The sequence below is a fragment of the Holdemanella sp. DFI.5.55 genome (assembly GCF_020593575.1).
In the GTDB taxonomy this organism is placed as follows: Bacteria; Bacillota_I; Bacilli_A; order Erysipelotrichales; family Erysipelotrichaceae; genus Holdemanella; species Holdemanella hominis.
Genome location: NZ_JAJDMK010000003.1, coordinates 1 through 57,671 on the forward strand (window position 1 = coordinate 1; position 57,671 = coordinate 57,671).

At 38.5% G+C, this 57,671-nt stretch carries 61 protein-coding genes and 1 pseudogene (1 of these 62 running past the window's edge); 4 read left to right on the forward strand and 58 right to left on the reverse strand.

The features are described from left to right. The first annotated feature begins 101 nt into the window (after positions 1–101). Complete coding sequence (locus tag LJE08_RS01265) at positions 102–278, forward strand: hypothetical protein (protein WP_227402215.1); 177 nt, start codon at positions 102–104, stop codon at positions 276–278. Between the two features lie 10 nt (positions 279–288). Here the strand turns inward: LJE08_RS01265 and LJE08_RS01270 are convergent, their stop codons facing one another. The 8 genes from LJE08_RS01270 to kdpF form a co-directional block, all read right to left on the reverse strand. Continuing rightward, the gene (locus LJE08_RS01270; RefSeq protein ID WP_227402216.1) at positions 289–2,190 is read right to left on the reverse strand and encodes a DUF4118 domain-containing protein; all 1,902 of its coding nucleotides are present in this window, start codon (positions 2,188–2,190) and stop codon (positions 289–291) included. Between the two features lie 22 nt (positions 2,191–2,212). Then, entirely contained in the window at positions 2,213–4,174 is a 1,962-nt protein-coding gene (locus tag LJE08_RS01275; RefSeq protein ID WP_227402217.1) for an ATP-binding protein, read from the reverse strand. Beyond that, on the reverse strand, positions 4,167–4,904 hold the full coding sequence (locus LJE08_RS01280; protein ID WP_186998290.1) for a response regulator transcription factor: 738 nt from the start codon (positions 4,902–4,904) through the stop codon (positions 4,167–4,169). Before LJE08_RS01280 ends, LJE08_RS01275 begins: the two co-directional genes overlap by 8 nt. A 127-nt stretch (positions 4,905–5,031) precedes the next feature. After that, entirely contained in the window at positions 5,032–5,655 is a 624-nt protein-coding gene (gene kdpC / locus LJE08_RS01285) for a potassium-transporting ATPase subunit KdpC (protein ID WP_117923988.1), read from the reverse strand. 10 nt (positions 5,656–5,665) lie between these two features. After that, the gene (gene kdpB / locus LJE08_RS01290) at positions 5,666–7,723 is read right to left on the reverse strand and encodes a potassium-transporting ATPase subunit KdpB (RefSeq protein ID WP_186998291.1); all 2,058 of its coding nucleotides are present in this window, start codon (positions 7,721–7,723) and stop codon (positions 5,666–5,668) included. Between the two features lie 11 nt (positions 7,724–7,734). Continuing rightward, complete coding sequence (locus LJE08_RS01295; RefSeq protein ID WP_227402218.1) at positions 7,735–9,477, reverse strand: potassium-transporting ATPase subunit KdpA; 1,743 nt, start codon at positions 9,475–9,477, stop codon at positions 7,735–7,737. 14 nt (positions 9,478–9,491) lie between these two features. Then, positions 9,492–9,887 carry a hypothetical protein gene (locus LJE08_RS01300; protein WP_117923982.1) on the reverse strand — a complete coding sequence of 132 codons (396 nt, stop codon included), beginning with the start codon at positions 9,885–9,887 and terminating at the stop codon, positions 9,492–9,494. A 27-nt stretch (positions 9,888–9,914) separates the two neighbouring features. Beyond that, positions 9,915–9,992: a K(+)-transporting ATPase subunit F gene (kdpF, locus tag LJE08_RS15205; protein WP_117923998.1), complete on the reverse strand. Its 78-nt coding sequence runs from the start codon at positions 9,990–9,992 to the stop codon at positions 9,915–9,917. 406 nt (positions 9,993–10,398) lie between these two features. On the opposite strand from kdpF, the pseudogene LJE08_RS15195 reads away from it, so the two are divergent. Beyond that, positions 10,399–10,512 (forward strand): annotated as a pseudogene (locus LJE08_RS15195) (plasmid mobilization relaxosome protein MobC); the annotation flags it as partial. Positions 10,513–11,065: 553 nt separating this feature from the next. On the opposite strand, the gene metG reads toward LJE08_RS15195, so the two are convergent. The 21 genes from metG to LJE08_RS15220 all read right to left on the reverse strand — a co-directional run bounded on the left by metG (position 11,066) and on the right by LJE08_RS15220 (position 27,509). Continuing rightward, positions 11,066–11,512 carry a methionine--tRNA ligase subunit beta gene (metG, locus tag LJE08_RS01315; RefSeq protein ID WP_227402219.1) on the reverse strand — a complete coding sequence of 149 codons (447 nt, stop codon included), beginning with the start codon at positions 11,510–11,512 and terminating at the stop codon, positions 11,066–11,068. Between the two features lie 279 nt (positions 11,513–11,791). After that, positions 11,792–13,033 carry a tyrosine-type recombinase/integrase gene (locus LJE08_RS15210; RefSeq protein WP_227402220.1) on the reverse strand — a complete coding sequence of 414 codons (1,242 nt, stop codon included), beginning with the start codon at positions 13,031–13,033 and terminating at the stop codon, positions 11,792–11,794. Positions 13,034–13,044: 11 nt separating this feature from the next. Further along, the gene (locus LJE08_RS01325; RefSeq protein ID WP_227402221.1) at positions 13,045–13,299 is read right to left on the reverse strand and encodes an excisionase; all 255 of its coding nucleotides are present in this window, start codon (positions 13,297–13,299) and stop codon (positions 13,045–13,047) included. Positions 13,300–13,310: 11 nt separating this feature from the next. After that, positions 13,311–13,529 carry an excisionase gene (locus LJE08_RS01330; RefSeq protein ID WP_227402222.1) on the reverse strand — a complete coding sequence of 73 codons (219 nt, stop codon included), beginning with the start codon at positions 13,527–13,529 and terminating at the stop codon, positions 13,311–13,313. A 12-nt stretch (positions 13,530–13,541) separates the two neighbouring features. After that, positions 13,542–13,760 carry an excisionase gene (locus LJE08_RS01335; RefSeq protein WP_022146405.1) on the reverse strand — a complete coding sequence of 73 codons (219 nt, stop codon included), beginning with the start codon at positions 13,758–13,760 and terminating at the stop codon, positions 13,542–13,544. A 93-nt stretch (positions 13,761–13,853) separates the two neighbouring features. Continuing rightward, on the reverse strand, positions 13,854–14,075 hold the full coding sequence (locus tag LJE08_RS01340) for an excisionase (protein ID WP_022146404.1): 222 nt from the start codon (positions 14,073–14,075) through the stop codon (positions 13,854–13,856). Further along, positions 14,068–14,628 (reverse strand): type II toxin-antitoxin system PemK/MazF family toxin, encoded by a 561-nt coding sequence (locus LJE08_RS01345; RefSeq protein ID WP_066559579.1) that lies wholly within the window; start codon positions 14,626–14,628, stop codon positions 14,068–14,070. The genes LJE08_RS01340 and LJE08_RS01345 overlap by 8 nt, the downstream gene beginning before the upstream one ends. Before the next feature lie 105 nt (positions 14,629–14,733). Further along, entirely contained in the window at positions 14,734–15,321 is a 588-nt protein-coding gene (locus LJE08_RS01350) for a hypothetical protein (protein WP_024853351.1), read from the reverse strand. A 560-nt stretch (positions 15,322–15,881) separates the two neighbouring features. Then, a complete protein-coding gene (locus tag LJE08_RS01355; protein WP_008789352.1) occupies positions 15,882–16,607 on the reverse strand; it encodes an ImmA/IrrE family metallo-endopeptidase in 726 nt (241 codons plus the stop codon). 130 nt (positions 16,608–16,737) lie between these two features. Continuing rightward, on the reverse strand, positions 16,738–17,337 hold the full coding sequence (lexA, locus tag LJE08_RS01360; RefSeq protein ID WP_002594698.1) for a transcriptional repressor LexA: 600 nt from the start codon (positions 17,335–17,337) through the stop codon (positions 16,738–16,740). Between the two features lie 188 nt (positions 17,338–17,525). After that, positions 17,526–18,293 (reverse strand): zinc ribbon domain-containing protein, encoded by a 768-nt coding sequence (locus tag LJE08_RS01365; protein WP_002594697.1) that lies wholly within the window; start codon positions 18,291–18,293, stop codon positions 17,526–17,528. A gap of 77 nt (positions 18,294–18,370) precedes the next feature. Then, positions 18,371–18,517 carry a hypothetical protein gene (locus tag LJE08_RS01370; RefSeq protein ID WP_162938962.1) on the reverse strand — a complete coding sequence of 49 codons (147 nt, stop codon included), beginning with the start codon at positions 18,515–18,517 and terminating at the stop codon, positions 18,371–18,373. A 16-nt stretch (positions 18,518–18,533) separates the two neighbouring features. Beyond that, complete coding sequence (locus LJE08_RS01375; protein WP_044681693.1) at positions 18,534–19,535, reverse strand: YafY family protein; 1,002 nt, start codon at positions 19,533–19,535, stop codon at positions 18,534–18,536. A gap of 20 nt (positions 19,536–19,555) precedes the next feature. Next, positions 19,556–19,984: a hypothetical protein gene (locus tag LJE08_RS01380; protein WP_008118560.1), complete on the reverse strand. Its 429-nt coding sequence runs from the start codon at positions 19,982–19,984 to the stop codon at positions 19,556–19,558. A 47-nt stretch (positions 19,985–20,031) separates the two neighbouring features. Next, positions 20,032–20,451, reverse strand: coding sequence for a nuclear transport factor 2 family protein (locus LJE08_RS01385; RefSeq protein WP_003864537.1), 420 nt, complete (start codon positions 20,449–20,451; stop codon positions 20,032–20,034). Positions 20,452–20,520: 69 nt separating this feature from the next. Next, complete coding sequence (locus tag LJE08_RS01390; protein ID WP_015530037.1) at positions 20,521–20,991, reverse strand: hypothetical protein; 471 nt, start codon at positions 20,989–20,991, stop codon at positions 20,521–20,523. Positions 20,992–21,017: 26 nt separating this feature from the next. After that, positions 21,018–22,547, reverse strand: coding sequence for a DNA methylase (locus LJE08_RS01395; RefSeq protein ID WP_202980065.1), 1,530 nt, complete (start codon positions 22,545–22,547; stop codon positions 21,018–21,020). Positions 22,548–22,597: 50 nt separating this feature from the next. After that, complete coding sequence (locus LJE08_RS01400; protein WP_227064771.1) at positions 22,598–23,512, reverse strand: Mrr restriction system protein; 915 nt, start codon at positions 23,510–23,512, stop codon at positions 22,598–22,600. A gap of 21 nt (positions 23,513–23,533) precedes the next feature. Next, positions 23,534–26,674 (reverse strand): type I restriction endonuclease subunit R, encoded by a 3,141-nt coding sequence (locus LJE08_RS01405; protein WP_227402224.1) that lies wholly within the window; start codon positions 26,672–26,674, stop codon positions 23,534–23,536. After that, positions 26,661–27,056 (reverse strand): hypothetical protein, encoded by a 396-nt coding sequence (locus LJE08_RS15215; protein ID WP_368735799.1) that lies wholly within the window; start codon positions 27,054–27,056, stop codon positions 26,661–26,663. Before LJE08_RS15215 ends, LJE08_RS01405 begins: the two co-directional genes overlap by 14 nt. A gap of 6 nt (positions 27,057–27,062) precedes the next feature. Continuing rightward, on the reverse strand, positions 27,063–27,509 hold the full coding sequence (locus tag LJE08_RS15220; protein ID WP_368735798.1) for a hypothetical protein: 447 nt from the start codon (positions 27,507–27,509) through the stop codon (positions 27,063–27,065). A gap of 50 nt (positions 27,510–27,559) precedes the next feature. On the opposite strand from LJE08_RS15220, the gene LJE08_RS01415 reads away from it, so the two are divergent. Then, on the forward strand, positions 27,560–28,195 hold the full coding sequence (locus LJE08_RS01415; RefSeq protein WP_066559564.1) for a restriction endonuclease subunit S: 636 nt from the start codon (positions 27,560–27,562) through the stop codon (positions 28,193–28,195). On the opposite strand, the gene LJE08_RS01420 is transcribed toward LJE08_RS01415, so the two are convergent. The 7 genes from LJE08_RS01420 to LJE08_RS01450 all read right to left on the reverse strand — a co-directional run bounded on the left by LJE08_RS01420 (position 28,192) and on the right by LJE08_RS01450 (position 33,642). Then, positions 28,192–28,713: a restriction endonuclease subunit S gene (locus LJE08_RS01420; protein WP_227402225.1), complete on the reverse strand. Its 522-nt coding sequence runs from the start codon at positions 28,711–28,713 to the stop codon at positions 28,192–28,194. The genes LJE08_RS01415 and LJE08_RS01420 overlap by 4 nt on opposite strands. Before the next feature lie 10 nt (positions 28,714–28,723). Next, positions 28,724–29,707, reverse strand: coding sequence for a site-specific tyrosine recombinase/integron integrase (xerA, locus tag LJE08_RS01425; RefSeq protein WP_227402226.1), 984 nt, complete (start codon positions 29,705–29,707; stop codon positions 28,724–28,726). 97 nt (positions 29,708–29,804) lie between these two features. Further along, positions 29,805–30,965 carry a restriction endonuclease subunit S gene (locus LJE08_RS01430; protein WP_227402227.1) on the reverse strand — a complete coding sequence of 387 codons (1,161 nt, stop codon included), beginning with the start codon at positions 30,963–30,965 and terminating at the stop codon, positions 29,805–29,807. Beyond that, a complete protein-coding gene (locus tag LJE08_RS01435; RefSeq protein ID WP_066517880.1) occupies positions 30,949–32,520 on the reverse strand; it encodes a class I SAM-dependent DNA methyltransferase in 1,572 nt (523 codons plus the stop codon). The genes LJE08_RS01430 and LJE08_RS01435 overlap by 17 nt, the downstream gene beginning before the upstream one ends. A 19-nt stretch (positions 32,521–32,539) precedes the next feature. Continuing rightward, a complete protein-coding gene (locus tag LJE08_RS01440; RefSeq protein ID WP_002587820.1) occupies positions 32,540–32,749 on the reverse strand; it encodes a helix-turn-helix transcriptional regulator in 210 nt (69 codons plus the stop codon). A gap of 186 nt (positions 32,750–32,935) precedes the next feature. Beyond that, complete coding sequence (locus LJE08_RS01445) at positions 32,936–33,151, reverse strand: hypothetical protein (RefSeq protein WP_002594687.1); 216 nt, start codon at positions 33,149–33,151, stop codon at positions 32,936–32,938. A 155-nt stretch (positions 33,152–33,306) separates the two neighbouring features. Further along, on the reverse strand, positions 33,307–33,642 hold the full coding sequence (locus LJE08_RS01450) for a helix-turn-helix domain-containing protein (RefSeq protein WP_002594686.1): 336 nt from the start codon (positions 33,640–33,642) through the stop codon (positions 33,307–33,309). Between the two features lie 226 nt (positions 33,643–33,868). Here LJE08_RS01450 and LJE08_RS01455 point away from each other — a divergent pair, with 226 nt between their 5' ends. Further along, positions 33,869–34,321 (forward strand): hypothetical protein, encoded by a 453-nt coding sequence (locus LJE08_RS01455; protein WP_161209638.1) that lies wholly within the window; start codon positions 33,869–33,871, stop codon positions 34,319–34,321. A gap of 64 nt (positions 34,322–34,385) precedes the next feature. Here LJE08_RS01455 and LJE08_RS01460 read toward each other — a convergent pair whose 3' ends face one another. The 22 genes from LJE08_RS01460 to LJE08_RS01565 form a co-directional block, all read right to left on the reverse strand. Beyond that, entirely contained in the window at positions 34,386–36,089 is a 1,704-nt protein-coding gene (locus tag LJE08_RS01460; RefSeq protein ID WP_227402228.1) for a lysozyme family protein, read from the reverse strand. A gap of 39 nt (positions 36,090–36,128) precedes the next feature. Further along, positions 36,129–36,896, reverse strand: coding sequence for a class B sortase (gene srtB, locus LJE08_RS01465; RefSeq protein WP_227402229.1), 768 nt, complete (start codon positions 36,894–36,896; stop codon positions 36,129–36,131). Positions 36,897–36,902: 6 nt separating this feature from the next. Then, entirely contained in the window at positions 36,903–37,304 is a 402-nt protein-coding gene (locus LJE08_RS01470; RefSeq protein ID WP_002594682.1) for a DUF6075 family protein, read from the reverse strand. A gap of 13 nt (positions 37,305–37,317) precedes the next feature. Then, a complete protein-coding gene (locus LJE08_RS01475) occupies positions 37,318–39,648 on the reverse strand; it encodes a VirB4-like conjugal transfer ATPase, CD1110 family (RefSeq protein ID WP_055062744.1) in 2,331 nt (776 codons plus the stop codon). Next, the gene (locus LJE08_RS01480; RefSeq protein WP_178632950.1) at positions 39,641–40,006 is read right to left on the reverse strand and encodes a PrgI family protein; all 366 of its coding nucleotides are present in this window, start codon (positions 40,004–40,006) and stop codon (positions 39,641–39,643) included. Before LJE08_RS01480 ends, LJE08_RS01475 begins: the two co-directional genes overlap by 8 nt. A gap of 135 nt (positions 40,007–40,141) precedes the next feature. Further along, positions 40,142–40,978 carry a hypothetical protein gene (locus LJE08_RS01485; protein ID WP_066556926.1) on the reverse strand — a complete coding sequence of 279 codons (837 nt, stop codon included), beginning with the start codon at positions 40,976–40,978 and terminating at the stop codon, positions 40,142–40,144. A gap of 73 nt (positions 40,979–41,051) precedes the next feature. Next, complete coding sequence (locus LJE08_RS01490) at positions 41,052–41,414, reverse strand: glutamyl-tRNA amidotransferase (RefSeq protein WP_227402230.1); 363 nt, start codon at positions 41,412–41,414, stop codon at positions 41,052–41,054. A 19-nt stretch (positions 41,415–41,433) separates the two neighbouring features. Continuing rightward, complete coding sequence (locus tag LJE08_RS01495) at positions 41,434–43,242, reverse strand: VirD4-like conjugal transfer protein, CD1115 family (protein WP_008789328.1); 1,809 nt, start codon at positions 43,240–43,242, stop codon at positions 41,434–41,436. Next, complete coding sequence (locus tag LJE08_RS01500; RefSeq protein WP_008789327.1) at positions 43,229–43,432, reverse strand: hypothetical protein; 204 nt, start codon at positions 43,430–43,432, stop codon at positions 43,229–43,231. The genes LJE08_RS01495 and LJE08_RS01500 overlap by 14 nt, the downstream gene beginning before the upstream one ends. 12 nt (positions 43,433–43,444) lie before the next feature. Next, positions 43,445–44,329: a hypothetical protein gene (locus tag LJE08_RS01505; RefSeq protein WP_055161176.1), complete on the reverse strand. Its 885-nt coding sequence runs from the start codon at positions 44,327–44,329 to the stop codon at positions 43,445–43,447. A gap of 6 nt (positions 44,330–44,335) precedes the next feature. Next, positions 44,336–45,130: a PcfB family protein gene (locus LJE08_RS01510; RefSeq protein WP_015530022.1), complete on the reverse strand. Its 795-nt coding sequence runs from the start codon at positions 45,128–45,130 to the stop codon at positions 44,336–44,338. Next, complete coding sequence (locus tag LJE08_RS01515) at positions 45,114–46,499, reverse strand: relaxase/mobilization nuclease domain-containing protein (protein WP_044681629.1); 1,386 nt, start codon at positions 46,497–46,499, stop codon at positions 45,114–45,116. Before LJE08_RS01515 ends, LJE08_RS01510 begins: the two co-directional genes overlap by 17 nt. After that, positions 46,490–46,831, reverse strand: a complete 342-nt coding sequence (gene mobC, locus LJE08_RS01520) for a plasmid mobilization relaxosome protein MobC (RefSeq protein ID WP_002594670.1) — start codon at positions 46,829–46,831, stop codon at positions 46,490–46,492. The genes LJE08_RS01515 and mobC overlap by 10 nt, the downstream gene beginning before the upstream one ends. After that, positions 46,794–46,988: a DUF3789 domain-containing protein gene (locus LJE08_RS15225; RefSeq protein ID WP_008789323.1), complete on the reverse strand. Its 195-nt coding sequence runs from the start codon at positions 46,986–46,988 to the stop codon at positions 46,794–46,796. The genes mobC and LJE08_RS15225 overlap by 38 nt, the downstream gene beginning before the upstream one ends. Before the next feature lie 99 nt (positions 46,989–47,087). After that, the gene (locus LJE08_RS01530) at positions 47,088–47,507 is read right to left on the reverse strand and encodes a DUF3846 domain-containing protein (protein WP_178778659.1); all 420 of its coding nucleotides are present in this window, start codon (positions 47,505–47,507) and stop codon (positions 47,088–47,090) included. Next, a complete protein-coding gene (locus LJE08_RS01535; protein ID WP_227402231.1) occupies positions 47,504–48,466 on the reverse strand; it encodes a DUF3991 and toprim domain-containing protein in 963 nt (320 codons plus the stop codon). The genes LJE08_RS01530 and LJE08_RS01535 overlap by 4 nt, the downstream gene beginning before the upstream one ends. A gap of 20 nt (positions 48,467–48,486) precedes the next feature. Continuing rightward, entirely contained in the window at positions 48,487–54,564 is a 6,078-nt protein-coding gene (locus LJE08_RS01540) for an N-6 DNA methylase (protein WP_275241775.1), read from the reverse strand. Beyond that, positions 54,492–54,890, reverse strand: coding sequence for a TnpV protein (locus LJE08_RS01545; protein ID WP_306723407.1), 399 nt, complete (start codon positions 54,888–54,890; stop codon positions 54,492–54,494). The genes LJE08_RS01540 and LJE08_RS01545 overlap by 73 nt, the downstream gene beginning before the upstream one ends. 799 nt (positions 54,891–55,689) lie before the next feature. Further along, entirely contained in the window at positions 55,690–55,989 is a 300-nt protein-coding gene (locus LJE08_RS01550; protein WP_015512771.1) for a hypothetical protein, read from the reverse strand. After that, positions 55,970–56,230 carry a hypothetical protein gene (locus LJE08_RS01555; RefSeq protein ID WP_023920501.1) on the reverse strand — a complete coding sequence of 87 codons (261 nt, stop codon included), beginning with the start codon at positions 56,228–56,230 and terminating at the stop codon, positions 55,970–55,972. The genes LJE08_RS01550 and LJE08_RS01555 overlap by 20 nt, the downstream gene beginning before the upstream one ends. Positions 56,231–56,242: 12 nt before the next feature. Then, complete coding sequence (locus LJE08_RS01560) at positions 56,243–56,539, reverse strand: hypothetical protein (protein ID WP_044682078.1); 297 nt, start codon at positions 56,537–56,539, stop codon at positions 56,243–56,245. Between the two features lie 161 nt (positions 56,540–56,700). Beyond that, positions 56,701–57,671 carry the end of a SpaA isopeptide-forming pilin-related protein gene (locus tag LJE08_RS01565; protein ID WP_227402232.1) on the reverse strand. It continues 3,280 nt past the right edge of the window, so the window shows 971 of its 4,251 coding nt (coding positions 3,281–4,251); its start codon lies off the right edge, out of view — the gene reads right to left on this strand; the stop codon is at positions 56,701–56,703.

Below are 57,671 nucleotides of genomic sequence, written 5' to 3' on the forward strand. Positions count from 1 at the left end.
TTTAAGTTTTCTTAACCTAATACGGAAACCCTACAATAATTTAAAGCCGGTATTTTCACATAACCCTACACTATTTTAGAGCGCCATAATATACAATAGCTATGAAAAACATTCATATGTACAATTATCTTCTTGCAATAAAAGATGAAACTCATATCTACAAAGCTATCATTGAGGCCGTACCTGATGAAAATGATAGCATGATGATTGGGTTAGATGATTTCAATTTTCCGCAAGAAGAGATTGAGGAAATAAAAAATGAAATAACAATCATTTGAGTGTTTATTATTATCTTTCTAAAGAATCCATTGCTAGAGAAACTTCATTTAAAATTGTTTTAATTAAACTTTTTTCATATTGACTTAACGCTTTGTTGCTAATCATATCTATTCCTATAACACCATATATTTTATCATTTCGCCGAATAGATAAATACAAAGCCTTTGCTTCTTGCAATGTGCTAGTGGTTGGACCCGCATTTTTATTGTTTATATAAACCCATTTTGCCACTGTTCTTTCTTTTTCTGTCAAAAATATATTGCTATCATCCAAAAGATTATTCGGATTATAAATATATGGTTTATCTAACATTTTTCTATTTACAGGATAAAAAATAATAATTCGTTTTAACCATTTATTTAATTGAACACATGTTTCTTTCATAACATCATTGTAAGTTTTTGCTTGTTGTAGTTTTTGGCTTGTTTCTAACAAAACCTCCATGCTATAAGCACGTAAAGATGCGCTATTTTTTTCCTTCTTTAATTTAAAATTTAAAACATTTATAATAAAGGAAACGACAATCATTACAATTAATACCATAACATATTCTGATGAAATTATTTCCAAAGAATATTTTGGTTTAATAAATAAATAATTTATTAAACATACATTTATAAACGGTATTATAAAACTATAAATAGGAAGTAATGTTAAACTACCTATAATACATGATGATAATACATATAATAATATAATCGTAGTAATATCAAATCCCGCAATTTGTGCGAAATATGCTAAGATGGTTATAATCAATAATGTACTTATTGAAATAGAGCTATCCCGAGTAGAAAAGCGAAAAAAATTTTGATATTGATATTTTACACTGTTTAGATTTTGATTGCTCGAATTGTTATCTGGAATAATATATATATCTAAATTAGGAGATAATTTTGTTAATTTATCTACTATCGTTGGTTTATTAAAAATTGATTTTTTTTGATATGAACGTCCTAAAACTAATTTAGATACTCCTGCTGTTTTAGCATACTGACTAATTTGATAGGCTATATCATCACCAGATGTAGATACAATGTTTGCTTGTAACTCCTTTGCAAGAGAAATGTTTTTTTTGAGTTGTTGGAAAGCTTTTAAATCTAATTCTTGTGAATCAGAATTTTCAACGTACAAAGCTGTAAACTCTCCATGAAATGCTTGAGCCATTTTAGAAGCGGTTCGAATTACTTTTTGATTCGTTGGTGATGTTCCTAAACAAACCAATATTTTTTCTTTAAGAAATTGCTTATTTTCATCTTTTGCATATAAATTTATACGATCAGCGCATTTCCTTAATGAAATTTCTCGTAATGCTATTAAATTATCTTTTATAAAAAAATTCTCTAACGCCCTTTTTGCTTGTGTCTTACTATAAATTTTACCCTGTTTTAACCTTTCTATTAAATCATTTATATCAACATCTATTAGCTTAACATCATCTGCATCATTAAATATATAATCAGGAATCCTCTCATTTACCTTTACTTTTGTAATACTTTCTACAACATCGTGTAAACTTTCTATGTGTTGTACATTTACCGTAGTATAAACATCTATACCTGCTCGCAATAATTCTTCAATATCACTATATCTTTTTTTATGTCTAGAAGTAGGCGCATTTGTATGAGCTAATTCATCAACTAGTATTAGTTGAGGGTGTCTATCTAATGCTTTATCTAAATCGAACTCAGAAAAATGATGCCCCTTATAAAGTACCTCTTTAGTCGGTATTTTTTCTAATCCATATGTTAGGTTCTGTGTATCTGGTCTATCATGACTTTCTATATATCCAATTACTACATCTACACCTTCAACAGATTTTTGCTGAGCTGTATTTAACATAGAAAAGGTTTTTCCAACTCCTGCACAATATCCAAAAAAAATTGTTAATTTTCCATTTTTCGCCTCTTCCAATACTAACATCTCCTTATATTATTTAACAATTAACCATGTTCTTATTTATAGTTATCTTTGTAGCCGGTAAACTAAATGTAAAAATAGCCCCTGTTGGTTGATTATCTTTTACAGATATAACACCTCCGTGTGCTTCAACAATTGATTTACATAATGACAAACCTAGTCCCATACTCTTCTTACTATCGACAACAGAATGATTTACAGTATAGAATTTTTCAAAAATTTTATTTTTATCAATATCTTTTATTCCACTTCCATTGTCACACACTTCAATATACACATTATTTTTTATTTGATAAGCGTTTATAGAAATTGTTGATTCATCTTCTGTATATTTTATCGCATTATTAATTAAATTTATTAAGACCTGTACAATTAATCTCGCATCCATATCCGCCATTAAAAAATCATCAGAAATATTCACTTTAATTTTACGATTATCTTTGATTCTACTAACATGACTTAATGATTCATCAATTACATCTTCTATAACTTCTGGTTCTATTCTTAATTTCACGCTACCATCTTCCATACGAGTTATTGATAATAGATTTTCTACTAAATTGATCAACCACAAAGAATCGTCATATATATTTTTGTATAAAGCATTTTTTTTATCATTCTTCAAATTACCATTATCATTTAACAACACATCAGCATTACCATATATCGAAGTCAACGGCGTTCTGAGATCATGAGATATAGACCTAAGTAAATCAGATCTAAATTGCTCTTTTTTTACTTTTATAATAGCCTCATTCTTTTCTTCATTACTTTTTATATTTTCCAAGCACATAGCCATTTCACTTAATATAGCCAATAAAATACGTTTATCAAATGATTCTAAAACATCGTTACCTAAATAAATACCAATAACTCCATATATTTTATCATCCGTTAATACAGCATAATAGATACTCTTTGATCCTGATAAATAACGAGTTGTCGCTCCTGCATGCTTTCCATTGATTGCTACCCATTTTGCAACGCCTATCTCATTAGCATTCAAAAACTCTTTACAACAAGAATTTTCCTTTTTGGGAAACAGAATAGGATTTTGTATAGAAGACTTCTCAATTGGAAAATACGCAATATCTCTATTAAATAAATTTGATAATTGTTTGCATCCACAATTAAATATATCTTCCACAGATTGTTGTTTTTGCAAAAGCTGGTTTTTTTCTAATAAAATACGAGAAACATTAGCCATATTAGCATAACTTGTAGCTGTTAATTGAATTTTATTCATTAGTGTACTTATTAAAAAAGCAACTATAATCATAATTACAAATGTCATTAAATAAGCTGAATCATAAAAAGATAAACTTAATATAGGCAGTGTAAAATAAAAGTTAAATAAAATAACACTAGCAATCGATGAAACGACACTGCATATGATATTTGATGTAGTTAAGGCAATCAATAAAACACCAATTAAGTAAATCATAATAATATTAGAATCATGAAATCCCATATCAAAAAACACAAAACCAACTACTGTACAGATAAACAATATAAGAATACTAGTAACAATCGATTTTAGTGTCAATTTACTTTTATTGTTTAATCTCTTGAATATTCTATTTTCTTTTACTGGCACGATAATTAAATTAATGTCTTCAATATTCTCTAATAAATATTGATAAATTGGTTTTTGAAAGAGATGAAATCTCATATTCATGTTTTTTCCGATGACAAGTTTATTTACTTTATATATATTAGCAAATTTAAAAATTTCACCCGCTATATCCTCAGAAGAAACAATTTCCACCTCTGCTCCTAATTGTTTTGCACAAGCAATATTTTTATCTAGCTGTTCCTGATTTGAATCACTTAATGTCCTTTTCGTATCAGATATATACAATGCATAAAAATGGTCTTTTTTATTTCGCAGCATACTACTAGCAACACGAATTACATGGATATTGGATGGTGAAGGAGAAAGACATACCATGATAGAATCAGTATTTTGATTACTCATTATTTTTATCCTCAACATCAGAATTATCTATTTTTATCATTTTATAACCTACCCCAACATGTGTTTGTATGTATTTTTCATTTGATATTTTCTCTATTTTTTTTCTTAAAGAAGTTACATAAACTCTTAATGAAGATAAATCAGATTCAATAGAGTTAACCCATACTTTATCTAATATATACTGATGTGTTAATACTCTTCCTATATTCTTAGATAATAAGCACAATAGATTGTATTCAATAGGCATTAAATGAATTTCTTTATCATCTACATATACAGATTGAGCAATATAATCTATTTTTAAATGTCCATTCACAAAATAATTATCATTATTTAATGTATTTTCTTTGTACTGAATTCTTCTCAAAGTTGAGCGAATTCGAGCTAACAATTCTTCTACACTAAATGGTTTAGTTATATAGTCATCCGCTCCAATATCTAAGGCTGTAATTTTGTCATCATCGTTGCTTCTGGCACTAATTACAATAATTGGAGTAAATGAAAATGTACGTAATTTTTTTATGATATCTATTCCATCTAAATCTGGCAAACCTAAATCAAGCAAAATAATATCAAATTGATGTTTAACTAGTAATGACAACGCCATACTACCATTCGTAGCCATTTCGAAATTATAACCATTTGTTTCTAATGCAGTTGATATTAAATTTCGTATAGCGGACTCATCTTCAACTATTAATACATTCATTAAATTATTCACAGTGTTCATCTCCGTTCGTGTAAATTCCTATATATTATAACATTTCCAAAAAATCAAATAAAGAATTATTTAGACTATCATTTGTATAGCAATAAGATACTATTTTTGCTTTATTAGTAATTATAGAAAATCGATTTTAACTTTGTTTGATTTCTCTTATTAAAGATAGATTTAATTGCAACACATTAACTTTTTCTTCGCCAAAGATACCAAGTAATTTATTTTCAGTATTATCCTTTATTAATTTTTTCAATACCTCCTTAGAAATATGCGTATTTTTTGACACTCTATCAATTTGAACATTAGCAGCATCAACAGAAATATGTGGATCTAATCCTGATCCAGATGCAGTTATTATATCTGCAGGAATATCTTCTCTTTTTATCGTAGGATTTTCTTGTAGAAATTTTTCAATATCATCATTAATTCTTTTTTCTAATTTAGGATTACTTGATGCTAAATTTTCACTTCCAGATGATGGTAAAACTTGTCCTTTGCTTTCTTTTTCGTTTTGTGTGAAAGTATTATAATTTACAGCAGAAGGTCTACAATGAAACAATCTCTCATCCGTAAAATCTTGTCCAACCAGTTCAGAACCTATAACTTTTCCGTCAATTTCAATTAGACTTCCATTTGCTTGATGTGGGAAGATAGCTTGAGATAACCCTGTCATTAACATAGGATAAATCAATCCACAAATTACGAACATTACTAATGATAATTTAAATGGTGTTTTTAATTTATTAAATAAACATTTCATAAACATCCTCCTATAATCCTAAAAAAACCAGTAATGGTGAAATGAGAATATCAATTAATTTAATACCAATAAATGGACAAATTACGCCTCCTAAACCATAAATCATCATGTTTCTTCCCAATAGTTTAGATGCACTCATAGGTTTATATTTGACACCTTTCATAGCTAACGGTATTAGGAAGGGAATAATAATCGCATTAAAGATTAATGCCGATAAAATTGCACTTGATGGAGAGCTAAGTCCCATAATATTTAAGACGTTCATTTGTGGAATTGCAATTGTAAAAATTGCTGGAATAATTGCAAAATATTTTGCAATATCATTTGCTATAGAAAATGTAGTTAACGATCCTCTTGTAATTAATAATTGCTTACCAATTTCTACTACCTCTAATATTTTCGTTGGATCCGAATCTAAATCTACCATGTTAGCTGCTTCTTTGGCAGCAGTAGTTCCGCTATTCATTGCTATTCCTACATTAGCTTGGGCTAAGGCTGGTGCATCATTTGTTCCATCACCAGTCATAGCTACAATTTTCCCTAATGATTGTTCTTTTTTTATTGCTTCTATTTTATCTTCGGGTTTACATTCAGCAATATAGCCATCAACACCAGCTTCAGCAGCAATAGTTGCAGCTGTTAAAGGATTATCCCCTGTGCACATAATCGTTTTAATACCAATCTTACGCAAACGATCAAATCTTTCTGTCAATCCTGGTTTTACTGTATCTTTTAAATAAATAACACCTAAAATCTTGTCATTAGCACAAACTACCAACGGAGTCCCTCCTAATTTTGAAATATTTTCCACTTTTTCATTTAAATCAGAAGGAATTAATCCATTTAAATTTTTTACATAATTAATAATGGCTTCACCAGAGCCTTTTCTTATTTTAGTACCATCTTCAAGATCAATCCCACTCATTTTGCTACTAGCTGTAAATTCAATGAATGTTGCATTCTTGTAATCATCAATATTTAATGTAACTCCCATCTTTTCAGCTAATTCTACTGTTGATTTCCCTTCAGGTGTCGTATCTTTTAACGATGCAATACATGCATATTTCACAAGATCCGTTTCATCTACACCGTCAACATTAATAAAATCACTCGCCAATCTATTTCCGAATGTAATAGTACCTGTTTTATCTAAAATCATTGTATCAACATCACCACATGCTTCTACTGCCTTTCCAGATAGTGCAATAACATTAAATCTAGTAACACGATCCATACCTGCAATACCAATTGCACTAAGTAATGCCCCAATTGTGGTTGGGATTAAGCATACTGTTAATGCTACTAACGTTGAAATTGGAATTTTAACATTTAGGTATGTAGCGAGAGGATATAATGTGACGATTACTATTAAAAATATAATAGTTAAAGATACTAACAAAGTATTCAAGGCAATTTCATTTGGAGTTTTCTTTCTAGAAGCGCCTTCGACCATAGAAATCATTTTATCCAAGAACGAATGACCTGGATCTGTTGATATTTCAATTTTAATCCAATCAGAAACAACAGTAGTACCCCCGGTAACTGAAGCAAAATCTCCTCCTGCTTCTTTTGTGACAGGAGCCGATTCACCAGTTATCGCTGATTCATCAACACTAGCAATACCATCTATAATTTCACCATCACTAGGAATTAATTCACCAGTTTTAACAAGTACAATATCACCTTTTTTTAGTTCACTACTAGATACTTCCTTTTCAGATCCATCATCTAAAATCAAACGTGCTTTCGTATCTTTTTTTGTCTTTTTTAAAGTATCTGCTTGTGCTTTGCCACGTCCTTCAGCAACGGACTCAGCAAAATTTGCAAACAATAATGTGACAAACAAAATAATCGCAACTATTGCATTATATAGGCTTAAATTACTTCCTTCATCATGAAACAAATGAGGAAAAAAAACTAATATTGTACATAAAATAAATCCAACTTCAACAACAAACATAACCGGATTTTTTATCATATATTTTGGAGATAACTTTGTAAAAGCACCTTTAATTGAAGAATAGAAGATATCTTTCGTAATAAATTGCTTCTTTTCTTTTTTACTCATTTTTATTCCTCCTATAATGTCAACATCTCTGCAACTGGTCCTAATGCAATTGCAGGTAAAAATGTTAGTGCTGCAAAAATATAAACAACAATTACTAATATAATTGCAAATGTTAGAGTATTAGTTTTTAAAGTTCCTGTAGATTCGTTAATATCTATTTTATTCATCAAACTACCAGCAATACCTAGTTGAATGATTATTGGCAAATATCGAGCTAAAAACATGACTATACCACAACTCATATTCCAAAATAATGAATTATCTACTAAACCTTCAAAACCTGAACCATTATTAGCTGCTGATGAAGCAAACTCATATAAAACTTGCGATAAACCATGAAAACTAGGATTCGTAATACCGTTAACACCTTCTGGAATAGATACAGCTAAAGCACTAAAACCTAAAATCAATAATGGATGAATAATAATGCATAAAGCTGCAAGTTTCATTTCTTTTCCTTCAATTTTTTTACCAAGATATTCGGGTGTTCTACCAATCATCAAGCCACAAATAAACACGGCAATAATGGCATAGATTAACATATTCATAAGCCCAACACCAGCTCCACCAAAAACAACATTCAACATCATATGCATTAATGGAACTAATCCACCTAATGGCGTTAATGTATCATGCATGTTATTGACGGATCCAGTTGTAAAAGATGTTGTCGCAGTAGTAAATAATGCGGATTGTGCAACACCAAATCTTACTTCTTTTCCTTCCATATTACCAAAAGTTTCTGTGATACCTGCTTGTGCTACTGCATGGTTTCCTAGCGATTCACTCCAAAAACAAACTCCTAAACCAATAACAAATAATATTGACATAGCAACGAAAATTGTTCTTCCTTCCTTGCCAATCCACACTTTGTTTGCTCTATTGCAATTTTTAGTTGACAAAGTATAAACTCTGTTATTTGCTTTTGATTCTTCATGCTTATCATATGCCATTCTACCAAAAACAAAAATACAAGAAACCGGCAAAATCATCATTGAAAATAATTCGATAATATTTGTAATAATTGTTGGATTTTCTAAAGGTGTAGCTGAATTGGCACCTAAAAATCCCCCACCATTTGTTCCTAAGTGTTTAATAGATTCTAACGCTGCTATAGGACCAGATGCAATTTCTTGAATTTTTCCTTCTATTGTTGTTAATTCAATATTTGAATTCAAATTTTGTGGAACACCTTGCCATACAAGAAATAATCCAATAATCATTGATAAAGGTAATAAAAATCGGTTAATGATTCGGATAAAATCAACATAGAAATTACCCATTTTTTTACCTAACAAACCTCTAATCATAGCAATACATGCAGAAAAACCCGTTGCAGCAGAAGTAAACATCATCATAATAATCACAAGCATTTGAGATAAATATGATAATCCAGATTCTCCAGCATAATGTTGTAAATTCGTATTTGTCATAAAAGATATAATGGTATTAAAAGACAATGATTCTTCCATACCACTAATACCATTTGGATTTAAAAATCCAATTGATTGAATTCTTAAAATCAAATACCCAATGAAAACTAGGCATAAATTGACCATCAATAATGACATAGCATATTTTTTCCAAGTCATCGTTGATGTATCTATTTTTAGTATCCTAAACACAAAATTATCCATTTTATCAAATACTGGATCTGCAAATGTTCTCTTACCAACAGACACATGGTAAACATAATTTCCAATCGGAAAGATGATAACCATAAACAATAATAATGTACAAACTATCTGTACCATAAATGACCCTCCATTTACATAAATTTATTTTTTTCAACGACATGTGCGATATGTCTACTATCATATTTAATCTCATATTTTTGCTCGCTTTTAGAACAGTCTGACTCTTCATAAAAAAATCTATGCATCGTTTCAAAACTACTAAAATTAGACATATTTTCTCGAGCAGGTAAATAAGTTGGATCTAAACACCACGCCGCTCTAAAATGTTTCATTGCTAGAATATGATTGCGTTTTTTTTCATATATAATCCCTAATAAATTATGAGGTATAGCAGAATTTGGATGTTTTGACATAAAATTGCAAATAATTTGAATAGCTTCTTGTAATTTACCAGAACAAATAAGCTTTTTCATTTCTAAACAAAAGTATTTTTCATTTTCCTCATCGCCGTTGAGTATAGTATTCATATTACCTTCCTCTTTCTATAATATAAGTTAAAATTTATCTGGGTTTACCAAAGCATACAAAAGATAACAAGAAAGTAATATAATAATTACTATCATAATAAACATTTATCATCACCTCTATCTTTTTAATTCTTTATCAATCCAATTTACAAACCCTGTCATAAGAAAAAACGAAATAACTAAAATAGATAACATGATTACATCAATCATAAATTTCCTCCTCACCATTAAATTCACAATCTCTTTATCCTTAGGACAGAAGTATTTTAATACTTTCAGAATTAAAATAGGTTTAAAAAAAAGAACTTAAAATTAAAATTAAATTAAAATTAAATACTAGCTTAACGCTATACTATACAAACTATACTTTTGTCGCAAGCACAGTAAGTGTGTACCCACTTACCGAAAATTGATGAAGCAGCCCCTTATGGAACTGCTTCTTTTTTTAGCAATTTTAACTTGTTAGGGAGAACTCTAAGGCCCCATTTTTTAGGCAAAGGAAGTGATTGTCGTGACACATAGAACTAGAAATGTTCAGCTCAAAATTAATTTAACTGAAGAAGAAAAAGCATTATTTCAAAAGAAAATGAAGATGGCTAATTGTAAGACCATGAACCATTTTATAATACCATTCGCTTAATTTTCTGTAGTTTTTATGAAAACAATACCTTTTATAATACCAATCAAACGAATTTAGAGCAATTTATAAAGAATATAGCAACTTTTTTAATGTCAACCGTCTATTTTTCGGCGTCTTTTTTTGAAAACAGCGACTTTTATAATAACAATATGTTATATTTTACTGCGTTTAACCTCAATAACACATAATTCCTATATTCAAAACACATGTATAGCGTATTTTTCACTTATATTTTGAAAGACACATTAAAAAAGGTGTCATTTAAAATCAAACATTAAAAGTTCAATGATATCAGTAACCCATCAACATTAAAAAGGGCGTCATATTAACTATGTGGTATTAAATTAGTTGCTATATTTTCTTCATGAATTTAATAACAAAAATGAGCAACCCCCTTCATCAGAGAGTTGCTCTTTGTTTAATTCAATACAAAATAATTCACTTTACTAGTGTAACCATCTTTTTCTTCTTAATTTTTTGGCGTAAGTTTGGCGTAAATGTATAAATTTACAACCAAAAATCACTAATTTTTTTAATCCTAGTAAAGCTTAGCTCCTGCAGGAATCTTGTCATCAACCATCAATAAGTTTAGTCCTTCATGACCATTTTCTTCATGAACAGCTGAGATCAACATACCTTCAGAATTAATACCCATCATTTTTCTTGGTGGTAAGTTTACAATCGCAATTGCAGTCTTTCCAACCAATTCTTCTGGTTCATAATATTCGTGAATTCCGCTTAAAATAACGCGATCTTTACGTTGGCCATCATCCAAAGTGAACTTTAATAGCTTCTTAGATTTTTCTACAGCTTCACAAGCTAAGATCTTAACAGCACGGAAATCCGACTTACTGAATGTTTCAAAATCTACCATATCTGTGAAGATTGGTTCAATTTTTACATTCGAGAAATCAACCTTTACAGGTGCAGCTTCCACTAGTTTTTTAGCTTTTGCTTTCTTGTTTAAATCCCCCAAGTTCTTCATGTGAGGGACTTTCTCCGACGCAATTCCGAAGCCACTCATATTCCTGAGCAACTCCCTACTTTGCTTTTTTCAACCAGATAAAAAGCCTTGTTTACCTTTAAAATTGATTACTTTCCGCATAAGCAGTTGTATTATTTGATGTATTTGATGTAAATCCTGATTGAGAGAATGGGGTCTTCAATTGGATTGCTTACTAAATTATAATCTTTATTATTGAATAAGTCAATCAGACCAAAAAAGCAGCGTACCAATTTTTACTTTAAAGTACGCCACTTTTTCCTACGCTATTGAATTATTAAAATATTTATCCAGTCCATCAAACTCGGTTCTTTTTAGTTCCTTTGTTACATCAGTATAGATATTTAAGGTTGTTGTTATATCCTTATGTCCGAGTGTATCCTGAATAACTTTTATATTTACACCTGCTTCACACATTCTTGTTGTAAATGTATGTCTGAGCGAATGACAACTAAAATGCGGTAAAAGCACTTCTGGGTTTTCTGTTTTCAAAAACTGCTCATCGTTGCAATCACGGATTATGCGTCGGATTGCCTTATTCAAAGTCGATTGATGTTGTGGCTGTCCGAAGCGATTGAGAAATATAAAATCTGTATATCCATCTATGGTTGCTTCGCAGTGAACCCCTAGTAATTCCTGTCGCTGCTTTTCCATAATAAATGCTTCCTTAACAAAATCGAGCATCGGAACTTGTCTATTTCCGGCTTCTGTCTTTGGAGTATTCACATTAAAATAGCAGCCTTTTTTTCCCTCAGAAGTTCTGTGGTCATAATAAACCAACGTGTGATTAACATCTATAATTCCATCTTCCAAATCAATATCACACCATCTGAGTCCTGTAACTTCTCCAACTCTTAATCCCGTTCCAAGCATTACTGCAAACACCGGATACCAATACACTGCTGTATTAGAGTTCTTCAGATAATCCATAAACAATTCCTGCTCAGGTCGAGTCAGTCCCCTGCGTTTCTCTGTCTTGAAGCAATGAGCTTTTTTCAATTCCCTCAAAACATTATTTGTCGGATTGTTTCTGATATAGTTATCATCAACCGCCATATCAAATATCTGATGAAGAATGTTGTGGACACCATCAACCGTTGCTGGCTTCAATCCTCGCTCATCAACCAGATAATTATAAAATCTCTTAATATCTGATTTCAAAAATGTTGAAACTCTCTTAGAACCGATTTGCCGACGTACAAAGGTTTCATAAATATATTTGTAATTCTCAAAAGTGTTGTTTTTCAATCCTCTCTTCAGGTCTTTCCACAACTCATATAAATCATCGAGTGTAACATATCGTGCTTCCGCTTTTATGCCATCACTTTTGTCTTTCTCAATCGCTTCCTCTTTAATCCTGAGTGCTTCAAGCGTTTTTGAATAGACATATCTTCTTTTATGGTTTTCATCAGTCCAACTGTACTGATAACTTCCATCACTTCTTTGAAGTTCTCCCGTGCGAAGAACTGTCCTTGTTTTATCTTTTCGTTTTGGTCTAGCCACGGCTGTTCCTCCTATATTTCATTCCTGCTATTTAAAAATTCCACAAATTTGTCGATGATGACATACACCTGATAACCGTCTGTCGTCATAAAATTGCAGTCTTTCTTTTTCATCAGCTCTCGTATTTTTCCCCTTCCGATACCTGTATAAGCGGCTGTTTCATTTACCGACAAACATTTCTTTTTCCAAAATGGCTGCTCTTTTTTCTTTTCTATAAGGCTTTCCCGATAAGCAATCATTTCTTCATCTGCAAAATCCACATTCATCGTTCCACCTCCTAAATCTCATACATTTTTTCAATGTACTCATCAAACAATTCCCTTTTTATCATTCGGCGTTTTCCCACCCATAACACAAATGGACAGTCAGCAAACCTTGTCATTTCACGAAGTTTTTCTCTGCCAATGCCAGTATAGGCAGTAGCTTCATCAATGGTCAGATACGGCTTATGCCATACCGGTACTTCTAATCTTTCTTTTTTTACTGGATTACTCACAATAATACCTCCTCATATCGAATACTGCTTTTTTATAAATTCAACAAATTCTTCTCTCTTGATAAGTCGCTTCGAGCCATTCCATAAAACGAACGGACATCTTTCATTATCGGTAAGCTGTCTGATTTTTCTGCTTCCAACACCTGTATAAGCTGCGGCTTCATCAATTGTAAGCATTACTTTCTCCCAAAGTGGGACATTATAGATTGTTTCATCTTTTTCGTTGTTCATATGCTGTAACCTCCTTTGCGTGGTTACAGCATACTCAAAAATCTACACTGAGCCAACGATGCGAATTTGCTCATCGCAAATTTGACTTTTTCATTAAATAGAATACTGATTTGCAATATATTCCTCAAAAATTTTTCGCTTTATCATTCGGCGGCTTCCTATCCAAAGTACAAATGGGCAATCTTGCTTTTCCGTCATTTCATAAAGTTTCCCTGTTCCAATATTGGAATATATAGATGCTTCTTCAATCGACAAATTAGGCTTATGCCAAAGAGGTACATTATAACTCAGCTTCTTTACACTGCTATTAGACATTCTTACACCTCTTTTCTTTCTTTGATGAATATCTGTCGGTAACAACATAATCCCAACCATCCCCATCACACTTATCACATCTGTCTTTTCGCTTTGCAAATGGGTCGAGTCGCCTTACAATATAATCTGGATTGTGAATGTAATCATTCAGGCACTTCGGGCATAGGCAGCGAATATTTTCTTTCCCCTCCGGCTTGTAAACCCAAAGTCCAAAAGTCTTTTTCAAAGTTGCGTTTATCTGCCTGAAAAGTTTATCATCATCTACCGTACCTATGTATTCACGCAAATCCTCTCTATTGACTGTCCGTATCTGCTCCAGAAGAACCATTGACGGTTTCTTCAGTCCAAACTCCTCGCCGAGAATAATGTGCGATGGCAAATATCTTTTCTTGATTACACTTGTAACCGCTGCAACAATAATCGTCGGAGCATTCTGGTTATAATCGTCTGCCTGAACAACAAGTACCGGACGTTCTCCGCTTTGTACTGAACCACTGTTATCTCCAAAGTCATAGTAGAATAAATCCCCACGACAAATCATTTTTTCTTTCATATACATAACCTCACAAGAATCTAATTTTTAAAGTGTCATTCGTATCCGGAATGAAATAACCCCTTCACTCATTTGGACAAAGGGTGCTGAAATGCACACCCAAAATCAGAGATTTTCATAAAATTTGATAAAGTTTTTCTTTGCCGCTGCAATAGACTTATCTACGGAGCTGTAATATACGCCCTCCTGCTTTGCAATCGCTCTGGAACTCAGACCGCAGCACACATTCTTCATAAGACGTTCCCTTTGAAGTGGCTGCAACATTGAAAGTGCTATTCTTGCTTTCCTGATTTCACACTGACGCAATTCTTCTCTTTCCAGTTCAAGTCTTTCTTCCTCTGCTCTTTCAAACGGGTCGTCAAACATAATGGCAAGTTCTTTATGAAACTGTGAGGACATTTCATCGTCATATCCATAGCAGTCAAGCGTGCGACTGCTTCTCTTTGCATACTTGTCCTCATTGCGGTTTGCGTCGTCAATTACCTCTCCCTGTGCAATGGAAAGATGCACAAACGGAGAATATCTTTCTATAACAAGTGGATACTTCTCCCAAAGCTCTTTTACCGATAATTCCGTAATAATCGCCCATCTCTCATCTCCGGTATAACCGTTATATTCGTATTTAAGATTTATCAGTTTACAATCCTTTGCAAATAATTCTTCTTGTTCTGTTAATGTAAGTTTGTTTGTCATTTTCGTAATCTCCTTTGAATTTTCTAAAATTGCTTTTTTATATAGAAAATTCGGAGATTACGGGTACTCAGCTATCTGGCACTGCCATGCGTTATAAAACATAAAAGTCCTTTCCCAAGTAAGGGAAAAGACCTAATACTGCACGAAGCATAATCGAATAAAACAACAACAAAAAAAGCACCGTCGAATCTGGACAGCAAAGAATACTTCTATTCTTCACTTATCCGGCTTCGTACGGTGCTTGGTAGTTTAGCAAATAAATTGCTTATCTCCGCTTACTCGATTAGAAATCGTTACGATATTTACTTGTACTCTTCATCGCCTGCAATTCCTGCCATATCCGTTCCTACGGATTCTTCGGAAGTAAGCGAGATTTAAGATGTGGACATTCTTGCATTTCTGACACTTCACACTCAAATGTCCGGTTGCGTCTGAAAAAACTCTCTGTATCCTGAACCCACAAGTCGGGCAGAGAATATCACGCTCTTTCAGGCTTTCTGCTTCTACTCTTGACAGAAGCAATCTCTTTTGTATTTCAGGTGCTACCTGAGTCTGTAACCTCATTGCGAAACACCTCCCAGATTTAACTCATTGGAAATGTACTCAAGGATATTGTGATACTCAAATAGCCCCATATCTCTCAATCTGATAACCAAGGCTGTATAAGATACTCCGATATAAGCTGCCATTCTGCGGATAACTGCTTTATCCTTTGAAGTAATGGTATTATCGCCATAAACTTTTATCGGATTTGACTGATTATATTTCGCCAAGGCATTTTCAATAATTCTTCTCGGCATAAGAAGCGAAGCTCCCATTGTATCTGCCTGCCACTCAACAGACGCAAACATCTGAGCCAGTTCCTCTTTGGAATAACTACGTTCACTGTCATACTCTGCATGAAAGCGTCCTTCACTCGGCATTGCATACATCTTACTCAAGATATGATGTGACGCTTCGTGTGCCATTGTAAATCTGCGACGTCCCTGCTCCTTTTCAGCAAGAAGAAATTTATCAAGTACGATGGTATCTTTCGGGAAAACAAAGGGAATAATTTTTCCGTCCTGATGTACCAGCAATGGTGTTGCTCCATCTGCCAGAAAACCAATCCTACCTGCATCATCTTCTGCGAAAGAAGCGTATTCAATTCGTAACATAAGAAATTCTGTAATGAAATGTTCTATGTCGATGGATTGAATCACTCGATTGCTAAACTTATTAGCATAAGCTGTTATCAAGCCTTCGCTGATTTCTTCCAACTCGGCTCTTGACATATAAATACTCAAGTTGTGTCCACCTCCGACTCCACCTTGTCCGGCGGTGCAACTCCTCCGGCAAAGTTCTGTTGTATTTCCGCACTATCCAAATTGATTAGATAGCGAATTCCTTCAAGTGTTCTCATTCGTCTGTCCTCTGTTATAGTTCTTTGATGATGTGACAAGCCACACCCTGAATGCAGCACTCATCTACAATGATGTCTTTCATCTTCTTATTTTCCGGATGGAGAATGATTTTCTTATTCTCATCATCTCGGAAGTAGCGTTTCAATGTATTCTGATTATCCACAAGGGCAACTACTATATCGCCCTCGTTGGCTTCTACCTGCTTTTTGACAACCACAAGGTCGCCGTCATCTATCCCTGCATCAATCATAGACTGACCGCTTGCTCTTAATATAAAGAAATCTCCTTTGCCGAAAATAGCAGTAGGAAGTGATACATATTCTTCAATATTTTCTTCCTCATACTGAGGACTACCACAAGGAATAGAACCTACAATCGGTGTCTGTGTCTGTTCGCCACTGTACTTACGGGTCACATTGGTACTAATCTCCTGCCCGTCGTACTCAATCATATTCTTCTCAGCCATTTCTACCAAGTATTTGTATGCTGTACCTCTGGCAATACCAACAGCTTCAGCAATCTTTGTAGTCGATGGGGATTGTCTGTTTTGCAGGTAATAATCCTCGATATATTTTTTTATCTCACTCATAAGTTCAGGACTCTTGCTTCTCATACCTGCACCTCGCTTTCTTTTCTATCGGAAGCAGTTTGCTTTCGATAGTTTTATTATACCTGATACGAAAAATTTTTCAAGTAGGTTTTTCGCAAAAGAAAAGAGGTGTCGCAATTTGCTAACACCTCAAAATTTCTTTGCTTGCACTGAAATCATTAACTCCAATGGCTTACTATTTTTCTCTATCCTCATCTTTTCTTATACAATACAAGTTCCGGATTCTTACCGTCTTCTTCATAAGTGCAAATAAGAATAAAATCCATATCTGCAACAACGCCGAAACATCTATCGCCGCCGTATTCACATTCAAGCTGATTGCCCAGATATGTCTTTGCCTCATTCAAAAACTTAGCCGCTTGCCCATTCGGAAGCCGGTACTCAAGATTCACATACTTTCCCACAAGGGTATTCAGTTTTTCCACCTTTGGCATTCCGTCAACATTCAATTCGTTAATTTCATTGATTAACTTTTTCTTGAATTCTTCAAACTGACCGTTATCACTAAGCTCATCATATTTCTTCCAGTAATCCAAAGTAGGAAGCAGCTCTTTCATATAAGAACGGGCTTGTTCCTCCGTGAAATTCTCGCTTACCATATTCTTAACACAAACTTCAATCAAATCGTCCATATCATTGTAAGTATATGTTCCATCGGCATAACACCACTTACAATAGTCCTCGTTGAAAGAACCGTCGTGATTGTGTCCGATAATATCATCATCTTCAAGCGGCATTCCGCAGCATTGACAAATAAGCTTTCTCGGTGAGCCTAAAAGTGTATTTATGGAAACATCTAATACTTTTGACAGCAATTTCAATGTTTCCGTATTCGGAACTGTTTCTCCGTTTTCCCAACGTGAAACTGCCTGACGACTTACAAAAACTTTTTCTGCAAGCTCATCCTGCGACATTCCCTTTTGAGTGCGAAGTTCAAGTATAACCTGTTTTGTATCCATTATGCAGTACCTCCCTTACACCTTTATTATAGTCTCACGCATTATCTCAAACAAGCAACTCGCAGTTGCTGTCCTTATTACTCAGCTTTTTCGTTCACGGCTAACAAATTTTCACAATAATAGTTTGGGTCGGTTGTATCCGCAGACGGATAAACTTCAAACTCCACGCCCTCGGCATATTCATACTGCGAGCTTTTCAAGAAGATTCTGCCGTTTCTTGACATCGTATGCTTTGGAGTGTTAGATTTCCTGTTCTTTGTTTTCTTTTTGCTGCATACCCTCATCGGCTTGTGCAATCATCTGCCTGTACTGTTCTTTCACACTTTCCGGTGCAAGTATTTGTACCTTGCCATTAAAGCCAAACACCCAACCAAAAAAGGTCGGACTGGCTGATACTTCGGTCTGTACTCTGAAAGAAGTCATATCATACGCAAGGGTTGTCACATCTTCTCCAAAACGGTCAACCATTGTTTTCATCAAGCTGTTATCACACCGTAAATCCACAAGAACTTTCTCGCCTGAGAACATAAAGAAAACTTCCTTTGTGTAATTCTCAATATCAAAATCATCCGGCATAGGAATAATATCTTTATCCAATATCTCCGGCTTGGAAGCAATACGGTCTACCCTGAAATTGATAACCTTGCTTTTCTTCTCTGAATATCCGAGAACATAATAATAGTCCCCACACCAGAGAAGTTTATACGGGCTGAGCTTATACACTTCGCCCTTGTTCTTCAGAACCTTTTTCTTTAATCCGGTATAATCATAATACTGAAAAGAAATCTGTTTACCTGTATTGATGGCATCGTTTATAGCGTCAATGATATAATATATCTGCTCATTATCCGGCTTAATTCGATTGACCACATAGTTATTACGCTTCAACTTTGCCACCTGCCCCGGACTGGTCATCGTATGTATCTTCTCAATCAGCGTTTTGCTTTTCTTCTTTGTAATAAACTTCGATGACTCCACTGCATCTATCAGCAGTTTCAGTTCCGGCAATTCAAACTTACGACTGGCTACAAAGTATTTGCTCTGAGTAGAATGGATAGTAACAATATCCATTCCAAACTCCTGAAGTGCAGCAATATCTTTTGTGACCGTCGTTCTATGTGCAGATATTCCGTATTCATCATTCAATATATTGATTAGCTGCGTCGTCGAAAGCGGATGTTCCTCGTCCGTTCGTTCCTCTAATATTTTCTTTAAGTATAATATTCTCGGCTTTGTTTCCATTGTTTGCCCTTTCCAAGCTATTACTCATATAGTCCTTTGAACATTTCTCCCTGTATCACGCTGATTTGTTCAGTCGGAATTACTGTTTCATCCTGCATAATCAGTTTGCGTTCAAATTCATCAATCTTTTTCACTATGCCGGAATGCGTGAGATATGCTCCTCCGGATTTTTTATCATCAGGCACGAAATAAGTTATTGATATTTCCTGTTCTGTGCCGATATTATCTCTAATCATATTTAATTGGTCATTTAATTTCATAATGACTTCATCGCTTAACTCTAACCGTTCATCTGTTAGCCTTGCAGTCTCTTTAATGGCTGCATCGTGTCCTGTAAGTGCCGCAAAAGGTGCAAACTGTGCTGCTCTGTCGTGAAGTGACATACGAGGATGGTTCTTCGATGTCGGATTCGGCAGATTGATTATATCGTCATAGGAATGTTCATCCATCTGTTACAGCACCTCCTTTGCTCGACAAACCTGAATTTATAGTCCTCTCAAAACCAATTTGCTTTTTCTTCTCGAAATACGGGAATATCACTATCTCGATATGGATTGTAATTATGAAGATTGCAACCAAACTCTTTTAATGATTTTATTTTGTTATCCTGTGTCCATACAATTAAAGATATTCCGTCAAATTCTTCAACATTTCCATTATTCATTTTGCTTTTAAAATACCACTCCACGATTGTTTGATTGCCTTGATGAAAAAATTGCTTAATCTCCCAGACAAGAACACTTCCGCGTGTATTCCATTCGTCAAACCAGTGCTTTACCGTTTTGCGGTTTTCATATTTAGGACTCCAACTCTCAGTATATACAACATCATCTGTAAAAATATTGTCAATTCCTAAATCTGCTTTCTTAATCCACATATCAAACCATAATCGGATAATTTTTTCTCTCTCGTTCATAAAGTACCTCCATAACTTTCGATTTTTCGTTCTCAGCGACTTCCCAATAAATGGGAATTTTATAACTTATCAATCCCAATATAATATTATCATATGGTCTATCTTCTTGCGGTCAGTCAACTCTATAATATGAGGATTATTCTCTTCCTGAGCTATAATCCATACTTTATAGTTTCCACATTCATCACTATCTCCAACAAAAGAAATATTACTTGGTTCAGCAACACCACTTTTTTCAATATATCTCTCTATTTGGGAAATAGGTAAAACTGTGTCAATCCAAAGAGCATCGGCGTATGTTGATTTTTCTCCTTTACTATTTGTGATTTCATAGCCATAAGTAGATACATAAATTACACTATCTGAGTCAGCAGACTTAATCTGTGCTACAAAGTTTTGTAAAGGATTAATATCTTCTTCGTCTAAACAAAAACTATTATAATCCTTACTTTTTTTATCAAAGTAATTATCAAATCCCATCAGAACATCATCATTCAAATCAAATTTTCTTGAATTAAAAACTATTTCTAATATGCCCATATTTTATTCCTCAAATTTCAGTTTGTTTAAGCCTTATGACCGCCGATTTGCTCGTTTCGGTCTTTGGCGGTTGCACCTTCTTCAAGGTTCATTCCCTTCAACACAGCATTCTTGCCAAACTTCTTTTTGATACTCAGCATTGCTTCTTGCATACGCCTTTCCCGTTCTAATTTTTCTTCTTCCTCCGCCTGCTTCTTCCTCTGTGCTTCGTAATCGGTAAAGAGGTCGAGTTGCTGGTATTCATCTTCCTGCTTGACGGATTTTTCATCAACAAGTTTATTCGCTGTGATTGTTATTCTGCGTACAAGCAAATGCTCGTCAACTATCCTGTCATACAAGTCCATCACGGCGTTGGTAATCAATCGAGTAGAGGAAGTCTTTTTCTCAAGATTCGCTGTTCCGTGTGCGTGCTTTGGAACTTTGCGTCCATATCGGTCAATCGTAACCTCGCCTTTGTATTGATATTTTAGGTTCGGATTACTTAAATTCTCAATATCATAGCCGATTGTCAACACAAGCTGGTCAGTTACAAGTCCTTTATCCACCAAATCAAGCACCATTTGGTCGGTCATTTCTTTTACAATCAACTTTGCCTTTTCGTAATCATACGGGCAGTGAAGTACCTGTCCTGAACATACACTATTGGTTTCCGGCTTATAGGCTTTGACCTGCTCCATCGTACAAGGTTCATATCCCCAAGCATGGTCAATTAGCAATTCCGCATTGATACCGAACAGCTTGTACAACAATTCCTCGTTATACAGTTCATTCGGCTTTCCGATAGAACATCTTGCAATATCGCCCATTGTATAAAGTCCGTGTTCCTCTAACTTCTTTGCATAACCATTTCCGACTCTCCAGAAATCGGTTATCGGGCGATGACTCCACAATTTCCGGCGATATGACATTTCATCCAATTCAGCTATTCGCACACCGTCCTTGTCCGGCTCAATATGCTTTGCCACGATATCCATCGCAATTTTACACAAGTACATATTCGTGCCGATTCCGGCTGTTGCTGTGATTCCTGTTGTTTTCAAAACATCCTGTATCATCGTCATGGCAAGTTCCCTTGCAGTCATCTGATAGGTGTTCAGATAATTTGTTGCATCTATGAATACTTCATCAATCGAGTAAGGGAATATATCTTCCGGAGCAATGTATTTCAAGTAAACACTGTAAATCTTAGTGCTATACTCCAGATAGTATGCCATACGAGGTGGTGCAACGATATAATCAATCTCCAATGCTGGATTCGCATTTAATTCTGTACTGTCATCAGATGAACCAGTAAATGTACGATTTGGTGCTTTCCATCTTCGGTTGTTATTAGCTTCTTTTACCTTTTGCACGACTTCAAACAAGCGTGGTCTGCCGGGTATCCCATAACTTTTTAATGACGGAGATACCGCAAGGCAGATGGTTTTCTCTGTCCTGCTTTTATCTGCAACCACAAGATTCGTTGTCAAAGGGTCACGATTTCGCTCTTTACACTCCACAGAAGCATAGAATGATTTGAGGTCAATTGCGATATAGGTCTTTTGTTTTGCCATCATTCTATGCTCCCTTCTAAAATTCCTTCGAGTAAATTATGCTATCGTTAGTGTCAATCCTCGGTATAAAAACCATCCAATACATATGTTGTGACTGGTGTTATATACAATTCATATTTAATAACCAGTCTGATTAAATCATTTCCGTCAATCAATGTTATCGGCGTACCTTCTCTCGCAGCCTCTCTTGCCTTATTGGTAAATCGGCTATTAGTAATAAATACTCCATAATCGGCTTGATATTTGTTCATTGCCCCAAGAAATTGATTGATATCCGGCTCACTCACTGGATTTGAATTAAATCTTTTACACTGAATAACCACTCTGGTTGTTCTAAAATCATCGGCATCTACGTGATATCCATAGCCATCAATACCACCATCATTTGACACCTGAACGCCTTTGTTGGTAAACTCCACTCCCATCTTTGTAAGAAGTGCTCGTGAAAATTGTTCAAACTTTGCTGGAGACATATTTGCGATTGCACTCTGAAGTTTTACCTTGAAATCATCTAACAATTCGTCATCTGTGGATTCATTCTCCTCATCTTCAACCTCCAGTGTTTCTACTGGCTTGTTTTTCGATTTGTTCTTAGTCGAATGTTCCTCCCAATAGCTTCGTGCCTTATCCCTTACTTCTGTCTTAACATCAAAATCTGTTAAATCTACATTTGCTCCATCTTGAGTAAGTGTAATCTTTGGATTGAATTTCACATAAGATATGAGTCCGACATAACTAAGCTCTTTAATAGCAAAATTAAACTTAAAATCAAATTTTTTGTACTGATTTCCTGTTTTATTAGATGTATATAGTTTCTGTTCAAATTCAGCAATATGCTCATCTAACTCACTAATTCTGTCTCTAATTTCAGAACGCTCTAACTGTCCACCTGCTTCCTGAAGGACTTGAAGGATTGGTTTAATAAGATATGATACTTGTTCTTCTGTATTTAAATCGTCATAAAACATATTTACATTTACACCTCTCATTTACTGTGCATACTTCTTGAAATTCTCTGCCTGCTCAAGAACTTCCTTGTAAACATCATCAATGGTTACTGGCGGATAGCCGAACTCATCAAGCAGCAATATCAAATCCACTTGCAAGTTTGCCTTAATATCATCACGGGCAGACCAATCGGTATAGCGTGACTTATCATCAACAATCAGCTTTATCCTTTTGGAAAGTTCAATCATTTTATCGTCCGGATATTCAAACTCAAACTTCTTGGAAACTGCTTTCAAAATATCATAGAAAGCCTTTTCTTCATAATCTATTCCCATATTCTTGAAGGAGTTCTTTTCTGTTTTCAGTTCAGACAACAACTGTGCAAGCTGCTCCGCAACATCATCAAGGACTTCATTGGCATACGCTTCATCACGACGTCGGTTATTATACTCATCAACAACTTTCTTGAGTCTGTCTGCAAATTCCACACCCATAATTTTATTAACTTTCTTAAACTCGTCAATCGCCTGAGAAAGAAGTCTTTGAAGTATCTTGATTTTCGTATTCGGCAACTGAATAGCATTTATCTTATCCATATACTCATCGCTGAAAATATCAACCGATATATGTTTTCCGGTTTCAAACAATTCCTCAATGCCATCAGACTGAATTGCACCCTCAAGCATTTTGCGGACACGAGCGTTCATCTGCTCAATATCCGGTGCATCGCCTTTTGTCAACTTGAAAAGGATAGAACGGACAGCACAATAAAAATGGATATAATCCTTATCTTCATCGGAGAATTTCTCACTTGAACTACAAAGGTTAAATGCCTGTTTCATTCTCTTGACTGCTGCCATAAATCTTCTTTCCAGTTCTTCAGACAACTGCACATACTCAACCGCACGGTTCAGGCAGGCAAGCTGTTCGGTAGGCGAACCATTGAAGAAATCACTACTGTTAAAGTTATGGAACATCTGACCGAGAACTTCTAACTGGTCTTTTACAATCGTGATGGACTGCTCCACACCTTCAAATTCTTCACTCTCAAAATTCGTATATTTCTTGAGGGCGGTATTCATATTTTTCTTGATACCTATGTAGTCAACAATCAAACCTTTATCCTTGCCCTCGCATACACGATTTACACGGGAAATCGTCTGAATAAGGGTATGCTGCTGAATAGGCTTATCAATATAAATCGTATCAAGCTCCGGCACATCAAAACCAGTCAGCCACATATCTACAACAATGGCAATCTTAAAGTTCGATTTCGGGTTCTTGAACTGACGGTCAAATTCTTTCCTGTCCTCTTTTGTGCCAAGCATATCAAATAGGTCTTTTTCATCATCTTTATTACGAGTCATAACCAACTTGATTTTTTCCATTGGCTTCAACTCTTTTTTATCTTTCTCACTCAGAACAACACCGTCATCACAAATCTTCTTTTCTGTCCATTCCGGTCTGAGTTCCTTTACTATCTTATAGAAATCGTATGCTATATTTCGGTTGGAACATACAAACATTGCTTTGCCTGCTACGGTTGCACCTTCTGCCACACGGGTTTCATAATGCTTGATAAAATCCTCCGCAACAGCACGAAGTCTATCAGGGTCGCCAATAATAACTTCCATTTTGGCAACTGCTTTCTGACTTTCTTCTACTTGATGTTCATTTGCCCCCTCAAGTTCACACTGAGCATAATATTCTTCAATCTGTCTTACCTTATCCTGATTGAGCATAACCTTGGCTGCACGACCATCGTAAACAAGATTAACTGTAATACCGTCCTTAACAGCTTCCGTCATTGTATATGCGTCTACAACACCACCAAAGACTTCGATTGTTCCATCAACCGGAGTTCCGGTAAATCCAACATAAGTCGCATTTGGTAAAGAATCGTGCAGATACTTGGCAAAGCCATAGGTTTTCTGAACACCTGACTCTGTAATCTTAACCTTTTGGTCGAGATTGATTTGGCTTCTGTGTGCTTCATCAGAAATACAAATAACGTTCGTTCTGTCTGTAAGAAGCTGCAAATCCTCTGTAAATTTCTGAATGGTAGTCAGATAAACACCGCCACTCTCTCGTCCCTGAAGCTCCTCACGAAGTTTCTCACGGGATTCAATGCTTACAACAGTTTCATCTCCGATATATTTCTTTGAACCGACAAACTGCTTGGAAAGCTGGTCGTCAAGGTCTGTTCTGTCTGTAATAATAAGAATAGTCGGGGAGGAAAAGTATTTGCTTTTCATCAGCATACGGGTAAGGAAAAGCATTGTATAACTCTTGCCGCACCCTGTTGCTCCGAAGTATGTACCACCTTTACCATCTCCTTCAGGGCGAAGATGTGCCTTGATATTCTCATACAATTTATTTGCCGCAAAGAACTGTGGATAACGGCACACTATCTTTAAATCCTTATCTGAGTTATCCGGAAAATAAATAAAATCTTTGACAACTTCAAGCAAACGGTCTTTTCGGAAAAGTCCCTTTATCATTGTTACAAGAGAATTGATACCGTCCAGTTCTTTATCGTCTGAGTTTATCTTTCTCCACGCATAGAAGAAATCATACGGGCTGAAGAAAGAACCATATTTATTATTTGCTCCATCACTGATAACAACAAACGCATTATATTTGAAAATCTCCGGAATATCTCTACGGTAACGGATTGTAAGCTGCTTATATGCGTCCATTATGGTCGTATTCTCTTGTACCGCACTCTTAAATTCAAGAACAACAACAGGAATACCATTTACGAACACAATGCCATCAGGAATACGCAACTGATTATTTACGCCTTCAATTTCAAACTGATTAACCACTTTGAAAATATTGTTTTCAGGAGTGTCGAAATCAATAAGTTCAATATAGAGGTCTTTCTGCGTTCTATCCTCACGGTTAAGAATAAATCCATCGCAGAGCAACTTAAATACAGCTTTGTTTGCTTCATAAATTGTACCGGAAATATTACGCAGCATTAGAATGACACTATCCACCTCACTCGGTGTGATACCATCTTTCGCATAGCGATTATAGAGGTATTGCTTCAGGTCGTCCGTAAGCAGAACCTCTGTCCTTTCTCTGTGTATCTGGTCGCCACTGACATAGGTGTACCCCTCGTCTTTGAACAACTCCATTATTGACATTTCCAATGCGTGTTCATTAAAATTTGCCATTGCGTTCACTCCTTTTATCAGCATATATCTCTTTCACTATTTGCTTATGTCGCTGTTCCATTTCATAATCCTGATATTTCAGTCCCAATTTGGCAAGCATTAGAGTTCCTTCCATATCATCTATATTTCCATAACTTACTGCACGACTTACTCCAGTCAATGCCCCAAGTATTAGCCTGGTGCAATCAAGAGCAAAATCTATCAACTCCTGAATATCAGGATATGTAACCGGATTTTTATCCCATACGTTTTCTTCTGCTAAAATATGTTTCTCGTCATTATGAGCATATATTTTGTTTCTTTGAACACGAATATTCTCTTGTTTTTTGCTGAGAGAGCAAAAACGCTTTTGATACAATCCTAAAAATTCTGAAAAAGTCAGATTAACTTATATTGGTACTTTTTCAAAATCAGGTGTATCAAATAATTTTAGAATTTCTCTTTGGCTTTTCACTTCATTTTCATAGAAACATTCTTCCGTTGGTTTCAAACGATGCTGATATGGCACTTGGAAAGAATATTCTCTACCATCTTCCTTAATTGTTACTATATCTCTATATTCTGGAAATAAGTCCAAATTATCTCTGCAATACTTTAAGAGCAAACCAACTGAAACAACGTCTTTTGTTTTATCATACAATTTTGCAATTTCCATAAAACAAGCCTTTTGCAACGCCCCATACACTACTTGATAAAAGGCAGGCGAAAGATTCATTTCATTATTATACTTCTTGCTCATTTCTCTATACTGCATCATAATTGCATAATACGCATTAGCGTCAAATGCACTTTGATATAAATCCTCTGCAAGTTTGATTAACTTTTCTTTATCCATTTTTCACACTCCTTGCAGTAAATGATAATTTAGAAGAAACTGCTCAATCATTGTTTCAGGAGCAATTTGCAGCTTTTTATAATGAAAATGAACTACCAGATGGTTACAGTATTGCTACATTAGATAGTCTTTGTTCAATTAAAGGTGGGAAACGACTCCCTGCCGATGGCGAACTGCTTGATACTCCAACCGCACACCCATATATCCGTGTGCGTGATTTGGGAAGCAATCGGTATGTGTGTCTGACCAATCAATTTCAATATATTGATGAAGAAACACATTCTGCTATATCACGGTATATTGTCAATACTAACGATATTGTTATTTCTATCGTTGGAACTATTGGCTTGATAGGAAAAATACATACTTCGCTCAACAATGCAAACCTTACTGAAAACTGCGTTAAACTGGCTAATATTCATACGGTTACCCCTGATTATCTTTACTATACTCTTTGCTATAAAAAGCAAATAAAAGAGATTGAATTATTAACAGTTGGTGCAGTTCAATCTAAGTTACCGATGTATAATATACAGTCAATGAAAATCCTCGTACCCCCAGCAGAAGTTATAGAGGACTTTCAACATAAATTCGATATATTTAATGAGCAAATCGAAGCAAATACTATCGAAATTCAAAGACTTTATGAATTGCAATCTGTTTTATTGGCAAAGCTGGCATATTAAGCCGCTAAATTATCATTTATCTTCTGTTTCAAAGCTATTCTATCAGTTATTGTCTTGTAGGCTTTCACTATTTTTCTCTGTTTTTCAATATCCGGTACTGGAAGTTCCACCATACAAAGCTCATTCCAATCGAAAATCTCTCTTACGCTTCCGTGTGACTTATATCTTGCATAGCGGTCAAATTCTGGTCGGCTGAACCAAAGCATAAGATATTCAGGGTCTAATTCCTCTTTATTTTCAACTTCAAAAACTGTATAAGAGCTTGAAATGATACAATCTTCTTCATCTAAATAAGCAATAGAGATTTTCTCTCCATTTCGTGAAGTAACGGGTCCGTATGCAAACTGTCCAGTTCTAACTATCTTATAATTCGATAAATCAGTTCCTACAATATTTGCGATTGACGGAATAAATTTTTTACTTATACTTACGCCGAGCAACTTTGTTACGGATAAATCCTTATTACGCTCGTCCACAAGTCGAATGTAATTGCCTAATATCTTATATCCTTTTTCCATTCCTACCACCTTAACCAATGTATTTTCTATGAGCAATTTTCACATTGCTTTGCTTAACCATTGCATATTGCAATGTCGTATCTATTCTTCTATGCCCCAAGAGCTGCTGAAGCTGCTCTATTGGCATTCCTTTGTCTATTGCCATTGTCGCAAGTGTTCGCCTGAATTTATGAGGGTGTACCTTATTTAGTCCCAATCGTTTTCCAAGCTGTCGTAATCTCACTTCAATACCTCCGATATTCATTCGATTATACGGAGATTGTAATGAAACAAAAAGTGCTGGATTGTCGTCCTTTCGGCTGTTTAAGTAATTCTGCAAATGTATTTTTGTTCTTGCATCAAAATATACTATTCGCTCCTTATCCCCTTTACCGAAAACGACACATTCTCTTTCGTTAAAGTCTATATCCTCACGATTAAGTAACACCATTTCTCCGACACGCATACCCGTTGAAGCAAGCATATCAATCATTGCCAAGTCCCTGAGTTCTGTGCAATTATCTCTCATCAATTCAAGTGCTTCATCTGAATAGGTTTCCTTAATGTTCGTTCCGGTCTTAACCTTATGTATTCGCCTTACCGGACTTTTCAAAATATAATCCTCGTCCTCAAGCCAAGAGAAAAAACTGGAAAGTATTCGTCTTATATTATCTATTGTAACTTTACTGGATTTTTTCTTAGCTTGATACTCTGTCAAATAACAACGAATATCGTCGGTCACAATATATTTGATGCCCTTTCCAATGCCATCAAGCATTGCCTGTATCGTTGCATTATAGTATTTCAAGGTTTTCTCAGAACAGCCTTCAATACGCTTTGCCGATAAGAAAGACTCTGCTAAATTCTGTTCTGAAAGTTCCTTATCTCTTTCTGTCTTTGTTACCTCATAATCAAAAAGTGTATGTTGCAACACCTCTTGCAATCTTTCTGTCTGTGCGTTATTCAAATAAGGTAACATTCCTTGAATAACATCTGTAATTAGGTTCTGTTTCATAGTCAATTCTCCTTTTATTTTTTAAGAGAACGACTACCAGTGGCAGTCCCTTGTTTTAACTCCCGCCACTGATGGGAGTTCTATTGTAAATGATAATTTAGCGGCTTGATAAAGTAGTTAAAATGATTGCCTGAAATTCAGACAGTTTCAGTATTTCATCATTATTCAATGAAATTGCCTTCATTAGCGGCTCAACAGCATTTGTGAATTGTGTTTGCTCCTCGATAGACGGAATAGATAGTTGATAATTAAGAAGATAGTCAATTTTCATATTAGGTCTAACCGAAGTAGCACTATTCATTTGATTGATATAGTTTAAAAAATCAGAAGTTTTCATTGCCCAATAAATATACAAGGACAGTGCATTAGTATCATCAACTTTTAATCTAATCAATCCATTGTTATAAACTGCTGAAATATCTTTGGCGATATATTGTGTTATGCCAAGGGTGGCTGTTCTTGTTACAAGAATATCCCCTGCTTGTAATTTATAATTATCGTACACCGATTTCGATGCATTACAAAATGCCCATGAAGCATATTCTCGTGCATTGGTTATATCGCCAACTCTTGCACATTTAATTCCAGTGTCGTAATCTACGATAGGTACCTTTTGAATTGCATCACCACCTGTATTTGCTGAAGCAATAACATCACCCAGTTTCCTTTGCTCCAATTTCTTGCTGCGGTGGGATACAAAGTCAGAAAATAAAGTGAGAGCCTGAGTTGCTAAATTATCATTTATCTTCTGTTTAGTTTCTATTCTTTCGTTCAAAACCTTATAAGCATTTACAACAAGCTGTTGAAAATCCATTGGTGGAATTTCAAATGGGACTGCACACATATCCTCCCAGTTAAAGAATTCCGTGGCACTGCCAGTTGACTTATATCGAGCATATCTATCAAATTCGTCCCTACAAAAGAACATGTACAAATAATCTGGCAGCAATTTATCAAGATATTCCTGCTTAACTCTAAATGCGACATAATCATTCGTAAAAATATACTCTCTATCGGTATTATTGTATGCCATACCGATTTTTTCTCCATTGCGAGTTGTACGTCTATTAAATACAAACTCCTGCGGTCTTAAAACAATGAATTTCTCATAAGTACGTCCAATTAAGTTTGCCCTTGTTTGCATCATCTGCTTTGTATTAGAACAACCTCGAACATCTTCAATACCATATTTCAAATCAGAGTTTGTTCTGGATACCATTTCAATATATTGTCCTAACTGATTATAATTCGATTTCATATCCCAACTCCTTAAATACAGCAAGCAAATCTGATTTGGATTTTTCCTCTTGAACAAGAAGTTCTTTGAGTTCTCCCTGCAACGACTTCATTTTTGTATCAAAGTCGATGTTCTCATCACGATTGACAAACTCAATATATCTGCTCGGTACAAGAGTAAATCCTTTTTCCTTTACTTCATCAAAAGAAGCAGAATAACAAAACTCTGGTACATTCTCATAAGTTTCCTCATAGCCTTCCTGCTGCCAGTTATGATATACACTTGTAACTTTAGCTCTATCTTCCTCTGTCAATTCAATGTACTTCTTCTCATAAGGACTGCCCATCTGTCGTAAATCCATAAAGAGTATTTCATCTTCTCGGTCACGATAGCGTTTGAGCTTTCCGTTCTGTTCCACAACACGAGCCTTTTTATTCTTATTGAGTACCCAAAGGGTAACGCTGATGTCAGTGGTATAGAAAAGGTTTCTCGGAAGAATAATAATCGCTTCTACCAAGTGATTTTCTATAAGCTGCTGTCTGATTTTCAACTCTGTACCATCATCAGATAATGCACCATTGGCAAGCAGGAAACCTGCCACACCGTTTTGAGAGAGTTTGGAAACAATATTCAGTATCCAACCATAGTTTGCATTACTTGTCGGCGGAACTTCATAGCCGTTCCAACGAGGGTCATCTACAAGCTCATTTTCGGCTCTCCACTGCTTCTGATTGAAAGGCGGGTTTGCCATAATGAAATCTGCTTTAAGGTCTTTGTGCTGGTCATTGGTAAATGTATTGGCTGCCATTTCTCCAAGATTTGCAGAAATACCACGGATAGCTAAGTTCATTTTTGCCAGTTTGAAAGTGGTATTTGTGTATTCCTGACCGTAAATAGACACTTTCTTTTTATTACCGCTGTGTGCTTCTACGAACTTGATGGACTGCACAAACATACCGCCCGAACCGCAACAAGGGTCATAAAGTATTCCATCGTAAGGCTCAAGCATTTCGGCAATCAGGTTTACAATACACTTTGGTGTGTAGAACTCTCCTTTACCTTTTCCTTCTGCAAGAGCGAACTTACTAAGAAAATACTCATATACACGACCTATAATGTCGTTCTCTTTATCATCAGTGTTGATACGATTGATTTCATCAAGCAAAGAAGCCAACTTTGCAGTATCAATATGTAAGCGGGAGTAATAGTTATCCGGCAAAGCACCTTTCAGTGCCGGGTTGTTCTTTTCAATCGTATAAAGTGCTGTATCTATCTTCAGGGCAATATCGTCCTGCTTTGCATTTTCAATAATGTACTTCCAACGGCTTTCTTCAGGAAGATAGAATACATTTTCCTGAGTATAAAACGGCTTCATATCCGCATACTTTTCGCCGTGTGTAGCAATAATTTTATTACGGCATTCCTCAAACTTGTCACTAGCAAATTTAAGGAAGAATAAACTCAGAACAACGTGCTTATACTCCGCAGGCTCAACAGAACCTCTCAGTTTATCAGCACTTTTCCAAAGTGCTTCTTCCATTGATATTTCTTTCTTTGGTTTAGCAGCCCTTGCCATCTATAATTACCTCCGTGTTTTAATCTTCATCTAAAATAACTTCGCATATATCTCCGATGTCACAGTGAAATACCTGACATATCCTCATCAATACTTCAAGAGATACTGGCTCATTCTTATTTATCTTCGTTGCAGCGTATGATGTGATTTCGGCTGCACGCATTAAATCCTGTCTTTTCATTTGATTGTCAATCATAAGTTTTTGAAGTTTGTTATAGCATATCTTCATCAGTAACACCTCTTCATCTTATAATTCATCTTTGTTACAGTTAGTCATTTAACAGTATATATTAAATTTTCAGGCATTTCAAGATTTCAGACAGAAATGTAACCTTTCAGGCATTAAGGTGTCACTTTTTACAAACACCTAATACGACTCTTTTAAAGAATACTAAAAAAGAGATGCCGAAGCACCTCAATTGTACATTCTATTATTAACATTCAATGCAATCATTGCTATGACCTTTTCTATCGGCGGCTCTTTTCCGTCCGGTGCAACTGCTTTCCAAAAAGCTATTGCTTCCGGTTCAGCACTTTTCATTGCTTCCCGAATGGCAAACTGCATTTCCTCTTTTACTGCTTTTTCGGTTGTTCCATTTTCTTTTGCTATTTGTCTGAAAATGTCGTTCACTTCTACTTCCTCCTATGTCTATTAGTATGTGTCTATCACTGACAGTTGTTGTTATAGCATATTTGCTCTGTCGAAGTCCCGAAAAATTTGTCGATAGCTGAAATTTTTTATACTGAAAAAAAGAAAGCTCGTCGATTAGGACGAACTTCTGTGTTTTATGGAAGTATTTGCTTTGATTGCTTCACAAGTGTATCTATAACTTCATAGATTCTGTTTCTATCTTCAGGAGCAAGTTTTTCAAGCTTCTCATTCAGCATTGAGTTCTTGACTGTATATCCCGTTTCGAGGACATCAGTAAGAACCATATCCGATGATACACCTAAAGCATTTACTATCTTTATGAAAGTTTCGAGTGACGGAATTTTCTCTCCACGCTCAACCATCCCAATATAATTTGTTGTCAAATCTGTCTTCTCAGCCAAATCTTCTTGGCGTAATTTCCTCGCAAGTCGGAACTTCCTTATATTCTTGCCGATTGTATCGAGCTTCATCGCATCACCTCCCTTAGTGTGTTTCCATAACTGATAGTATAGGTTAAGTAGATTTCAAATCACACGCACCCAAAGGAAGTCAAACCAACTATTAGTGATGATTCCCAACTATTTTTATGTTATACTATAAAAGTAGTAATTCACGATTGTTAATGGCGAAAGACAAATCACAACCCAAGAGCCAAGTTAAACAATCTCCATAGAATAAACTTAGGGGTAAAAAGGAATGGACGAACAAAAGATAATATTCAGTAATCGGTTTGAAAAAGAGAAATTTGAGGATTACAAAACAGATTTGGGAACTGACAGCTCAGTCACTCCCGACTTTACGGAAGCTGATGATTTTTTAAAATTTATACAGAAGAACCGCAGAAGTGTTCCAAGTAAAGAGCGAATTGCTGACAAGGATAAATTTATCAAAACCGTTTACGAACTATCCAATAGCTTTGAAATTGACGCTGACCTGATAAAATTTGCCGAGGGATATATCGCCAACATCTATGTAGATTATGCCTGCTACACTGGATATATCAAGAAGCTGTTAGCAATTCTTTTTATCCTTGCCGATGATATTTCCTTTTTAGACGGCAGTAAAGAAAATGCCGATATGCTTTTCAGCTTCACTTATCACACACACCATATTTTCCTGAATAACAGAGAAACAACTGATTTCTCATAATGTACCCGATGGCTACTCAACTGAGCAGCCATCTTTTCAATTTTCCAGACACCGTCTGGAATTTTTAATATGCCGGAATACCGTATCCATAGATATTGCTGCTTCCGACTGCGTACTGTCTTTGCTTGCAGGCGTCGCCTGAGTTACCCTCTACAGTATAAACAGTGCCATTCTCACACTTCTCTACGATACCAACGTGGTCTGTTGTACCGTCGCCTTCCCAATCAAAGAAGATAATATCTCCTACCTTTGGTTCATAAGTGCGGTCTTGCCATTTTCCATTTGACTTAAACCAGTTTGCACCATCCACGCAACCTGCAAATTTCGGAACAAGTCCGCTTTCAATATAACCGCATTGGTCAGCACACCAAGATACGAAGCAGGCACACCATTCCACTCGACTGTTAAAGCCATACCAACTCCAGTAAGGTTGTCCGCCCTGATTGCCTAGCTGTGTCAAGGCAACCTCAACAATCGCCTGATTACCTCCGGCAGTAAAGGCTCGCCCATACGGATAGTACCTCAGAACGTGAGCCGGATATTGGGTATCTCCATAACTGTCCCAACCAAGCCTTTGTGCCTGCTGAGTGGAAAACTCCACTGCATTGGCATAAGAATAACCGCCGTAATTCGTTTTTGCCCAAGAAATATATCCATTACCGAAGTTGTAGCCTTGCAAGGCAAGTTTGATATGCTCCATATCAATCGGACTTTCCACCTCTGCCGAGGTAAGAGCCGCTTTCAATTCCTGAACACCACACTGGATAGAATATTCAGGGTCTTTAATTCCATTAGGTTCGTGCGGATACTTCGTATTGAAACTTCCTTCTGCTGCCTGCATAGGGTCAAGTCCTCTGCCGCCGCTTTCCTGCATCATAACCGCCTTGATAAGTTCTACATACTCAGGAATGCCGTACTCCTTGGCATACTTCTGTATGATAGGTTCATAGGCTTCTACCTCTGCACTTACCGGAGTATAGGAATTACTGTCACTTCCTCCTCCAAACATTGCTACGGCAGCACCAAACAATACGACAATCATAATAATCAGCACCGCTATCCAACCGCCTGCTGCGATTGCTGCCACAAGTGCTTTTGTCCCTGCAATAATCGCTTTGACTGTCGCAACAGTAGCTTTCGCTGTCGCTTTGACGGTATCTGCTGTGGCTTTCGCCGCTTTCTTTGCCGCCTGAGCCGCTTTCTGTGTTGCTTTGGCTGTTGTTTTTGCTGTTTTCTGTGCTATAACGGCAGCTTCTTTTGTGGTCTTAATAGAAGTCTTTGCCGTGTGTTCAGCAGTCTTAACCGACCTTTGAACAGTATTGGTTGCACCTTTCGATACGGTCTTGACTGTCGTATTTCCTGCCGACCTTGCAGACTGTTTAATTGTTTTCTCCGTACACTCCAGAGTTCGGATGCTCTGTTTTCCGACAGGATTGACCGATTGTTTTTGAAGCTGCTTCTCTGCACGCTTGGTCTTGAAATTCTCAATTCCCCTTTTGGCTTTCTGATAATTCTGTCTTGTTTCACGCACACCCCATCTGCCGACTTTATCCGCACGGTATGCCGTTCCGTGAACAGTCCTATCCGTTGCCGCTTCGATTTTATCGGAAGCATATTCCTCTGCGGAATTTTCCGAAGCGTTGGTGGAATGTTCTGCCTTATCTTTCGTCATCACATAGGCTTTCTTCATTCGCTCCGTGGCAACTGCTGCCTTATTTATGGTCTTGATTGTACCTTTGCTTGTATCTCTTGTTTTTATATCAGCCATCGGTTTCCTCCTTTCTCGAAAAATAATAGAGAGTGGGGTTTAATCCACTCTCTTAGCGACAACAACAAGCCTGCCATTGCTTCTTGAATATTCACAAGTAGAAAGAGAAATCAGCTTGTCGCCATACTCTGCCGATACTCCGGTATCATACAGAGAAAGTTCCTTGCACTTAGCAACATACGCATCAAACTCTGCCGCATTTTCTGCGTCCGTAAACTCATAATACTTAAAGCTATCGGAGCTGTTTGTATAAACAACCGTCTTAAAGACTGCAATCACTTCATACTGGTGTCTGTCCGTCAGTGTATCAAAAGTAATATCCTTATGTTCTTCCCAAAAGCTTTTATTTCTGTACTTCATCAGTCCCGTAAACATAGAACCGTCATTCATGTGGTGTCCGTAAATAATGATGTTGTCTGAAGGTTTCTGCACATTACAATTTTCCTGCACATATGGACAGCCATAAGCAGAATAGGTCTTATCAAACTTGTGCTTCAGGTAGAAGTTCGGCTCATTTACAGACTGCACGACCGGATAGTTGATATTGGTATCCTCAACCTTTATCCAACCCACCATATCCTCATTCTGCCGATAGAGTTCAAGATATTCCGCAAGATAGTCCTTATCTTCCGAAAACGTCACGCCCTCATTTTCCTTTGGCGGCTCGTCCTCCACAATCTCCGCAAGGTTATCATAGACTTCATTCTGCTTGGCAGAGTCAATGTGATTACGGATAATAAAGAAGGTGCTTACAGACAACACTACCGTAAACACCACCGCAATAATAATATAGATTTTTCTGCTCATTTTCTCTTACCTTTCCATATCGTTTCTCTTAGGTGGAGTCAAATCTCTGCAATACTCCGGATACCTCAACTTGATACCCTCCATAAAATACGGAGCATATCCGCAACAGAACAGTTCCTCCGGTGTATAGAGATTTTCCCTGCCTTCTTCCGTAAATCCATTCCAGAGATTAAAGGCAAGGTGGCAGACCTTGACTGTGCCACTTGTCTGCCAACCGCCGTGCATACCTTCCGGTATGATACAGTCCCTCTTGAAATCAAACATCTTTCCGATGTTCATTCTCGTTTCTTCTGAAATACCCATCACATAGAAAAATGCTCTGTGATAGCAGTCATTGACTTTACACTTATCCAGATTTTCCAATACAAAATCTCTGTGTGCAGCATTGCGAAATTGAATTTTAGACATTATAAATCCCTCCTTATGCTTCGCCCGGCTTGGTCGTCATCAGTTTATAAAGTTTCGTGTTCTTAGGGAATTTGTTTGCAAACGGTACAAGAGAACTTCCCACCTTGATAAGTCCGTGTCCTGCTTCCACATTCGTGATATAGGACATCTGAAGGTCGGAAATATTCAGAAGTTTTGCAAGCTCAAGCCTGTCTGTGGAAGCCTGATTCAGCATAATGATAAACTCTGAGTTTGCAAGCATTGTTCTCGCTGTGTGGCTCTGCAAAAGGTCATCGACGTTCTGGGTAATTCCACTTGCGTATGCACCGTATTTTCTCACACGCTTCCACAAGGTAAAGAGGAAGTTTGCAGAATATTCGTGCTGGAACAGAAGATAAATCTCATCAATGAAGATAAAGGTATTCTTACCCTTTGCACGGTTCTGTGTGATACGGTTCAGGATAGAGTCAAGGACAACAAGCATACCAATCGGCATAAGCTGTTTACCCAAGTCAAGAATGTCATAGCAGATAAGGCGGTTATTGGTATCCACATTCGTCTGCTTTGCAAAAGTGTTCAGAGAACCATGCGTAAAAAGCTCAATAGCAAGTGCCAGTTCCTTTGCTTCCGGTTCGTCCTGCTGCAAAAGTTCTGCCCTGAAATCCTGCAAGGTCGGTATATGTCCCTGATAGTCATTCTGCTGATAACTGCGGTACACGCTTGCCGTGCAACGGTCAATGATAGACTTCTGCTTTGCTCCGAGATTTGTTCCGCCGATGAGCTGTTCACAAAGGGACATAATGAACTCAGATTTCAAAATGACAGGGTTTGCACCGTCGCCGTAATCCTTATTCATATCCATTGCATTGATGTGATTGTCGGAAGTAGCAGAAATATTGATTACTTCTCCGCCCATCGCATTGACAAGCTGTGAATACTCTCGTTCAGGGTCGATGATGATAATATCCGCATCTGAAGAAAGCACCTGATTGATGATTTCTCCCTTTGCCGCAAATGACTTACCGCCACCGGATACACCGAGAATAAAGGAGTTACCATTCAAAAGCTGCTTACGGTCTGCGATAATCATATTTTTGCTGATAACATTCTGACCGTAATAGATACCGTTCTCGTGGAAAATATCCTGCACCCTGAATGGGATAAATACCGAAAGGCTCTCTGTTGTAAGTGTTCTGAACGCATCAATCTTTCTTGTTCCAAACGGCATTACCGTGTTGAGTCCATCTACCTGCTGAAATCTCAGTGTTGCAAACTGGCAAAGATGTTTTCTTGCTGTGGTAAGCAATGCTTCAGTATCATTCTCAAGCTGTTCCTTACTGTCTGCTGTAATAACCATTGTGATAACAGCGAACATCATTCTCTGGTCACGGGTCGTAAGGTCATCGAGGAACTCTTTCATTTCTTTCTTCTGCTGCTCCATATCATACGGAACAGTTGCAGAGAAGTTGTTATTGGCATTCTGCCTACGCTGCCAGTTTGTGATATTGGTTTCTACACCAAGCAGACGGTTCTCTGCTTCCTTTACTGCTTCATCAGTTGGAACGGGAACAATATCAATGGACATCATCAGATTTCTGTTCATATCCGTAAGTTCCGCTACCATACTGTCTTTGATATAGGACGCATATTCACGAAGAAAAAGGACTCTTCCATAACGGTTTCCCATCTTGAAATAGTCCTTTTCAAATTCCATTGTGTCGGGGCAGATATAATCCTTAAAATCGTGTCCCTTTTTTCTTGTTTCCTTAATATCAAAGTGAAAAGAACTTTCTTCTCCCACACGATAGAAGTCGTGGAAAATACGAAGTCTTTCGTCTGTTTCCAGTTCCACACACTTACTTCCAAGCCTGCCGAAGTGAGCAATCAAATCTGCACCGACACGGGCAAAATAAGTTCTTGCGTCCTCCACACTCTTTTTGTTGATGGAAATGGTAATATACTTATCCTGAACAATGGAGTTTGCACCCGTTGCCTTATCAAGAAGCATTTTGTTGTATTCTTCTCGATACTCGTCCAGATTATCTCCGGTTGTCGGAATAAGGATTGTCTGCTCAAAATCCAGTCTGTTGAGCCGACGATTATTGATTGTGATTTTTGTCGTTGCACCACTGTCAAGAGAGTTCAGAAGTTCGGAATATTCAAGGAACATCGCTTCCTTATCCTCACGGCTCGCCACTGCATAGTTAATATCTGTAAAGCGGTAGGTCTTTGAATATTTATCCTTTCCCACTTTGAAAATGCCATCATCAAAGATAGCTGCTACGGGAATCACGTCCTGCACCCCTTTCGGTACAACAAATTTTTCTTTATCCTGCTTAAACAGGTTCGTAAGAGTCTTAATCATTTGACTTCAATACCTCCTTCTGTTTCTGTTCAATGCTTGGCTTCATCAGTTCGTAATACACATTGGTGGAGTGGAACACCAGCTTCTTCGGCATTAAAAACTCCGCCTTTATCCACGCATAGATTGCTTTTTCTGCGGTCATACCGTTGTACTTCACAAAACCAAGTGCCGCAAACGGAGCAGCACCCAAAATGCACACCCACGATACGGTTTCCGTGCCAACATACGGTCTGAGCAAGAAATACAGTCCTACTGCAACGCCACAAGCGAGAACAGAAAAAATGAACTGTCTGAGCGACAGTCCAAAAAACATTGACTCTGTATAATTTCTGATTTCTCGGTTAATTTTTACTTCCATATCTGTTTCCTTTCCTGCGGTTTCGGTCTTTCTCCCTCACGCATTTATCATTCAGGCAAAAGACTTTGCCTTTTCGTTTACCGCCATAGTAAACGCATTTCTTACAATCTCTTTGGTTCATCTCAAAATCTCTCCTTAAAGTCCCATCATCTCTCGGATAATACGGTCAGACATTTTTACTGCACCGACAAGAACAAGCATATTAAATACCAATTCCCCGATATATGCCCACACCTGCGTAACTGCTGTTGCATCAGGATTCACTACTGGTGGCGATGAAGCAAATACGGAGAAAATAATACAAGCAAGTACAATGACTGCTCCTTCAAGCAGAACGGCACAATAGCTCTTGATAAAACTCTTGCCTACATTCTGTGTCGGTTCTCCTGCAAATGTGGAAAGTGGTATCGGTGCAAGTGCTGTGTACATATAAAGTTTGAAAAATCGTCCATACACTGTCATTATCAGAATGAACGAAAGCACTGTGATAAATAATCCTCCGATAAGCGTTACCGCCCACAAGGGAATACTCTCGAAAAATCCGCAATCTTCTATGGTCGTTACCATCTCTGCGGGCAAGGTCGTCTGTTCCGGAGTTCCAAATCCGGCAGCATTCATAATGGTTGAAATTGTCCCTTGCACGATATTAAATAGTGCAAGCATAAGCTCCATTCCGTATGTGATAACACCTTTCGCCAATGCAAAACGGACAAAGAGTTTCAAAGCGTGTTCCGGTTTCTTCACATCTGTAAAACTTCCGCAGGTCTTTACCATACCTATCACAAAAAACAATACAAGTAAGGCAAGCCCGATAGCCTGAACTGCACCGTTGATGTCAACAATAACCTTCCAGATATTCCCGCCCTTAAAGTTCTGCGGTGTAGTTGTGATGAGTGTCCATATTTCCGACAGTTTTTCATTCCAAGTTTCAAGGGCATTTTCAAGATTTTGAACTACCCAGTTATCACTCATTCAAAGCACCTCCTTACAATTAAGAGGTGTACCTTAACTTGGCACACCCCTCGATAACTGTGTAACTCTTATCTTAGCCTGTGATAAGAGTAAGGATTTCTTTCGCAAAAGTGATAATGACACCACCCGCAAGAGTCAGGAAGCCATTGGCTCTCTGAGAAGGGTCGTGAGATTTGAGTGAAAGACCGACCTGCACGATACCAAAGCCAAGCAAAATCATACCGATGGCACGGATAAGTCCGAAGATAAAGTCGGACAGATTATTGACTACGGTAAGCGGGTCATTCGCTGCAAATGCAGTCGTTGTCATTCCAAGTGCCAACGCACCGACAATGACCATTGTGCAGTAAGCACGGAAGCCTTTCTTAACCTCTCCGGTCATAGGCAGTTTCTTTGTTTCCTGAATATCAGTTGCTTTTTTCTTAAAAATAGTCATAGTTGAATACCTCCAAAATTTAATTTGTTTGATTGTTTATGAACAGAGCTTCCATCTCCTCATCGGAAAGAAGTTCCCAGTTCGTTTCTTCCATTTCCTTTTCAGGAAGTGTTGCAGGGTCAATGTCCCAAATGGCAATCGAAGCAATATCTTTTGTGACTTCTCCGTGCTTATAAGGACTCGCCTTTCCGTCTGTGGTAAGTGCCACATTCGGGTGCTTCATAATGTCATATTTGAAATCCATAATGGGTCTTTCCCCACGGATAAACAAAATAGCGTACTGATTATCGAGCATACGCACCTCATCAGGGGTAAGTAACTCTCTGCCGCTAATCTGATAGTTGGTGGAATAGTTACCGCTTCTTCCGGTACTCTTTCCGAACGTGTTGGTATCAATGGTTTCCTTGCCCAACAGCTCCGACACATATTTATGGGTTGACTGCTCATTTCCACCGAGGTAAAGAAATTCATCGCAGTTACCTACAATGCTCTCCCACTGTTTTTCAAACAAGGCTTTAAGCTGTGCCAAGTTCTGTAAGATGATGCTTACCGATACACCACGGGAACGCATAACCGACAGTATCTTGTCGAAGTCGTCCGGCAGTGAAACATTGGCAAATTCGTCCATCATAAAATGAACAGGCATCGGCAGACAGCCGCCGTGGATATGGTCGGCTGCATAAAATAACTGCTGAAAAAGCTGTGTGTAAAGAATGGATACCAAGAAGTTGAAACTAGAGTCGTTATCCGGTATCAGTGCAAACAGTGCCACCTTTTTCTCTCCGAGTGACTGCAAATCCAGTTCATCGGCAGAAGTAAGAGCAGCAAGACTTTCCAAGTTAAACTTTTCAAGCCTTGCTGCAAGGGTTATCTGTATGGATTTTAATGTTTTGGAAGAGCCGGAATGATAAGAGTGGTAATACTTCAAAGCAATGTGGTCAGGATTATCTATCATCAAATCCGAAAACAGATTATCAAGCGGAGAAGGACTTGGGTCGTCCTCGTCCTCAATCGCCCCGGCTCTGAGCATTTCCATTACCATCGCAAAATTCTGTTCTTCCGGCGGTGCTTCATAATGCAGATAAAATACAAGTGCAAGCAGAAGCATTGACGCTGCCGTATCCCAAAATGGGTCATTGCTCTGTGAACCTTTCGGAGTGGTACTCTTAAAAAGATTGGTTACGAGCTTCTGCACATCATTGTCATTCTGCAAATAAACAAAAGGATTGTAACAATGGCTTTTCTCCATTGAAATCAAATCAAGCACACGCACTTCGTAACCTTTCTTCTCAAGAAGATGTCCCGTATCTCGCAGGATTTCCCCTTTCGGGTCTAATATCACATAGCTGTTTCTTGCAGCGTTCATAATATTAGGCTTTGCATAAAACCTCGTCTTACCTGCACCGGAGCCACCGCACACAAGCGTATTCAGATTTCGTCTGTGCTTCTTGGCATTAAGTCCAATGCACACATTCTGAGTCATCAGCTTATTTTCTGATAGTGGCTTTTGTCGGTACTTTTTATCAATGGCTCTGACATTGCCCCATTTGGCAGAACCGTGTTCTTCTCGTCTGCGGTAATTCTTTCTTGTCGAAAAGTAAATCCCGATACCCATTCCATAGCATAAAAGCAAAATGAGGACAGTTTTCAGGCTGTCCCCACATAATTTTATGGAAAATGGATTATCAAAGAGTGTCGCAAGATTGGCTGCTATCTCCGGCAATCCTCCGCTTATGGAAGGTGCAATCAGAAGTGCCAGCCATATGACCGGAACGATACCGACAATGGATAAAATAATGGCAGTCTGCCTGTCATTATCTCGCTTCATCTGAGCGTTTCCTTTCAATCACTTTGAACTTTTTCAATGGGGCATTTCCGACTTTTACAAGCAGGTCGTCTACTGCGTCTGCGGACTTGCCTTCCTCCATCAACTTTGTTTTCTCATCGTTTAAGGAGCGAATGACAACACCGTGTTCATAATCGTCCAAAGCAATGTGGTAGAGTTTTTCTTTTTCCATATCTGCCCTCCGTTATCTCTCATAGTCCTTTGAACGCTCCTGCTTCTTGCGGAACATTTCATCAGAGATATGACTGTGAATTTCTGCCATTGCATTTCGTGTCTTGGAAAGCTCCGCACGGATTTCTTTCGGCTCTTTGGAAGCCAGTCCCTCCGGAATACGGTTAATTGCAAAATTCTGTGTATCTACGCCATACTTCTTGCAAATCATATATCCGATACACACTGCCTGAAAGCCCATATCCCTGCGGCTGTAACTTTCGCTGTTGATGGAAAGCTGTGCGTGTCCAAGTTCCTGAGCGACACACTGAGCAACTGCTACGCTGTCGCCCACATTACGCTTCACATACAAGGTCTGCTTTTCATTATTATAGAAAGCTGCCATATTCGGATACGGAAGTTCATCGGTTGCCGCAACCTCTACCGGAGATACATCAAGCATTGTCGTGATAAGTGCTTTCGGGTCACGGTTTGCTGATACTGCCGGAGCTTTTCTTCCATTTGTCTGCGTAACATCAAATACCTTTTTGACATTGTAGGAAATACCCGGAGAACCATCTGCTCTTGTGTATTCCACTGGTTCAAGGATAGAAATACTCTTTGCCCCTTTGGTAATCTTCACATTGTCCTTACCCCAATCATCAAAATCTTTAAGCTGTGTCGCCTGCGGATACTGACTGTAAATAAGGAGAGCATTTGCTGCGGAATATCTGTCCATTCGACTCTGCGTATCAAGAAAACTCTTGAATTTCTCAGGGTCACTCACAATCTCACGGGAAGCGTCATCAATCATCTGATAGACCTTTTCTTTTTCTGCTCGCTTCTTTTCTGCATACTCCTCTTTGGATAATCTCGGCTGATTACCGCCAGCCTTTGCGGGTTTGAAATCATTTGTCATAGTGAATTACCTCTCTTTTGTTTTGGGTTTTTTCTTCGGCTGACGGTGTACCGTCTGACCGTTTTTCTGCTGCGGCTTCTTGCCGTCTTTCTTAACCTCCGGCTCTTTACGCTCTGCTTCTTTTTGCTGTTTTGCCTGTGCCTTATAACGGTCAAGTTTCTCTTTGACCGATGGCTTTTCCACTGGCTTTGCAACACCCTTATCAGATTGCGTTTCTACCGGCTCTGAGTTTTGCCTTGACAGAGGGCTTTTGTCTGTTTTGGCGACTGAGGGGTTTGCGTTTGCTCGCTCCTCTTTCTGCATTGGATTTCTGACCGCTTCTTCCATAATGATTTCACTCTTGGATTTAGTCGGCTTTTCTTTTTCAACCGCTTCACGGTCTGCGATAGCTTTCTCTGCTTCACTGACAATCGAAGCCTTATCCACTTTGCCAAGTTCAAATCTTTCAACGATACGCTGAATTTTAGAAGCGTCCTCTGCTCTTGCGATAATATCTACCGGAGCGTTCTCTCCCTTTGTGTTCTTATCTCTGAGGACACAATAAAGAACGCCATAGCGTTTTGCCTGTTCGGTAAACTTCTTCAAATCCTTTTGCGGAATGGAAAAGACTTTCAGCTCCTTGCCTGACTTAATCATATTGGTAAGCCTTGCTTTGCCCTTCGTCTTTTGTTCCTGCTTCAGAACCGATACCAAAAGCAATGCGATATTCTTCGCCGCCGAACCGCTTAATCTTGCAGCAACTTCAAATCCTTCAAGCGAAAGCCTGACGACCTGCTCTGCTGCGTCACCACCGTTGTTCATAGCGTGATTTCTCCTTTCTCTGCTGTTTTTGTTCCTCTGTTTCAATATGCTCAAGGTTTTCTTCCATAACCTTTGACCTCTCCGCAATATCCTCGCAGAGTTTTACTTCCCGTCGGAGTTTTTTCAATTCTCCATTGATAGAAGCGATTTCATCTTTTGCCGCCTGAAGCTGACCATCATCAATATTTGTTCTTATCTTTTTTCGGAGATGTGTTCTTCCGGCAATCAGATTTTTCATCTGCTCCTCTAAGGAAGTCTTATATGAAAAAAGCTGTTCGTCCGTGGAAATATTTTCTCGTCCGAGCAGCCTTACTTCATCAGTAATCTTATCGAGCTTCATCAAATCATCTTTCAAAAGATAATGAAGCCTTGCGTTATTCTGTTTCTTATACTTGGGCAGATAACCGAGTCTGTAACAGTAATACAGATACAGCCCATAAAGTCCGCCTTTCTTTTTCAGCTTCTGCCCTCTGGTCTGCATACGGTACTGTCTTGGCTTGTAAGTCGCCCTCTGGAACGGCTCAATCTCTGCCCATCTGTCACGATTTTCTTTGATACGCTCTACAATCCGGTCATTGGTATAATCTGCTCCGAGATTTTTCAGTCGTATCGGCTTATCGTATCCCTTTGGAATAACCGTCCAGTATTTTCGGCTTGGACTCAGGTTATAGGCATATCCCATTTCCTTGAGAGCAAACTGAAATTCTTTCAGGGTCTTGCTGTGGTCGATAGCATAGTCAATGGCTTCTTTTGCAACCGAGTAGCGTGTCGGCATACCTGCCTTTTCTTTCATCGTCAGATACTCCGACTGCTTACTGCGGTTTGGATTCGGGTCATAGTAAAGTCCATACTTCTCACAAATCCTGTCTGCAACTTTTCGGAATTTGAACCACGCTTTTTCCTCGCCCCACAAATGTTTGCCATCGACAAAAGAAATAGAGTTGATGACAAAATGACAGTGCAGGTGCTTTGTATTCAGATGGGTTGTCACAACAACCTGAAACCTTTTGCCCCACACTTCATTTGCAAACTCCATTCCGATTTTCTGTGCCATCTCAGGAGATATATCTGTTTCCTTGAAACTCAAATATCCGTGATAGGCTTGGATACCGTCTGTCTTTTGGTACTGTTCCTTAACCGTTATGAACTGGTCACGGGCAATCGCCACATTACAGTTGATACCCTCAACATAAAATTCTCGCTCTGTTTTTTCTTCATCCTTTGCATAAGCAATAACATCAGCAAGAGCCTGATACTGTTCCGGTGAAAACTCCCTTTTGATATTTGCAGAAGTCTTTTCGGGATTGGTTGCATAGTCAATGACCTGACCGAGCCTTTCTGTTACCGACCACAACTTTGTTACTGCCATTTCATTTCGCTCTGATTTGGACGAAGATATGTCCTCTCAATCTCTGACTGGAACTTATTCCACTTTGCAGCTTCATTCTTCAGCATAGGTGCGTCAATGAAACCAAGTGTATTCGCTTTAGCCGCAAGCTGATTGATGTTATTACCGATAGAGGACAGTTCTCTCATCACATCATAGAAGCGGTCATCGGGTTTCTCTTTCGGCTCGTAACCTCTGATAAGTAAACGGATAAGTCCTGCTTCGGAAAGACAAGCCTTCTTTGCCTTTGCTGCCAAGTCCTGTGCTTCCTTGCGGTTAAAGCGTACAATCTTCTGAATGTTTCTCTTTCTCATAATCGGTATCTTCCTTTCTCTTTACTCTGCAATCTTTGTTAATCTGGAATAAGCACATCATCGTAACGCCAAGACAACTGCCGAGCAGTGTCCCAGCGGCGATAAGTAATAACTCTCTCAAATCAAGTTCTCCTTTCTCACGGGGTATTAGGGGCAACCCCTAACGAGCCTTTTACCGTTTGGGAAACTATGTTTATCCAAATGGTCTGCTCGCTAAGAATAAACATCTCCTCCGGGTTGCCCCGTTCTCAGGCTACTATCTCTCATAATCCTTTGATTGCGGCTTAAAAGGTTCAGCCACGATATTGCCGCCCACATCCTTAGAAAAGCGTTCGGGATACTTGAACTGTTCCTTGTATTTCTTCATCATATCGTCCGGCAAGCTCTGAAAACTCTCACTCTCAGGTGGTGCATAACAGATAAAGAACTTGCCGCAGATAATATCTACCATCTCTTTCTTATCATTATCCTGCACATAAACTGCACGGTTAAGCGGAAGTCCTCTCATCTTTCCTTCCTCATTACAGATGATTGCAACGTCATCATCAAAGGGCATATATTCCTCAATATCCCCGCCGACAACCTCCTGCATTGCTTCCAGACTGTCGTCGATTACAATTTCCTTCGGGTACTTTTCCGGTTCTACCAAGAGAACTTTAATCTTAGAATCATTCATCGTTCTTCATTCCTTTCGTGTGTTTTTTTATTGTAAATTCCCATCCGCATACAAAGAAAATCGTTGAAGTCCTTACCTGCTTTTGGTGGCTCATCAACGATTTCATACTTATCCGGCAGAATGGTTTTTAAGGTCTGTGCTGCCTTTCTGCCCGCTATATCATTGTCAAAATGGATACGGATTTTCCTGACAGATGGATTACTGCCAAGATACTTTTCCAGTGCAATCGGCACTTTACTGTCCTCAATTTTCTTTGCCGGAGAATACACCCCGGACAGCGAAACAAAGCTCATTTCTTTCCAATCCTGCCCGTTCAGCTTCGCAAGCGTGGCATAGGATAACAAATCAATGGCACACTCAAAGAGGTGTACTTCCTCCAAGTTTTCCTTACCAAGCCGAAAAGAATAATCTTTTTTACTGCCACTGCAATCGCCCATAATCCTACGCTTATTCGTGGAACGGTAGGCTGCATATTTTGGTTCTTTCTTCTCGTCATAGCCTACAAACACAACATTGTGATACGGCAGGCTCTCAAAGATAAGGTCATTAGAGATACAGTAATTGATGATTTCAAAATCTATTCCTCTCCCGAAAAGATACTCTGTAATCACTCTGTTGGAAGCACATTTTTCAGGGAGAAGAAGCGGTTTATTTTCCTCTTTTGGCTGTGGCTTTTCATAGACCGGAACCTGAATCGCTGTGTGTCCGATAATGGTTTCCACCGCTTCAAGGAAGCTGTAACCTTTGACCTTAATCAGATAATCCAAAGCACTCCTGCCACCGATACCTCTCGACCACCATATCCATTTCCCGTTTGAAATCTTCAAACTGTCGTGGGTTCTGGTGCAATAGGTGTTACCTGAAAACTTAACCAGCTCATACGGTTCATAATTTTTCAGGTAGGTTAATAAGTCCATCTGTTTCGCCTGAATGATTAACTCAGGTGCGATAAAAGGCATATCGACCACCGCCTTTCTGTTTATCTCTCATACGATTTCTCCTTTCTGCCGCCGACTGCTTCGCCCTCATCAGGCTCTCCGCCGACAATCTCATTTTCCTTTTTATCCATATTGAGCAGGATATTCAGCTCATCAAGTCGGGCAGTTTTTGCCCTCAATTCTTCCTCCTTTGCAAACGGCTTTTCGATTTCCTGCTTCGCTGTTTCAAACTGCTTTTCCGTATTTTCAAGACTGTTTTTCGTATCAGCAAGTGCTTCCTCAAAGCGTTCAATACCGTTATCTATTCTCACGATATTACCGTGAGCGTCGTCGCCAAGCGGTACATCTCTGCTTGTTTCGCCTTTTAATTTCACAACATAATTACGCTGCACCGTATCAAAATACAGTTCCATTTGAAAGCCACGGTACTCGCCAAGTGGTATCGCATCGGGACTATTCATTGACTTGCAGGCATTGATGATTGCCTGACCTGCTTCGGCTTTTTCGGAATAAGAAACACCCGATACCATCATTCCAAGCGGCTGCTCGTCTGTCGGTTTCGGGTGTAATTTTGCTGTTTCAACATCTTTGGTAAGTCCCTCTACACGGGATTTCAAGTAAGCAATCTGCTGTGGGTAGAACTTGATGACCTTATCCTCCAGTCCGTATTTCTCCGATAAGAAATTGGATTTTAACATCTTCAGCTTCTGCACCTGAATGTCTAAGTCCATCTTTTCTTTGATATATGGATTACCTGTTGCAAGCATTTTTATCTCCGCATAGGACAGTGCAGTTTCATCAATATCCTCTGCCGACCTGACCGGAGATTTGCTCGTCATAATCTGACTTGCGAACTTCTGCTTACCTTCCACAAGCTGATAGAGGTATGCATCAAAGGTCTGCTCTGTTACATAGCGGTAAATATCTACCTGCGGATTTTCATTGCCCTGACGGACAATTCTACCGGAACGCTGCTCCAAATCTGAAGGTCGCCACGGACAATCCACGTCGTGAAGTGCAATAAGTTTGTCTTGCACGTTCGTCCCGGCACCCATCTTCTGAGTAGAGCCAAGAAGCACCCTGACTTCTCCCTTGCGGGTCTTTTGGAACAGTTCTTTTTTCTTCATATCCGTGTCGGCTTCGTGTATGAACTTCACTTCACTTTCAGGAATACCTCTCTCAATCAGCTTCTTTCTGATGTCGTTATAGACGGAAAATGTTCCGTCATTCTTCGGCGTGGAAAGGTCACAAAACACAAGCTGTGCAGATTTCTTGTCGGCATTTTCTTTCCATATCCGATAGATGTTATCAACGCAGGCATTGATTTTACTGCCCTCAAAATCAGGCAGCATGTCGTTTAGCATACGCTGGTCAAGAGCCAGTTTTCTTCCGTCATTCGTGATTTTCAGCATATTATCTACGCTTGAATCCACACCGCCGCCACGCACCTGCTCGGCTCTCTCTGCAAGGGAAGCAACCATTTCCTTCTGCATTTCCGACGGCTTTACTGCAATGTTATGGTACTTTGCTTCCGGTACTGGCAGGTTCAACATATCTGCTGTTTTAATGTCCGCTATCTCCTTGAACATCGCCATTAGTTCAGGCAAGTTATAGAATTTTGCGAACCTTGTCTTTGCTCTGTATCCCGTTCCTTCCGGTGTAAGTTCCACTGCTGTAATGGTTTCTCCGAAAGTGGAAGCCCAGGCATCAAAGTGCTGCAACCCGTTTTTCACAAGCGTGTTGTACTGCAAATATCGCTGTATCGTATAGAGTTCCACCATACTGTTTGAGATAGGTGTACCCGTTGCGAATACGGTTCCTCGTCCTCCGGTAATCTCGTCAAGGTAACGACACTTCATAAAGAGGTCGGAAGATTTCTGTGCTTCCGTCTGTGCGATACCACCCACATTACGCATTTTTGTATAAAGATAAAGGTTCTTGTAATAATGGCTTTCATCAACAAAAAGCCTGTCTACACCAAGTTCCTCAAAGGTTACAACATCATCTTTTTTCGTCTGGTCATTGAGTTTATCAAGTTTCTGCTTGATAGATTTCTTTGACTTTTCAAGCTGCTTTATGGAGAAGTTTTCCCCTCGGTTTCGCTTGAGTTCTGCAATTCCTCCCGTTATCTCCTCAAGCTGCTGTTCTAAGATTGCCCTCTGTCTTTCAATGGACATTGGGATTTTCTCAAACTGTGAATGTCCGATGATAACTGCGTCATAATCTCCGGTTGCAATCCTGCCACAGAACTTTTTACGGTTCTTGGTTTCAAAATCTTTCTTTGTTGCGACAAGGATATTCGCCGCCGGATAGAGTTGCAAATACTCAGCCGCCCATTGTTCGGTCAAGTGATTTGGTACAACAAACAGTGACTTGTTACAAAGTCCAAGCCTTTTCGACTCCTGTGCTGCCGCTACCATTTCAAAAGTTTTTCCTGCTCCGACTGCGTGTGCAAGAAGCGTATTTCCTCCGTAAAGAATATGGGCAACCGCATTTTTCTGATGTTCCCTGAGTTCAATTTCAGGGTTCATACCATTGAAGATGATATGACTTCCATCATACTCACGAGGTCTGACGCTATTGAATTTCTCATTATAGGATTTGCAAAGTCTTTCCCTTCGTTCAGGGTCAGACCATATCCAGTCCTGAAATTCCTGCTTAATCATTTCCTGCTTCGACTGAGCAATCGCTGTTTCCTTTTTGTTCAGGACAGCCTTCTTCTTTCCCTCATCATCTTCGATATAATCAAAGATACGCACATCTTTTAAGTTCAGCGTTTCCTCGATAATCTTATAGGCATTGATGCGGGAAGTTCCGTAAGTGTTATATGCCCTTACATTTCCTTTGTCATAGGATTTGCCCTCAATATTCCACTCACTCGTAAATGGAGAGAAGTGAACTTTGATATTCCACTGTGCATAGCGTGGTGTTTCAAGCAAATGAAAGATAAACTCCTGCACATCGTCCGGTGGCAGCCAAGTTGCACCAAGTCGCACGGAAATTTCACTTGCAGTCAGGTCTTTCGGCTGCACCTTTTGAAGTGCTTCTACATTGACCTTATAATCTTCCGGATAGAGTTCTGCCGAGTTCTTTGCAATTCTCAGCTTTTCCCTGACATTACCCGAAAGGTATTCATCAGCCATCAGATACTTCGGTTCGTAAGAATTTCCATACTCATAAAGCGGATTTAAGAAGATAACACCCTTTAAGTCCTCAAAGATTTCATTCTCCGATTTACCGGAAAGTTCCATCATATAGTCCATATCAATCGTGGCTTTTTCTCCAAGAGATACCGCCAATGCTTCGCTTGCCGTATCAACAGAAGTAACTGGAGTATGCGGCTTAATTGTCCTCTTAGAAAACATATCAGCCTTACGCTCCAGTTCTCCGTCCTCTCCGATTATCTCCAATGCGGAAAGCAAAGAGAATGAACTGTCCTGCGAGAAAGCAGAAGTATTTGCACGGCTGTTAATGAGTCCGTACTTACCTGAAAAGGTATCATAAAGTCTGTTTAATCGCTCCTGCTCCGCTTTGATTTCGCTGTCAGGGTAATCTTCTGTCTGCAATTCAATCAGCGTTCTGACGGAATTTCTAATAGCAATCATACCCTTAATTCGGTTCTCTGCGGTTGCCGACACTTCCACCGGAGTCATACGGGAATTTTCACGATAGTAGATTTTATTGTCCACCACCGTATAGGAAAAGTTTCTCACTGTCGGGTCTGCCGGAATAGAATTATCTTCCTCCTCCAGTTCTTCCTCGACTTCATATTCTGTGATTTCTCCGTGAATATTTGCTACTGCATCATCAAGCTGTGCTGCAAGGTCTGCATTTTCATACGGTACACAAGTTGCTTCCATACCGAAACGCCCCGATACCATTTTCATTTCTCCGAGTATCATTTCGGGGTGCTGCACAAAATAAGAGTTCATCTTAATTCCGTTCTCATCGGTATCAAGATGAACCCAATCCGGCTCAATATCTATCAGTCTGTCACGCTTTTGCAGGATAAGAATATCCGAAACGACTTCCGTTCCTGCATTACCCTTAAAGGTATTATTCGGCAATCGAATTGCTCCAAGAAGCTCTGCTCTCTGTGCAATATACTTTCGTACTGCTAAAGTTTCCTTATCCATTGTGCCTTTGCTCGTTACAAGAGCCATCACACCGCCGGGTCTTAACTTATCAAGGGACTTGGCAAAAAAGTAATCGTGTATCAGGAACTTATGCTTGTCGTATCTTTTATCTGATACCTTAAAATCTCCAAAAGGCACATTTCCGACGACTCCATCAAAGAAGCTGTCCGGCAGATTTGTTTCTTCAAATCCTTGTGCCGCAATGGTTGTTTTCTGGTAAAGCTGCTGTGCAATCCCTGCGGAAATCGTATCAAGTTCCACACCATAAATCTTACTGTCCTGCATTGCGTCCGGCAGCATACCGATGAAATTACCGATACCGCAGGACGGCTCTAACAAGTTGCCCTCCTTAAAGCCCATCTGCTCCATTGCCTTATAAATGGCTGTGATAACTTCGGGCGGCGTGTAGAACGCAGTCAATGTGCTTTCTCTTGCCGAAGCATATTCCTCCGGTGTTAATACCGAAGAAAGTTCCAGATATTCCGTTGCCCACACTGAATTATTTTCATCAAAGGCTTCTGAAAGCCCACCCCAACCGACATACTTTGATAAGATAATCTGTTCTTCAGGAGTGGCAAATCTGTTTTCTTCCTGACATTTTTTAAGAAGCTGTATCGCCATAATATTTCTGCGGAAGCGTTCCTTTTTACCAACCGTTTCAACCTCATTTTCTCTAAGATTAAAGGTGTGACGGTCTGCCATAGGCACATCAGGGTGCAAGTCAAAGCCTTTGACTTTTTTCTTCTGCTCCCAAGCGGGAACTAACGGCTCAGGCTCTTTTTCATTTCTTTCTTCGGCAGGTTCTTCCTTTACAATCAAATGCTCATTCATCGGATTCTCTCGCACTTTTCTGTCAAACTCTGTGCGTGAAAATTCCTTATTGAACAGTGGCACATCATAGTCATAGAGCATTACTCTCTCATCATCAACAGATAAGATTTCGTACTCAGAAGCACCGATATACACCTTATCGCCAAGATGATATTCATATTTCACATCTTGCAGCTGTTCCGCTTCTTCAGGTTCTTTTTCGGTTGGTTCGACCTCTTGCTCCGGTGGTGCATTAGAAAGTATCTCACGATTTCTTTTCGTTTCCTCGATTTTGGCTCTGCGTTCCTCTTGACTTTCAAGCCACTGAGGATAGCGTTCTTTTTCCTTTGGATTTAAGTATCTGTCCATTCGGATAAGTTCCCCGATACGCTTCTCCACCTGCGACCACGAAAGTGTGATATGTGGATTTTCTTTACCGATGCCTTTCGTAATCGTAATACCTTTTCCATCGTGGCTCTCATCAATGCCTGCCCCGATTATGACGGGATAAGAACCGCCCCAACCATATTCATTTTTCAAGAAGTCGGCATTTTCTTTTGCAGAAAGACTTTTTTCAAACTGCTCATAAATACGCATTTTTCCCTCAGAAAATCCGCTTCCATTCGCAAGAATAGCGTCGATAATCTCCTGAGAAAAAGTAAAGGCAGAGGTTTTCTTTTCCTCTGCCCGACCGTCTAATATGAATGTCATCTGACCGTCCATTGACGGTAATGGTTTTATGCTGTCACTTAATTCTCCCAGTAATCGCATAGCTTCAAAATGGCGGGCAATAACAGCCCAATCATAATAGCTCTGTGCGGTTCTGCTGTCGTATTTGCCCTCCCACAAATGCAGAACGTTTTCAAAGGTCTTGTACCCTACTGTCCTGCCGTCCTCTAAAGTAAGTTCGGTATAATCATTATTGAAAATACTCTTTATATACTCTGTGCGGTCTTTGTTATCAGGATTACGTTCATAATAATCTTTGATTTCTTCCAGACTTGCTGACAAATGTGGTGTCGTTCTGAGAATTTCATTGATTACTTCATCACGTCCAAAGAACGGAAGGCTTTTATCCTCGTGCGTTCTGTCGTAATACTCTAAGCGAATATCACTTCCGCTTTCACGATTTCCTGTGCCGAATTGCGAAGGGAGTTCATCAGACGAACCCATTTCATCATATCCTCCGCTTTCATCTGTTCGGTCACTCCCTCTTTCTGTGCCATCTGGCTCAGAATTGTTTTCTCCATCTTGCTGGCTCTCTGTTCCACTTCCGCCAAGTGCTGTGTCAGTTCGCCCCTCGTCAGGAGATTGTAGTAAAGGACTCTGTGATGTTCCTTCAGAAACTCTCTCCTCATCTGAGCGTATCTGCCCAACGTCACTTCCGGCTGCTGTGGAAGTTTCAGGTTCGGAAGGCTGTAATCGCCCACCATCGTGTAGGTCAGTTCGTTCATTGTCCAAACTCCTTTCGTCGTTATTTTCAACCTTATTGTATTCATTTCTGTCCTGACCGACAATTATGCGATTTTGACGGTTGAGTGCAGTAATTGTTTTAGATATTTCCGTCAATCCCATTTCTGCAATATCACTGGTAGCAAATCCAAGTGCATTGAGTGTTTCCTGCGTATTGAAGTTGGTAACATCTCTGAAATCATCAAGTTCAAAATAACCGTCCGTATCAACGCCGAGCCTTGACATCATCATATATGCCACACTGTTTGTCACGACATTTTTATAAATGAAAGCCACAATATCCTCTTCCACTTCCTCAAAGGAACTGCCCTCGGTTGCATAGTAAAGGTCTTGCAGATAATCAGGGATATTATCCTCTGCCGCATTTCTTGCTGCTCCCATAATTGCTTCGGCAAGACTGCTCTTATTCTCAATCTCTCCGAAAGTGCTTTCCAATGTCTCAATCACATCTGCTTCGTATTCCTGACGCATATCCCAAATCGGGACTGTTCTTGAATATCTGCTTTCGTGAGTATCTGAAATGTCAAAGTAATGTGTCAGTCTTTGCCGTGAACGGTTTTCATCAGCAAAAACAGCAATACCTCTTGCACCTCGGTTGACCCATCTGCCAAAAATTTTGTTCCACTGCTCTATCTCAAGAACCGCTGTTGCATCGGGTCGCTGTGCATATACAAGAAGCTGTTCGTCATAGCGTAACTTATAATTTCGGCAAGCTGAAGCTAAGAATGCCTGCCAGTTCTGAGGATTTGACACAACCGTTTTGCAGGTGCGGTTGTAAAGCTCAGAAATAAGGTCATATTTTCGTGCCATTACTCTTGCACCTCCTTATCGCTGTTTTTCTCTGTTTCTGGTCTTGTTTTTTGACGGTTCGGATTGATTGACAGGTTCAACTTTACTTCCACTAAGCTCCATTTTTTCAGCAAACTCGCATATATGATAGCAGCAATTTCCGACATACAAATGGTAGTCATCAATATACTTGCACACTCTGTCTGCTGTGTGTCCATCACGAAAAGTAATTCTGATTTTTCCACCATCGGGAATATAGAATTTCAAATTGTAATGACTGTCTATAAATCGAATTTGCTTTTCCTGTGGCTCTGCTCTATTCTCCTGTTGCTTCATTTTCCTTACCTCTCATTTTTGTTGCTTCATCAGAACCACCGCCCAAATACGAAAAGAGTTTACCGGACTTTGTATTCTTCTGAAGCTCCATAATCACACCCATATCAGGAATCGTGATATTCGGGATTTTCAGGATTGCTTCCATATCAAGCTGCTGCAACTTTTTCTCCGTATCACAACCGGAGTCAAAGAGTTTATTCAGCACCTTGACCTTATTCTGAAAAGTTGCTTTGTCTTTCACGAAAATACCTCCTTAGTTAATGTTGATTACAATAGAAATACTGCCGCTCTGTTCTTCTTTCTGCGGATTACGTGAATACTCAGGAAAAAGGGACTGTACTCTCTGCCTTGCCCTGCGTATGGTTTCAAAACAAGGAAGTCCGTATGCTCGGTAATTAAATACAATATCCTCAAGCGGAAGATTTCCGGCAGGTATATATCCGTACCGATTGTAATAATGCAGAATGAGAAGCATATCATCATACCTCGACATCGGGCATTCCTTTAAGATTTCAAGCACTCGGCTCTCCACCGTTTTCTGTTGTTTCATAGTGTTCCTCCAAAAAATAAAGGGACAGAGTTTTTTACGCTCTGCCCCAACTGGTTAATATTCGGTTATTTCTTACTTCTTACGGTTTTTAACCTGAAGAAAGATAAAGCCACCGACGATAACGGCGACTAATGCGATAGCGATAATTGTCTTTGCTTCCATTACTCGTTACCCTCCTTTTTCTTCTTTTTGTGTGCAACAACAGAAGTTACGGCGATACCGACAGCAGAAAGTCCAGCAAGGACATACCAAAGTTTCATATTGGTATCATCTCCTGTTTTCGGAGTATCCCTCAACTCATTGTGCATTTTTACAACGGCTGTTTCATCAAGTTTGATAATAACATTCTGGTCGGCAGGTGTGATATATGCGGCAGAGGCATTGTTTGCCACTTCGGATACGGTATATTCGCCAATACGAAGTCCCTCAATCACAATTTCGCCGTTCTTATCTGTTTCAAATGTCATATCATAACCGTTTGCTCCGGTTACTCTGAACGCAAAACCTTTAACCTTACCATCTGAAGATGTCTTGACGATTTTCAGTGTTCCACGCATAGCTTCATTGATAAATCCAACACCAGCCTTATTCTCAACGGAATAAGTTGTTTCGTCTTTCTCAATGAAAACAGAGTATTCTCCCTTATCAAGCAGGAAGCCCTCCGGTGCTTTTGTTTCACGGACAATATATTTTCCGTAAAGCAGCTCTTTCATCTCATAAATTCCGGTTTCGGTTTCTTCAAGATTTCCGATAAGTTCATCGCCATCATCAATCTTTCCGTTCTCATTGGTGTCCTTATATACCTCAAAGGTTGCACCCGTAAGTTTGTTATCTGGATATTCAGCGTCCACCTTCGTGAGTCTGATATTGCCGTGAACATACTCATTGACAATCTCAATTTCAACTACCTGCTCGGCTTTGCTGATATTGACCTCATACGCTTTTTCATCAAGAACAAATCCCTTTGGCTGCTCGATTTCTCTTACAATCCATTTGCCATAAGGAACTTTTGCAAAAGAAAAACTACCGTCTTTTGCAGAGGTAGTCGTCATAAGTGCAGTATCCTTTGTAAATTCTGTTTCTTCGGCTTTGAAGATACCGATAACAGCACCCTCAAGTGCTTCTCCATTCT

What these genes read in the sequence shown, in the direction of transcription:
- LJE08_RS01265 (WP_227402215.1), top strand. Translation starts at nt 102, where the DNA reads ATGAAAAACATTCATATGTACAATTATCTTCTTGCAATAAAAGATGAA.
- LJE08_RS01275 (WP_227402217.1), bottom strand. Translation starts at nt 4,174, where the DNA reads ATGAGTAATCAAAATACTGATTCTATCATGGTATGTCTTTCTCCTTCA.
- LJE08_RS01280 (WP_186998290.1), bottom strand. Translation starts at nt 4,904, where the DNA reads ATGAACACTGTGAATAATTTAATGAATGTATTAATAGTTGAAGATGAG.
- kdpC (WP_117923988.1), bottom strand. Translation starts at nt 5,655, where the DNA reads ATGAAATGTTTATTTAATAAATTAAAAACACCATTTAAATTATCATTA.
- kdpB (WP_186998291.1), bottom strand. Translation starts at nt 7,723, where the DNA reads ATGAGTAAAAAAGAAAAGAAGCAATTTATTACGAAAGATATCTTCTAT.
- LJE08_RS01295 (WP_227402218.1), bottom strand. Translation starts at nt 9,477, where the DNA reads ATGGTACAGATAGTTTGTACATTATTATTGTTTATGGTTATCATCTTT.
- LJE08_RS01300 (WP_117923982.1), bottom strand. Translation starts at nt 9,887, where the DNA reads ATGAATACTATACTCAACGGCGATGAGGAAAATGAAAAATACTTTTGT.
- kdpF (WP_117923998.1), bottom strand. Translation starts at nt 9,992, where the DNA reads ATGTTTATTATGATAGTAATTATTATATTACTTTCTTGTTATCTTTTG.
- metG (WP_227402219.1), bottom strand. Translation starts at nt 11,512, where the DNA reads ATGAAGAACTTGGGGGATTTAAACAAGAAAGCAAAAGCTAAAAAACTA.
- LJE08_RS01325 (WP_227402221.1), bottom strand. Translation starts at nt 13,299, where the DNA reads ATGAATGTGGATTTTGCAGATGAAGAAATGATTGCTTATCGGGAAAGC.
- LJE08_RS01335 (WP_022146405.1), bottom strand. Translation starts at nt 13,760, where the DNA reads ATGAACAACGAAAAAGATGAAACAATCTATAATGTCCCACTTTGGGAG.
- LJE08_RS01340 (WP_022146404.1), bottom strand. Translation starts at nt 14,075, where the DNA reads ATGTCTAATAGCAGTGTAAAGAAGCTGAGTTATAATGTACCTCTTTGG.
- LJE08_RS01345 (WP_066559579.1), bottom strand. Translation starts at nt 14,628, where the DNA reads ATGAAAGAAAAAATGATTTGTCGTGGGGATTTATTCTACTATGACTTT.
- LJE08_RS01350 (WP_024853351.1), bottom strand. Translation starts at nt 15,321, where the DNA reads ATGACAAACAAACTTACATTAACAGAACAAGAAGAATTATTTGCAAAG.
- lexA (WP_002594698.1), bottom strand. Translation starts at nt 17,337, where the DNA reads ATGAGAAGCAAGAGTCCTGAACTTATGAGTGAGATAAAAAAATATATC.
- LJE08_RS01365 (WP_002594697.1), bottom strand. Translation starts at nt 18,293, where the DNA reads ATGGATACAAAACAGGTTATACTTGAACTTCGCACTCAAAAGGGAATG.
- LJE08_RS01370 (WP_162938962.1), bottom strand. Translation starts at nt 18,517, where the DNA reads ATGTCAAGAAACGGCAGAATCTTCTTGAAAAGCTCGCAGTATGAATAT.
- LJE08_RS01375 (WP_044681693.1), bottom strand. Translation starts at nt 19,535, where the DNA reads ATGGAAACAAAGCCGAGAATATTATACTTAAAGAAAATATTAGAGGAA.
- LJE08_RS01380 (WP_008118560.1), bottom strand. Translation starts at nt 19,984, where the DNA reads ATGGATGAACATTCCTATGACGATATAATCAATCTGCCGAATCCGACA.
- LJE08_RS01385 (WP_003864537.1), bottom strand. Translation starts at nt 20,451, where the DNA reads ATGAACGAGAGAGAAAAAATTATCCGATTATGGTTTGATATGTGGATT.
- LJE08_RS01390 (WP_015530037.1), bottom strand. Translation starts at nt 20,991, where the DNA reads ATGGGCATATTAGAAATAGTTTTTAATTCAAGAAAATTTGATTTGAAT.
- LJE08_RS01395 (WP_202980065.1), bottom strand. Translation starts at nt 22,547, where the DNA reads ATGATGGCAAAACAAAAGACCTATATCGCAATTGACCTCAAATCATTC.
- LJE08_RS01400 (WP_227064771.1), bottom strand. Translation starts at nt 23,512, where the DNA reads ATGTTTTATGACGATTTAAATACAGAAGAACAAGTATCATATCTTATT.
- LJE08_RS01405 (WP_227402224.1), bottom strand. Translation starts at nt 26,674, where the DNA reads ATGGCAAATTTTAATGAACACGCATTGGAAATGTCAATAATGGAGTTG.
- LJE08_RS15220 (WP_368735798.1), bottom strand. Translation starts at nt 27,509, where the DNA reads ATGGATAAAGAAAAGTTAATCAAACTTGCAGAGGATTTATATCAAAGT.
- LJE08_RS01420 (WP_227402225.1), bottom strand. Translation starts at nt 28,713, where the DNA reads ATGGAAAAAGGATATAAGATATTAGGCAATTACATTCGACTTGTGGAC.
- xerA (WP_227402226.1), bottom strand. Translation starts at nt 29,707, where the DNA reads ATGAAACAGAACCTAATTACAGATGTTATTCAAGGAATGTTACCTTAT.
- LJE08_RS01430 (WP_227402227.1), bottom strand. Translation starts at nt 30,965, where the DNA reads ATGAAATCGAATTATAATCAGTTAGGACAATATATTGAAATGGTATCC.
- LJE08_RS01435 (WP_066517880.1), bottom strand. Translation starts at nt 32,520, where the DNA reads ATGGCAAGGGCTGCTAAACCAAAGAAAGAAATATCAATGGAAGAAGCA.
- LJE08_RS01440 (WP_002587820.1), bottom strand. Translation starts at nt 32,749, where the DNA reads ATGAAGATATGCTATAACAAACTTCAAAAACTTATGATTGACAATCAA.
- LJE08_RS01450 (WP_002594686.1), bottom strand. Translation starts at nt 33,642, where the DNA reads ATGAAGCTCGATACAATCGGCAAGAATATAAGGAAGTTCCGACTTGCG.
- LJE08_RS01455 (WP_161209638.1), top strand. Translation starts at nt 33,869, where the DNA reads ATGGACGAACAAAAGATAATATTCAGTAATCGGTTTGAAAAAGAGAAA.
- LJE08_RS01460 (WP_227402228.1), bottom strand. Translation starts at nt 36,089, where the DNA reads ATGGCTGATATAAAAACAAGAGATACAAGCAAAGGTACAATCAAGACC.
- srtB (WP_227402229.1), bottom strand. Translation starts at nt 36,896, where the DNA reads ATGAGCAGAAAAATCTATATTATTATTGCGGTGGTGTTTACGGTAGTG.
- LJE08_RS01470 (WP_002594682.1), bottom strand. Translation starts at nt 37,304, where the DNA reads ATGTCTAAAATTCAATTTCGCAATGCTGCACACAGAGATTTTGTATTG.
- LJE08_RS01475 (WP_055062744.1), bottom strand. Translation starts at nt 39,648, where the DNA reads ATGATTAAGACTCTTACGAACCTGTTTAAGCAGGATAAAGAAAAATTT.
- LJE08_RS01480 (WP_178632950.1), bottom strand. Translation starts at nt 40,006, where the DNA reads ATGGAAGTAAAAATTAACCGAGAAATCAGAAATTATACAGAGTCAATG.
- LJE08_RS01485 (WP_066556926.1), bottom strand. Translation starts at nt 40,978, where the DNA reads ATGAGTGATAACTGGGTAGTTCAAAATCTTGAAAATGCCCTTGAAACT.
- LJE08_RS01490 (WP_227402230.1), bottom strand. Translation starts at nt 41,414, where the DNA reads ATGACTATTTTTAAGAAAAAAGCAACTGATATTCAGGAAACAAAGAAA.
- LJE08_RS01495 (WP_008789328.1), bottom strand. Translation starts at nt 43,242, where the DNA reads ATGAAGCGAGATAATGACAGGCAGACTGCCATTATTTTATCCATTGTC.
- LJE08_RS01500 (WP_008789327.1), bottom strand. Translation starts at nt 43,432, where the DNA reads ATGGAAAAAGAAAAACTCTACCACATTGCTTTGGACGATTATGAACAC.
- LJE08_RS01505 (WP_055161176.1), bottom strand. Translation starts at nt 44,329, where the DNA reads ATGACAAATGATTTCAAACCCGCAAAGGCTGGCGGTAATCAGCCGAGA.
- LJE08_RS01510 (WP_015530022.1), bottom strand. Translation starts at nt 45,130, where the DNA reads ATGAACAACGGTGGTGACGCAGCAGAGCAGGTCGTCAGGCTTTCGCTT.
- LJE08_RS01515 (WP_044681629.1), bottom strand. Translation starts at nt 46,499, where the DNA reads ATGGCAGTAACAAAGTTGTGGTCGGTAACAGAAAGGCTCGGTCAGGTC.
- mobC (WP_002594670.1), bottom strand. Translation starts at nt 46,831, where the DNA reads ATGAGAAAGAGAAACATTCAGAAGATTGTACGCTTTAACCGCAAGGAA.
- LJE08_RS01530 (WP_178778659.1), bottom strand. Translation starts at nt 47,507, where the DNA reads ATGAATGATTCTAAGATTAAAGTTCTCTTGGTAGAACCGGAAAAGTAC.
- LJE08_RS01535 (WP_227402231.1), bottom strand. Translation starts at nt 48,466, where the DNA reads ATGCCTTTTATCGCACCTGAGTTAATCATTCAGGCGAAACAGATGGAC.
- LJE08_RS01540 (WP_275241775.1), bottom strand. Translation starts at nt 54,564, where the DNA reads ATGGGTTCGTCTGATGAACTCCCTTCGCAATTCGGCACAGGAAATCGT.
- LJE08_RS01545 (WP_306723407.1), bottom strand. Translation starts at nt 54,890, where the DNA reads ATGAATACAATAAGGTTGAAAATAACGACGAAAGGAGTTTGGACAATG.
- LJE08_RS01550 (WP_015512771.1), bottom strand. Translation starts at nt 55,989, where the DNA reads ATGAAGCAACAGGAGAATAGAGCAGAGCCACAGGAAAAGCAAATTCGA.
- LJE08_RS01560 (WP_044682078.1), bottom strand. Translation starts at nt 56,539, where the DNA reads ATGAAACAACAGAAAACGGTGGAGAGCCGAGTGCTTGAAATCTTAAAG.